The sequence below is a fragment of the Kitasatospora sp. NPDC005751 genome (assembly GCF_040630835.1).
In the GTDB taxonomy this organism is placed as follows: Bacteria; Actinomycetota; Actinomycetes; order Streptomycetales; family Streptomycetaceae; genus Kitasatospora.
Map to the genome: position 1 here is coordinate 1 of NZ_JBEXYC010000024.1, position 54991 is coordinate 54991.

Here is a 54991-nt window from a genome sequence, read left to right on the forward strand (position 1 = left end):
CACCACGGGCAGCGCCGACCGGGCCTACGAGGCGGGCGTGCTCGACGTCGTCTGGGCGTTCTGGCAGTACAGCACCGAGGCGGACTGCGCCGCCACGAAGCCCTGTTCGAAGAACGTGTACTCCAGAACGCCGTAGCCCAGGATGCCTGACGGATCTTCGGCGACGCTGACGGATCCCTGGTCCAACCACCGACGAATGCTCCGGGCCCGCGCTTCGTCGCCGGCGGCCGCGATCGCGTCGATGGCGACGAGGGCCGGCAGTCCGTGGCGTCCGCGGCTCGCCCCCGGATCCGGCTGGACATCTCGATGTTCGTGCGGACCATCCCGGCAGTGCGACGAGGCCCCGGCGGCCGAGGATCGCCGGGGTCTGGTGCCGGGTGGGGGCGGCCGGTGTCCTGGACCCGGACGGCGAACCTAGCGGAACTCCTCCGCGTGCTCCTCCGCCCATGTGCGGAACGTGCGCGCGGGAACTCCGGTGATCTGTTCCACGGTGGAGGTGATCACGTTCGATGCGGGCCGGGTCTCGGCGCTGGCCAACAGCGCCTCGACGAGTGCGGGTGGCCTGCCGTCAGCCAGCATCTGCCGTCGCGCGACCTCTACGGGGACTTCCTCGAACGCCACCGGGCGACCGATGGCCTCCCCGATCGCATGGACCTGTTCGGCCCTGCTCAGTACCTGCGGACCCGTCAGGACAAGCCTCGCGCCCACGTGCCCGTCACCGGTCAGGACAGGAACCGCCACAGCCGCGATGTCGCCCTCGTGGATCACCGCGGTGGCGGCGATACCGGGACCGCGAACGGTGCGCGTGGCGCGGACCTGCTCGCCCCACCCTCGCGCGTTGGACGCGATGGTGTTCGACCGTAGGAAAGTCCACTCCAGGCCGGATTCCTCGATCATGCGCTCCATGTCGGCGTGGAGCTGGTTGATCGGATCGGTCTGCCGCTCGGCCGCCTCGTTGACGCCCGACGACGAGAGATAGACGATGCGCCCGACACGTCGTGCAAGCGCCTCCAGGACGGCGGGCGCGCCCTCGGTCGTCAGGAAGGGCCAGACCAGGAACACTGCGCTGGTCCCCTCCAGCGCCACATCGAGGGTGGCCGGCACGGACAGGTCCCCGCTGACGACCTCCACTCCCTCCGGCAGCCCGGCCGTTTCGGGATCACGCGCCAGCGCCCGCACCTCGGCGCCCGCGGCCAGGAGCCGAGCAACCACGTGTCGGCCGACGTTGCCGGTCGCGCCCGTCACAAGAATCTCACTCATGATCAGCCCAGCCTCGGCCCTGCTCGGACTATTCCGTCTGCCGGGCCCCGGCGCTCGGGAATCCCCCCGCCGCAGAACGTCTTCCTCGCTTCAGCCGCAGTGCTTGGAGCTGTAGCCGGATGCCCCTTGACCTGCGAACTCGTTGTACATCAGCCCGCCGACGAAGTCGATGCAGGCCCCCTTGGCGTACGTGTAGACCGGGCCCGCGTAGCTGGAGTAGTTGCTCCCGGCGCCGTCCTGGATCCAGTCGCTCGTTCCGGAGCGTCGTATCGCGACCCGGATGTCGTGGTGACCGGTGACGGCCCCGTCCTTCCCGCGGGCGATCGCACAGTTGATCCCGTTTCCGCTGTTGTAGTAGATGTCGATGAAGCCGACCACCACGCTCGTTCGGGCGTTGTCCGTGATGTCCCAGCTCTGCTTGAAGTCGTACGCGCTCCCGCACTTGTCGACCCGGGGGTAGGCGTGGGCCGCGCCGGCGGAGAGGCCGACGAAGCCTCCGGCGAGGACCGTGGCCGCGAGTACCGTCGCGAGGTGCTTCTTGACGAGCATGGCGAGCTCCTTCGAGTGCCGTGGGTGTCTAGGGTCGGGACGGGACTGCCGGGGGACCGTCTCCGTGCCGGAAACCCCGGGGTGTCCCGTCGCAGGCTTCGACATGTTGTCCGATGGCCTGATGAAGCTCCCACAGTGCAGGCATGCCCGATTGTCCATCCACCGAACTCGGCTGCGGCGCAGGTGACCAGCGGACAAACCGGATTGGCCGCGGACACGGCACGGCTCGGCACAAGGTAGGCCGTCCACCCAGGGCATCGTCGTCCCCGGCCGCTGAAGTACCGCGCGCACCCGACCGGGACGGCCCCGGGGCCGTCCCGGATCCGGTCCCTCCCGTCGCGCGGAAGGCTCCCGTGTGGCCGGCCCCGGGCGTTCGCAGCGAAAGCCTCTGGTACCGGCGCAGCGGTTTGGACAAGCTGGGGCCCATGGACTGGACGCCTCTGCTCTCCACACTGACCGGTGCCGTCATCGGCATCGCCGCCACGCTGATCGCCGACCGCAACCGGTGGCGGCGGGAGGAGGCCAGGCATGCGCTGGACGTGCGGCGCGAGGTCTACACGGAGTACGTCTCCGCGCTCAAGGCCGCGGGTGAGGAGATCCGGGCCGTCGCCCTGGGCGACCACATGTCGGATTCGGCCCGCGACGCGGCGGTTCGGGAGGCGGTGCGGCGCACCGGCCTCTACACGGCGAGCGAACGCCTGTGGCTCGTGGGCCCGTCGCCGGTCGTGGAGGCCGGGAACGAGGCGTTCCACTGCCTGCGGGCGATCCGCGACGCCTACGCCCGGGGAGCGGCGGTCGGCTCGGCCGACGACGCGCCCCTGATAGCGCGGCGACGCGAGGCCATGGCGCGGATGCGTCGCCTCATGCGTGAGGACCTGGGCGTCGGACCCCTCGGAATCGAGTGATATCGAGTGACATCGAGTGAGGTGGCAGAGCCCCGCAGGTCGACCCGGGCCGACCCGGGCCGGCCCGGGTAGGCCCGTACCGGCTGCAGGACGCCGAACTCCGGCGCGCCGCCGGCCGCGGGGCCCGGCCGATCGGGCCAGGTCGTGCACGTGGCGGCACTCGGACTCGTCCAGCCGCAGGGCCCGGGCGATCCCGTCCAGCACCTCCGGCTAGGCGTTCGGCGAGTGCCCCTGTTCCAAGCGGGCGTAGGAGGAGGCGCTCACCCCCGCCAGCAGCGCCCGGCGAAGGCCCGGCACGCGCCGGCGCTCCCCGTAGGCGGGCACCCCGACCTCCTCCGGACGCCGCCCCGCACGCGAACATTTCTGTCCGGTAGGTCTTGACGCCCTTCCGCAACCGGCGTTTCATGTTGTTCATAAGCGTTTGAATCTGTTGAAACATGATGGAGCACACCCCGCTCTCCTCCCGGTACCGAACACGGCACCGCCCCCACCCGCATCGCCCCCACAGCGCCGCCGGTCCGAAACGCCGCTCGGCGACGGAATCCGCCACCCGGAAGAAGACAGCACGGCTTCCGCAGGCGCGTCACACCCGGAGAGAGCCATGTTCACATCCGTCTTCGCCCCGCCATCGGAGCCCGCCCCGGTGCCGGCGGCGTCCTGCACCGCCCGGGGCGCGGGTCAGGTCGCCGCCTGGAGCGGGCGCAGCAGCAGCCCCTGGTGCGTCACCGTCCCGGTGACCTTCCCCGACGGCCGGGCCGGCACCCAGACCTTCGTCGAGTGGGCCGACAGCAGCGGCCAGGCGCGGGAGGCGGCTCTCCTCAGGGCCGACACCCCGGACGCCCTGCGCCGCCGTCGCAACGCCGTGATCCTCCCGGTCGGCCGGGTGACCGTGGAACCCTGGCAGCGCCCGGCCTGGTGGTGACACCGCCGCCCGGTGGTGGCACCGCCGCCGGAGGACGGGCGTCCGCCACGGCCGGCCGCCCCACCCCGTACCCGCGGCGGCCCTACTGCTCCGGCCCCGTGGAGCCCGTCGTGGAGCCCGTCGGCTCCGCCGCTCCCGGCGGCAGCCGGACCGGCCGCAGCCTCGCCCAGCCGGCGAAGAGCGCCGCCCCGACCAGCATGCCGACGCCCACCCAGAGGTTCACGTTCGCGCCGCCCGCCCGGTCGAGGTCGGCCTGAGAGGTGGCGGTGGCGCCCAGCACGGTCAGCACGGTGCCGTAGACGCAGAAGAGCAGCGCGAGGATCAGGCGCAGGTCGAAGATCCCGGCCTTCACGGCCGCCGGCCCGGCCGCCCCCGTCGTCGGATCCGTCATGTCCTCGCTCCTCTCACCAGAAGATCACGTTGAGTACGGTGGCGAGCAGCAGGGCCCCGGCCCCGAGCAGCGCGGGGCTGCGGTACCAGCCCGCGTCCTCGGCGGTGTCGCCCTCCTTGATCCGGTCCCTGGGCGTCAGCGACCAGACCAGGCCCACCAGTTCGCTGTCCGGCTTGGGCCGGGTGGCCAGCGAGACCGCGACGCTGACCGCGATGTCCAGGACGAAGGCGGCGCTCGCCGCGACGAAGCTGGGCCCCTGACCCGCCAGGTGCAGCACGTCGTGGCGGACGAGCTGGTCCACCGTCACGGCGGCCGCCGTTCCGACGATCAGCCCGATCCCGCCCGCGAGCGGCGTCGTCCGCTTCCAGAACATCCCCAGGATGAACGTGGCGAACAGCGGGGCGTTGAAGAACGAGAACAGCGTCTGGAGGTAGTCCATGATGTTGTTGTAGCCACTGGCGATGAACGCGGTGCCGACCGCGATCGCGCAGCCGAGCACGGTGACCGTCCGGCCCACCCGCAGGTAGTACGCGTCCGACCGGCCCCTGACCACGTACGCCTGCCAGAGGTCGTAGGTGAACACCGTGTTGAACGAGCTCACGTTGGCCGCCATGCCCGCCATGAAGGCCGCCAGCAGCCCGGTGATCGCCACCCCCAGCATGCCGTTGGGCAGCAGGTCGCGGATGAGCAGTTCGATCGCGTTGTTGTACGTGACGCCCTCGGTCGACGTGCCGCCCGCCGCCTTGTACCGCGCCAGCTCCGGCGAGAGGACCGCGGCCAGCATCCCCGGGATCACGATGACCAGCGCGATCAGCGCCTTCGGGTACGCGCCGATCAGCGGCGTGCGCCGGGCCGCCGACATGTTCCTCGCCGCCAGCGCGCGCTGCACCTCCGCGAAGTTCGTCGTCCAGTAGCCGAACGACAGCACGAACCCGAGGCCGAACACGATGCCCAGCACGGACAGGGTGGCGTTGGCGATCCCGGTCAGGTTGCTGGCCGGCCAGGCGTTCAACTGCTCCGCCGCGTCGGCGTTCACCGCCCGGATCCGGTCGCTCAGCCCGTCCCAGCCGCCCACCCGGTGCAGCCCGACCAGGGTGATCGGCACCAGCATGGCGACGATCAGGAAGAACTGCATCACCTCGTTGTACACCGCGGCCGAGAGCCCGCCCAGCGTCGTGTACGCCAGCACGATCAGCGCCGCCACCAGCACGGAGGACCACAGCGGCCAGCCCAGCAGGGCGTTGACCACCGTGCTGAGCGCGTACAGGTTGACCCCGGCGATCAGCACCTGGGCGAGCGCGAAGCTGAGCGCGTTCACCAGGTGCGCGAAGCGGCCGAACCGCAACCGCAGGAACTCCGGGACGCTGCGCACCTTGGACCCGTAGTAGAACGGCATCATGACCAGGCCGAGGAAGACCATGGCCGGGATCGCGCCGATCCAGTAGTAGTGCACGGTCGGGATGCCGAACTGCGCGCCGTTGGCGGTCATCCCGAAGATCTCCACCGCCCCGAGGTTGGCCGAGATGAACGCCAGGCCGGTGATCCAGGCGGGCAGCGACCGGCCGGCCAGGAAGAAGTCCAGGCTGGAGGAGACCGACCTGCGGGCGAGCGAGCCGATGCCCAGCACCAGGGCGAAGTAGACGGCGAGCAGGGCGTAGTCGACCGGCTCGGCATCCAGCCGGAGGCTTGCCTCGGCAAGGGAGTTCACTGCTGCCTCGATCCGTTACGTGGAGCTTCTCCGCTTCCGGACTTCTAGCAGCGGCGCGCCCGCCTGCCACCCGGCGTCACCCGCCCGTGGGCGAGTCGCTCGACCGACCGGCCGACACCGACCGGCCGACAGATACCGACCGGCCGACGGACACCGCCCGGCCGTCCGGAAAACCAGGTGCCACGGCCCCGGGCAGGCCGGTAGCCTGCGCCGATATGACACCCGAACTGGAACGCCCCCCACTTCAGGCCGACGAACGTACCGCGCTCATCGGCTGGTTGGACCTGCAGCGGCAGATCCTTCGCTGGAAGTGCGAGGGGCTGACGGAGGAGGACGCTCGTCGCTCCGTCCTCCCGAGTTCACCGGCCATGACGATGGCCGGCCTCATCACTCATATGCGCTGGACCGAGCACACCTGGCTGGAGGTCCTGTTCCTCGGCGGCGACGAGAAGCAGAACCCGTCGTTCGCCGAGTCGGGCGAGGACGCCGACTGGCAGCCCGGCGACCGCTCCCTGGCCGAGCTGCTCGCGGAGTACGAGGCCCAGTGCGCCCGGAGCAACGAGATCGTCGCCGCGGCCTCCCTGGACGACGTCGGCCGTCACTCCGGCTTCCGCTCCGGTGGCGCCAACCTCCGCTGGATGCTGATCCACCTCGTCGAGGAGACCGGGCGCCACGCCGGCCACGCCGACATCGTCCGGGAGCTCCTCGACGGCACCAAGGGCTATTACTGACCCGGGCGATGCCCCGCGATGGACCAGCCGTCCAACCGTCCGATCCGGCGGATCTCGTCCACCGGATACGGGGTTCGCCTGCTCTCCCGCTGGAGCCTGCGGTAGAAGTCCGTCATCACCGCGGCGAGCGGGGCGTGGCGGGTGAGGATCGCCGCGACCTCCGGCGGGACGCCCGGCGGACGCTCTCTCCGGGCGCACGCGCGCACGAACGCGTCGCGCTCGTCCCGCTCGTAGCCGTACAGAGCGGTGATCAGCCACAGCACCAGGTGCGGTGGCGTAGCACCCGCTCGGCTGCACTGTACGGGGAGATCGGCGACGAGATCGGGTGAACGCGAGGACCGCCGGTCGGAGCCGGCCCCCGACGCGGCCGCCGCCCCGTCACTCAGGTCGCCCCGTCACTCAGGTCGCCTCGTCGCTCAGGCCGCCCCCGTCACTCGGGCCGCTCGGGCAACTCAGGCCGGCAGGGGAGCGAGGGCGTCCACCACTGCGTGCTTCCTCCCCGGCACGAGGTCGCCGCCGTCCTCGGCGACCCGTACGACGGTGTCGCGCAGCGCGTCCGCGTAGGCGCGCAGGGACTGGGCGGCGACGGTGGTGTCGGGGTGGCGGCAGGCGAGGTGCAGACCCTCGTGGAGTCGGGTGATCCAGACGCAAGCCTGGTCGCCGTGGGAGACCCGGACCGTCGCGCAGGCGTTCTGCTCGGTCCAGCGCTCGGCTCCGGGGACGGCCCTGGCGTCGACGAACGACATGAGCGAGTGCAGGTCGGGCGAGGTCGGACGGAAGTCCGAGCCGAGCAGGTGCAGGATCCGGGCCAGCGGGGTGCGGGCGAGCCGGCGGTTCGCGTGCAGCTCGGAGCGCGCCATCGCCAGCGCGCTCCGGAGGTCGGGGGCGTCGGCCGCGGGGATCTCGATGGGTACGACGCCGACGTACCAGCCCAGCGAGTCCTGCCACTGGGAGGCCGCCCTGGTGTGGAACGGCACCACCGTCCGGTACACGTCGTGCCCGCCGAGGTCCCGGGCGATCAGCGCGCTGGCGGCCAGGATGCCGGCCAGCGTGCCCCCGAAGGGGCGGCAGTACCGCTCGAACCCGGCGGCGTGCTCCTCGCCCACCAGCATCTCGGTCATCAGCCGTTGGGCGGGCATCGGCTCCTCCGGCTCCAGACCGAGGTCGAGCGGGAACCTCGGCAGCCGGTCGTCGCAGCCGGCCATGAACTCCCGCCAGCGGGCGACCGCCGAGTGGATCTCGTCGACCTGCTCCGCGTGCGCGCATTCGAGTTCGCAGAAGTCGAGGTAGCTTCCGACCTCGACCGCTCGCGGTTCGCCGCCGCCCCGGCGGGTGTCGTAGAGCTCGTGGACCTCCGCGGGGATGCGGAACAGCGAGTACGCGTCCACGTTGCTGTGGTCGAAGGCGAGGTAGACGTCCGTGCCGTCCTCGCGCAGGACGGCCGCGTAGATGTAGTTCGGCCATTCGAGCGCGTTCGTCGCGGCGTCGAAACGGTTCTGCAGGTAGGTGACCAGCTCCTCCGCCCGGTCGAACACCCCTGCCTCGTGCCGGTGCAGGGCCACCGAACCGGCGCCGATCGTGAACCGGCGGACGCCCTCGGTGCGGCGGCGGAATCCGCTGCGCAGCGTCTCGTGGCGCAGGGTCCAGTCGAGCAGGGTGGCCTCCAGCACGGCCGGGTCCGCCGGGCCGGGCAGGCTGAACCGGGTGCCGATCCAGGTCGGCATGGTCAGGCCGTTGTCGCGTACGGTCCGCGCGGTGCGCAGGTGCGACTGCTGGAGGTGGGAGAGCGGGCGGAGGTCGTCCGCCAGGGCCGTGGCGGCGTCGATGGTGGACGGGTGGAGGGTCCATTCCATGACACGCCCCGGACGGGCGTCGCAGCGGGCCAGGTCGGTGATACGCACAGGTGCTCCCTCTCTCGACTCGCGGTGCGCCGGCGGTTCCGGCCACCGCCGCCACCCGTCGGCCCGTCCTCGCCGCGGGCGTTCCGGCGTCACGTCCCGTACGCGTCTCGGCCGACGGGGTGTTGGTGACGGACCAATCAAGCAACGATCAACAGGCCGTCAGGGCACGCCCTGATGCCCGCCGGACCGGGTCACCGCGGCCGAGCCGGCAGGCTCGGTCCCCCGGGCAGGCGGCGACCACGGCCACAAGACCCCGGCGGCAGACCGTCGCACAGGCCTATCGTTGGCTGATGCGCGCTCACCCCATCGACCGACCGTCCGATCTCGACGTGGTCCGCGAGTCCTATGACCGCGTGGCCGACAACTACGCCCGCATGGTGGCGACCACGGGGATCGGCGACATCCGGACCCACCCGTGGCTCAAGGCGTCGATCGACGCCTTCGCCGACACCGTGAGCGGCCTCGGGCCCGTGCTCGACGTCGGCTGCGGGCCCGGAACGGTGACCGCCTACCTCGCCGAGCGCGGCCTCGACGTGTCCGGCGTCGATCTCTCCCCCCGCATGATCGAGAACGCGCGCCGCCTTCACCCGCAGTGCCGGTTCGGCGTCAGCTCTGTCACCGACCTGGACCTCGCCGACGCCTCCCACGGCGGCCTGCTCGGCTGGTGGTCACTGTTCAACCTCCCGCGTGACGTCCTTCCCCAGGTCCTGGCCATGTTCGCGCGCGCCCTGGTGCCGGGCGGCCACTTCATCACCGCGACCCATGTCGGCGACGAGGACGCGCTGCGCACCGAGGCCTACGGAGGCGTCCCCGTCCGCTGGACGACCCACAAGTGGCGGCCCGAGCCGCTCACGCACCTGATCGAGCAGGCCGGACTGCGCCCGGTCGCCGAACTCCGGCTCCCCGCGGACGAGCACGTCGGACCGGGCCTGGTCATCATGGCCAAGCGGCCGGGCTGAGGATCGGGCACCGGACCAGGGCGTACCTGCCACCGGTCGACGCGGTGCGGCCCGGAGGCGTGGCGGTACGGGCCGGGGCCGTGGTGACGGAAGGGGCGACCGCCGCCCGAGTCCCCGGCCCGACGCCCCCGCCCCCCTGGGCGCATCCAGGTCCACCCTGCCCGGCCGGACCTGGTCAGACCATGGTCACGTCCCGCGCCCCGCTGCCCGGCCGGATGAGGTAGATGCCCGACCCGGGCAGCGTCTCCCGCGAGTCCTCCCGCAGGCGGTCGACGCTGGGAGGGCAGCGAGGAGGTCGGTTCGAGGGCGAGTTCGTCGATGCCCCGGGCCCCGTCGATTAGGCTCGGGCGGAGGGCGAGGGAGGGTGGGGCGGATGCAGTCGGGGCTGAGTTTCTCCGCGGCGGACCTGGCGCAGACGCGGTTCGCGGTGTCGCCCATGTGGGAGGTCGTCACCAGCTTCCGGCTGCTGCGGCGGGCGGACGAGCAGCCGTTGCACCGGCGGTGGGCCGAGCAGGTCCGGCCGCGGCTGGTGCGGGCGGGGCTCGACCGGGGGTGGTTGGCGGAGCTCGTGCCCGTCGACGGCTACCTCGCGGACTTCCTCAATCCGACTCCGGCCGGCCCGTTCCCCACGCTCGCCACCGAGCTGGAGGCGATCCGGCGGACCGCGCCCGAGCGGGTGCGGGTCGAGCTCGGGATGCTGGCCGCCGAGCGCGACGACGGGGCGCTTGCCCGGTTCCGGATCCTGTCCGAGGCTCCGGAGGAGGCGTTGGCGAAGGTCACGGCGGAGGTCGAGGCCTACTGGGAGCTCGCCCTCGCGCCCTACTGGGAGCGGATCCGGCGGTTGCTCGAAGCCGATGTGTTCCACCGGGCGCGGCAGGTGGCGGAGCACGGCTCGGCCCACGTGCTCAACGAGCTGCACGACTCCGTCCGGTGGGACGACGGCACCCTGCGGCTGGTCCGCCGGCACTGCGCGCTGACCCGTGACCAGGTCGGTTCCGGGCTGCTCCTGGTGCCCTCCGCGTTCGCCTGGCCGAAGGTGCTGACCCGGTCGGTGGCGCCGGAGCCGCCGCAGCTCGCCTATCCGGCGCGCGGGATCGGCAACCTCTGGGAGCCCCGGGCCACCACCTCCCCGGACGCGGTGGCCGCCGTGCTGGGCCGCTCCCGCACGATGCTGCTGACCGAGCTGGACACGCCCGCGTCTACCACCCGGCTCGCCCAGCGGTCCGGCCTGTCCGCGGCCGGCGTCTCCCAGCACCTGACGGCCCTGCGCAACGCCGGCCTGGTGACCGCGCACCGCAGCGGCCGCTCCGTCCTCTACGCCCGCACCGCGCTCGCGGACGCCCTGCTGGCCCCGGCCGGGCACTGACCCGGCGGCCCTCCGAAGGCCGTCCGGAGCGCCGGGCCGGGCGGCGGTTCAGCGGCCGGTGGCGATGTCGGCGACGAGGTTGATGGTGGTGGCCAGGATGCTGGCGCCGAAGACGTAGGACAGCAGGCAGTGCCGCAGCACGACCGCCCGCAGCCCGGTACTGGAGACGCTGGTGTCGGAGACCTGGTACGTCATGCCGAGGTTGTAGCTGAAGTACAGGAAGTCGCTGTACCGTGGCGGGACCTCGGTGTTGAAGTCGATCCCGCCGCCGGGGCTCCCGTAGTAGATGTACGCGTAGCGGGTGGCGTACATCAGGTGGAGCGCCGCCCAGGCCGTGAACACGCCGCAGAGGGCCGTCGCGGCCGCGGCCCGGCTCAGGTCGGAGCGGCTGGCCAGGAACAGCAGCACGATGCCGACCAGTCCGCACAGCGCGGCGGTGACGACGGCGAACTCCTCCAGGGCGGGCCGGAACTCTTCGCGCCGGACGTTGCGGCGGGTGGCGGCGGCGTCCATCGGCCACAGGACGATCCACCCCGCCACGACGAAGGCCGTCTCCGCTCCGGCGATGCCGGCGAGGACGCCCAGCGGCACGCCCGTCAGGACGGCGACGACCGTTCCGAGGGCCGCTCCGAGGATGGCCGAGCCGGCGAGCCGCGGGACGGCGGAGAGGACCAACGAGTGGTTCATGGGGGCCTCAGGCGCTGACGGCAGGGGTCGGCGTCAGCGTATCCGCGGCTGGGCCCGGGCGCAGCCGGGCGCGGGAGCCCGGAGAACGGGCCCCGACCGGCGAAGGGGGAGGGGCGGGACGGAGCGGGGGAGGTCGGGGCTATGGTTCCTTGGCGGTCCACGGACACCGGGGTACGAGGGAGAGTGCTGTGAAGTTGGTCGGTCGCACGATGACGGTGGCTACGGCCGGGGTGCTGCTGGGGGTCCTGACGGCCTGCGGCTCCAGCGGTTCGAAGGCCTCGGGCGACGCCGCCGCGGCGGCCGGCCGGGGCACGGCGACGGCCGGTGCCGGTGCGAGCGCGGAGGCGAGCGCGGGTGCGGGCACCGCGTCGCCGCAGGCCTCCACCGGCGGCGCGGGCGCCTCGCCCGGTGCGGCCGCCGGCGGTGCCCCGGCGCCCGGCGCGGCGCCGTCCGGCGGTACCGCCGCGCCCGGTGGCGGCCCGGCGGCCGGCACCGTCCCGATGCCCGTCTGGAGCGACGCCGCGACGCCGCTGCTCGACTACCGGGCCGTCCTGCAGCTGATGCCGGACCAGGCCGCGATGACCGGCTGGGAGCAGGAGAAGCGGCGGGTCGACCTCACCGACCACTCCGCGGACTGCCAGAACCCCGCGGCCTGCAACGGCAAGCCGCTCAGCGGCGAGGCGAGGTTCAGCTCCGGCGACGTGGTCGCGCGCTTCCTCGTCGACACCCTGCCGACCAAGGCGGCCGCCCAGGACAAGCTCAAGGCGGCGTACGCGGCGTACGGAGACGCCACCCGCTACCACGCCGTGGAGCTGCCCGCCATCGGCACCGAGAGCCGGGCCTGGCAGGGCGAGCCCGGCGGCCGGGACGGCATCGCCGTCGTGATGCGGGCCGGCACCGTGGTCGCCACCGTGACCACCGAGGACGGCCCGGCGGACACCGCGACGGCGCAGCGCCTCGCCGTCCTGCTGGCCAAGCGCATCGAGCAGGCCCAGGCGGGCCAGGCCGCGGACGCGGTGCTCGGCCGCTGACCGCACCGGCGGGGCGGGTGCCCGAGGTCCGTCGCCCCGCCCCGGGCGGCCCCGGTGACGCGGATCACGGGAACCGGCCCGGGAGCCTCCAAGATCCACTCGGGGTGTCCACTCCTTCGCCGCTCGCCTCCGGGGACGGGGACCTGCTGCTCGTCGCCGAGCTGCTGGCCTTCGTCCCGCCGTTCGGGCGGGCGGCTCCCCCCGCCGCGGGGCCGGCCGGTGGCGGTGGGATGATCATGCGCATGAAGCACATCATCAGGGCGGTGGACGCCGAGGACTGGCCGAAGATCAAGCAGCTCCGGCTGGACGCGCTGCTCGATCCGGCGGCGCCCATCGCCTTCCACGACAGCTACGAGAAGGCGGCCGCCCAGCCGGACGAGTTCTGGCAGGAGCGCGCCGCCGGTGCGGCCGAGGGCGTCGCCGCGCGGCAGTTCGTCGCGGAGGCGGCCGACGGGCGCTGGCTCGGCACCGTCTCGGTGCTGGTCGAGCACGCCGGTACGGCGACCTTCTTCGGTGATGTCCCGGAGCAGGCGCAGACCCATGTCGTCGGCGTCTTCGTGCGGTCCGAGGCGCGCGGCAGCGGTGTCGCGCGGGGGCTCTTCGAGGCCGCCCTGGACTGGTCCTGGTCGCTCGCCGAGCCGCACGTCGAGCGGGTGCGGCTCTTCGTCCACGAGGCCAACGGCCGGGCCGGGGCGATGTACCGGAAGACCGGCTTCGAGCCCACCGGCCACCACCTCCCCGCGCCGGGGGACGGGACCGCCCGCGAGATCGAGCTGGCCGTCCGGCGCGGCTGACCGCCACCACGGCGGCACGGTGTGCGCCGTGCCGCCCGCGGCGGTGGCGCGGCGCGGGCGAGGAGCCCCGCCGCGCCACCGCCGCCCGCGTGTGCGGGGCTGCCGGTGCCCGGCCGGCCGCGGCATGGCCTCGGCCGGCCGGGCTCGGGGATCGGTCCCGGCTCCAGGGCTGCGGAGCCGTCCGGCGGTGCGACCGACCCCGGGAGGTCAGGAAGCCCCGGACGTCAGGCGTCCGGGAACGTAGGAAGCCCGGGACGTCAGGCGGCCGGGCGGACGACAGTCCGGTCGTGGACGAAGAGGGCGTGGCGCTCCTCGGCGCCCAGCCCGCCCCAGACGCCGAACGGCTCCCGCGCGGCGAGGGCGTGGCGGCGGCACTCGATCCGCACCGGGCAGTCACCGCAGAGGGCCTTGGCCGCTTCCTCGGCCTCGCCGTGGCCCGCGTCGGCGGCGCCCACGCGCTGGAAGAGGCGCCTGCCGTCGGTGCTCCGGCACGCGGCGTGCTGCGGCCGGTTCCAACGGTGCTCCGGTGTGCCGGGCAGGTGGGAGATGTCGCTCACGCTACGGCTCCTTGTCGACGACGAACGGGCGCGGTGCGTGCCTCGTCTGACCCGGATCGGTCGTTTCATGCCTGCCGTCCCGGGCCGGGTTCGCCGCCGGTGCCCCGTCGCGCCGGGAACCGGACCGGCCGGAGCGGCCCGGGCGGCCACCGCCGCCCGCACCGGACGGAGCAGGCCGCCGCCCGGCTGCGGCGCGGGCGAGGTCGCCGAGCCCCGTCCGGATCGTGTCGTCCGGGTCCGGGGCCCCGGGAGGGCGAGCAGAGCGCGAGGGTGGCGTCCCGCAGCCGCAGCCGCAGCCGCAGCCGCAGCAGGGCGGGCAGCGGGCCCCGTGCCCGGACGGCGGGTTCGAGAGGGCGTGCGGAGCGCCGACCAGCCGGCCGACCGGCTCGCGGTCGGACGAGCCCGGGCGGTGTCAGGCGCCGTGCCGCGGCTCCAGCCGGAAGTCGAAGGCCGTGGTGCCCGGGTCGAGGGCGGTGACCCCGCCGTCCACGGTGAGGACCGCGCCGTTGACGTAGCTCGCCGCCGGGGACAGCAGCCAGCCGATCGCCGCGGCCACCTCCTCGGGCTCGCCCGGCCGGCCGGTCGGCGTCAGCCGGGTCGCCTCCCGGTACGCCGCGTCGGTGTCGGCCAGCCCCTCCTCGTCCGCGAAGCGGGCCATCCGGCGGTCGGCCATTTCCGTGCGCACCCAGCTGGGGCAGACGGTGTTGGCCCGCAGCCCGCGGTGGCCGTAGTCGACGGCGAGCGAGCGGCAGAGCTGCAGCAGCGCGGCCTTCGAGGTGGCGTAGGCCGCGTTCCCCACCCCGTTGCGCAGGGCGGAGACCGAGGAGACCGCCACCACGGATCCCCGCGACCGCAGCAGGTGGGGCAGGGCGGCCCGCAGTACGAGGAAGGGACCGGTGAGGTTGGTGCGCATCACCAGCTCCCAGTCGTCCAGGGTGACGTCGCCGACCGAACCGCCCCGGCCGACACCGGCGTTGAGCACCACCCCGTCCAGCCGGCCGAAGGCGGAGACGGTCTCCTCCACCAGGGCGTGCACCTCGTCCGGGTCGGTGGTGTCCGACACCCGGGCGAGCGCGCCGGTCTCCCGGGCCACCCGCTCCAGCGGTTCGGACCGCCGCCCGGAGACCACCACCCGGCAGCCCTCGGCCCGTAGCAGCCGGGCGGTGGCCGCCCCGATGCCGGTACCGCCGCCGGTCACGATGACAACGCGCTGATCGGACATGGGTGGGCGCCTCCGCCGGGATCGATGCTCCGTGAACCATCGGATCCTATGCTCACGCCGTGTCAGCTCCCGTCGTGCCGGAGGCCGTGACCCAGGACCGCGATCGAAGGCCGCGACCGGCGACCGGGGACCGCGACCGGAGGCGACCGCGCGCCGCCGGGCGGGCACCCGGACCGATCAGGATCCGAGAAGCCGCGACCGCCCGCTCGTGCCTAGCCTGGTTCCGCGACCCCGCGGGCGACACGGCCGGATCGGCGAGGTCCGCCGGCCCGGCCGGGGACACGAGAGTGTCAGTGGGACCTGGTTGGATCGAGCCGGTGCCGCCGAGACAGCCCGCGAGGGCGGCCCGCACGACGGATGGAGAGACGACAGGCATGGCCAAGAGGACGGACGCGCAGCCGACTGCGCCGCACGCTGCCGACAGCCACGACGTGATCCGCGTGCACGGCGCGCGGGTGAACAACCTCAAGGACGTCAGCGTCGAGATCCCGAAGCGCCGGCTGACGGTGCTCACCGGTGTCTCCGGCTCGGGCAAGAGCTCCCTGGTGTTCAGCACGATCGCGGCGGAGTCGCAGCGGCTGATCAACGAGACCTACAGCGCCTTCGTCCAGGGCTTCATGCCGACGCTGGCGCGGCCCGAGGTCGACGTCCTCGAAGGTCTGACCACCGCGATCATCGTCGACCAGCAGCGGATGGGCAGCGACCCCCGCTCCACGGTCGGCACCGCCACCGACGCCAACGCGATGCTGCGCATCCTCTTCAGCCGGCTGGGCGAGCCGCACATCGGCCCGCCGAGCGCCTACGCCTTCAACGTGCCCTCCGTCCGGGCCAGCGGGGCCATCACCGTCGAGCGCGGCGACAAGAAGACGGTGAAGGCGACCTTCCAGCGCACCGGCGGCATGTGCCCGCGCTGCGAGGGCCGGGGCAGCGTCTCCGACATCGACCTCACCCAGCTCTACGACGACTCCAAGTCGCTCGCCGAGGGCGCGTTCACCATCCCCGGTTGGAAGTCGGACAGCTTCTGGACGGTGCGGGTCTACGCCGAGTCCGGTTTCCTCGACCCGAACAAGCCGATCCGGAAGTTCACCAAGAAGGAGATGCAGGACTTCCTCTACCGGGAGCCGACCAAGGTGAAGGTCGAGGGGGTGAACCTCACCTACGAGGGCCTGATCCCCAAGATCCAGAAGTCCTTCCTGTCCAAGGACAAGGAATCGCTGCAGCCGCACATCCGGGCGTTCGTGGAGCGGGCGGTCACCTTCACCACCTGCCCCGAGTGCGAGGGCACCCGGCTCAGCGAGGGCGCCCGGTCGTCGAAGATCGGGCGGATCAGCATCGCCGAGGCCTGCGCGATGCAGATCAGCGACCTGGCCGTCTGGGTCGGCGGCCTGACGGAGCCGTCGGTGGCGCCCCTGCTCACGGCGCTGAAGCAGACCCTCGACTCGTTCGTGGAGATCGGTCTGGGTTACCTCGCGCTGGACCGGGCGTCCGGCACGCTGTCCGGCGGCGAGGCCCAGCGGGTCAAGATGATCCGTCACCTCGGCTCCTCGCTCACCGACACCACCTACGTCTTCGACGAGCCCACCGCGGGGCTGCACCCGCACGACATCCAGCGGATGAACGACCTGCTGCTGCGGCTGCGGGACAAGGGCAACACGGTGCTCGTGGTGGAGCACAAGCCGGAGACGATCGTGATCGCCGACCACATCGTCGACCTCGGCCCGGGCGCCGGCACGGCGGGCGGCACCGTCTGCTTCGAGGGCACCGTCGAGGGGCTGCGGGCCAGCGGCACCGTCACCGGCCGCCACTTCGACGACCGGGCCGCCGTCAAGGAGGAGGTGCGCAAGCCCACCGGCGTGCTGGAGGTCCGGGGCGCGACGGCCAACAACCTGCGCGACGTCGACGTCGACATCCCGCTCGGGGTGCTGGCCGTGGTCACCGGCGTCGCCGGCTCCGGCAAGAGCTCGCTCGTGCACGGCTCGCTGGTCAAGGGCCCGCTGGGCGCCGAGCAGGGCGTGGTCTCGGTCGACCAGAGCCCGATCCGCGGCTCGCGGCGCAGCAACCCCGCGACGTACACCGGGCTGCTCGACCCGATCCGCAAGGCGTTCGCCAAGGCCAACGGGGTGAAGCCGGCCCTGTTCAGCGCCAACTCCGAGGGTGCCTGCCCGACCTGCAACGGCGCCGGGGTCGTCTTCACCGACCTCGCGATGATGGCCGGCGTCGCCAGCACCTGCGAGGAGTGCGAGGGCAAGCGGTTCCAGGCGGCGGTGCTGGAGTACCGGCTCGGCGGCCGCGACATCAGCGAGGTGCTCGCGATGTCGGTGACGGAGGCGGAGGAGTTCTTCGGCGCCGGTGAGGCGCGCACCCCGGCGGCGCACGCCGTCCTCGGCCGGCTGGCCGACGTCGGGCTCGGCTACCTCAGCCTCGGCCAGCCGCTCACCACCCTCTCCGGCGGCGAGCGGCAGCGGCTCAAGCTGGCCACCCACATGGCCGACAAGGGCGGCGTCTACGTCCTCGACGAGCCGACCGCCGGTCTCCACCTCGCCGACGTCGAACAGCTGCTCGGCCTGCTCGACCGGCTCGTCGACGCCGGCAAGTCGGTCATCGTCGTCGAGCACCACCAGGCGGTCATGGCCCACGCCGACTGGATCATCGACCTCGGCCCCGGCGCCGGCCACAACGGCGGCCGGATCGTCTTCGAGGGCACCCCGGCCGAGCTCGTGGCCGCCCGCTCGACGCTGACCGGCGAGCACCTCGCCGCCTACGTCGGAGCCTGACCCCACCGCCCCCGCCCGCGCGGACCCCCGCGTCCGCGCGGACCCCCGCGTCCGCGCGGGCGGGCGGTGGGGTCCGCGCCCGGCCCCGGTCCGGGGCGCTGTGGGAGACTGGCCGGGTGAAGCGGCAAGAGCTCGACGACCTCGTCCGGCTGCGGCGGGCCCGGGACCGGATGGACCGCGACTACGCCGAGCCACTGGACGTCGCCGCCCTGGCCCGGGATGCCCTGATGTCCTCGGGCCACTTCTCCCGCAGCTTCCGCGCCGCCTTCGGCGAGACGCCCTACAGCTACCTGATGACCCGCCGCATCGAGCGGGCCAAGGCGCTGCTGCGCCGCGGCGACCTCACGGTGACCGAGGTGTGCTTCGCGGTCGGCTGTACGTCGCTCGGCTCGTTCAGCACCCGCTTCACCGAGCTGGTCGGCGAGAACCCGAGCAGCTACCGGGCCCGTGACCACGAGGACGGCGCCGCCGTCCCGGCCTGCATCGCCAAGATCCACACGCGGCCGGTCAGGAACGGAGAAGCGGGCGCCGCCCCCCGGTCGTAGCCTGGGCCGCATGGACATCAGGCTCTCGCAGTGCTTCATCGCCGTCGACGACCACGACAAGGCGATCGCCTTCTACCGCGACGTGCTCGGCCTGGAGGTGCGCAACGACGTCGGGTTCGAGGGGATGCGCTGGGTGACCGTCGGCGCGCCCTCGCAGCCGGACGTGAACATCGTGCTCGAACCGCCGCTCGCCGACCCGAACGCCTCGTCGGCGGACCGGCAGGCCATGGCGGAGCTGATGGCCAAGGGGCTGCTGCGCGGTGTCATCTTCGCGACGGACGACTGCGACGCCGCCTTCGAGCGGGTCAGCGCGGCCGGCGGGGAGGTGTTGCAGGAACCGATGGACCAGCCCTACGGCGTCCGCGACTGCGGGTTCCGCGATCCGGCCGGCAACCTGGTGCGGTTCACCCAGGCCCTCGCGAGGTGACTCCCGGCGGACGCGCCCGGTGGGCGCCGGCCCCGTCCCGGACGGGAGGTCACCGGCCGCACCCGGCCGGTCCGTTCGGCTCGGAGCGCCGCGTGCGGGCGGGCGGTGGGCCGGATGTCCGATGAGGCGGGCACGGGCCCGCAGCGGGCGCCGATGGTGTGGGCGCTGGCGATCCGCGAGACGGCCGACGGGCCGCCGCTCGCCGAGGTGATCGTGGAGGTCGGCGCCGCGCTGCACGGCGAACTCGTCGAGAACCTGGTGGACAGCGGGTTCACGCTGGCGGCGGGGGACCCGCCGGACACCACCGGGGTGCTGGAGGTGCGCGGCCCGCTGCTGGCCAGGCTGGTCCTGGTCGGCGGGCGGCAGGTGTGGGAGCCCGCCTCCCCGGTCGAGGTCTCGCCCGGCTGGGAGTCGGCGGCCGAGGAGCGCGGCCGGGCCGTCGTGCTCGTGGTGCCGCCGGGAACGTGGCCGCCCGGTCTGATGTCCCTGGAGCCGCGGGAGCGCATCGACGTCTTCACCCGGAGCCTGGAGGAGGCACGGGTGGCCGGGCGGGTGCTGCACGGCACGGCCGCCGTCGACCTGGACGAGGCCGAGGCCTGAGCCGGACCGGGGAGCGGGGCCGGACCGGGGCCTGAGCCGGACCGGGGAGCGGGACCCGGCTCAGCGCCGGAAGCCCGGGGCCGGGACCCGCTCAGGGACCGGAGCGGCTCAGGGCCGGAACCACCGGGTCAGCGCGTCCCACCAGGAGCGCCGCGGCCGGGGCACGGTGACGGCGGCGGCGAGCGCGTCCTCGGCGTCGGCCGGACCGGCCGGCTCGACCCCGACGGCCTGCGACGCGGTGGCCTGTGCCCCGACGGCCTGCGGCGTGGCGGGCGGCGGCGTGGAGGGAACGCTGCGCGGCGGCGGCAGCGTGCCGGTCGGGGCCCGCCGCTCGCCCTCGGGCGTCCTCGGGGTGAACTCGACGGGCAGGGCGGACAGGTGGCGCGAGATCCAGGCCGACGTCCAGCTCAGCTTCTCCTCCTCGACCGCGAGGCGGAGGTCCGGCAGACGGGTGAGCAGGATGTCGATCCCCGTCTCGGCGATGGCCCGGCCGATGTCCTGGCCGGGGCACTCGTGCGGACCGGCGCCGAAGGCCAGGTGGGAGCGGTTCCCGTGGAGGGGCGTGGCCAGGTCGGGGCGGATGGCCGGGTCGGAGTTGCCGGCCGCGAGGCCGAGCAGGAGCATGTCGCCGGCCTTGATCTGCTGCCCGCCGAGTTCGGTGTCGCCGGTCGCCCAGCGGCCCGCGACCAGCGACATCGGCGCCGCGTCCCAGAGCACCTGGTCCAGGGCGTCGGCCAGGGTCATGTGGCCGCCGGACAGGTGGGTGCGGAACCGCTGGTCGGTGAGGACCATCTTGAGGGTGTCCGCGATCAGGTTGACGGTCGTCTCGTTCGCGGCGAGCAGGACGACCCGCAGGTGTTCGAGGACCTCGTCGTCGGTGAGCCCGGCCTCGTGCTGCATCAGCCGGGACACCAGGTCGGGGCCGGGGGAGACCCGCTTGCGCTCCATCATCCGGCGCAGCGTCGCGACGACGTAGTCGTTGCTCGCGATGGCCGTCTCGGTGCCCTTCATCAGGTCGCGGGCGGCGGAGACCAGGTGCGGGCCGTACTCCTCCGGCATGCCGACCAGTTGGGTCATCACGAGCATCGGCAGGTGCTCGGCGAACTGGGTGACCAGCTCGGCCCGGCCGGTGGGGCCGAACTCCTGGACGAGCTGGTCGGTGAAGCGGGTGACGTGGCGCCGCACCCCGCGCCGGTCGAAGCTGTTCAGCCCGTCGGTGACGGCGCCGCGCAGGCGCTTGTGCTCCTCGCCGTCGGCGAACACGCAGAGCGGCTGCCAGGCGATCACCGGCATCAGCGGCGAGTCCGGGGAGACCAGCCCGTCCTGGAAGGCCGACCAGCGGCGGGAGTCCCGGGAGAACCGGGAGGGCGTGCGCATCGCGATGAGGTTCGCGGAGTGGCCGACGATCAGCCAGGCCGGGAGGTCGCCGTGCAGCAGGACCGGTGCCACCTCGCCGTGTTCGGCGCGCAGCTTCTCGTACAGGCCCGCCGGGTCGGCCTCGGCCTCGGGCCCGTAGAGCCGCCGGAGGCCGCCGGCGCCCAGGCCGCCGGTACCGGAACCGCCGGTGGCGAGGCCGTGCGCGGGGCAGCCGGGCGGCGGGGTGGGCAGGGCATCCTCAGGGAACGGGGAGGTCACGGTGTCTCCGGGGTCGGGGCGGGGCGGCCACCCGGAGGCGGCCGTCGCGGGCGGGGGGAGTGTGAAGGGCGGCAGGGAGCACGGCCCGGGCACCGGCCGGTGAGCGCGGTGGCCGGGCCGTGCCCCCTAGGGCGCCGGCCGGTCGTACAGGTAGCGCATCAGGGCGAGGAGCACGTCACGGCTGGACTCGCGGGTGCGGGCGTCGCAGTCCACGATCGGCACCTCGGGCGGCAGGTCGAGCGCCGCCCGCAGCTCCTCGACGGGGTAACTCGGCGACTCGGGGAAGGTGTTGGCCGCGACGACGAACGGCACGCCGCGGTCCTCCAGCCGTCCGATCACCTCGAAGCTGACTTCGAGCCGACGGGTGTCGACGAGCACGACCGCGCCGAGCGCACCCTCGAACAGGCCGTTCCAGAGGAACCAGAACCGCTCCTGCCCGGGGGTGCCGAACACGTACAGCACCAGTTCCTCGTTGATGCTGATCCGGCCGAAGTCCATCGCGACCGTGGTCGAGGTCTTGCGCTCGATCCCGGCCGTGTCGTCGACGTCGGCTCCGGCCTGCGTCATCGTCTCCTCGGTCGTCAGCGGACGGATCTCGCTCACGGAGCCGACCAGGGTCGTCTTGCCGACCCCGAAGCCCCCCACGATCACCACCTTGACCGCCGTGGTGGCCGAGGCCGGCAGGAGGTCCGCGCGCTGCGGGCCCAGGGCCGTCTCAGAGTCTCTGAAGTCCATGTATCACCGCCTCCAGCAGGGCGCGTTCGGGAAGGACGGCCTGGGGGACCCGCATCCGGGCCTCGATCAGCTCCTCGGCGAGGAGGTCCGCCAGGAGGACGGTGACCGCGCTCATCGGCAGTCGCAGATAGGCGGAGATCTCGGCCACCGACAAGGGCGAGCCGCAGATCCGCAGGATCGCCGCGTGCTCCGGCTGCATCGAGGGAGTCGGCTGCGCCCGGGAGACGATCAGGGTGACCAGGTCGAACGTGGTCTGCTCGGCCGGTCCGCCGCGGCCGCGCGTGATCACGTAGAGGCGTTCGGCTTCTCCGTCGTCCCAGTCCTGGTCGGTCGCACTCACGCGACCTGCCCGCCGTTGCGCGCCGGTGTGGTGAGGTGCTCGCCGATCCGGGCGACCAGGTCGCGCATCCGCTGGCCCATCAGCCCGGCGTCGACGCCCTCGTCGGCCAGCACGGCGAGGTAGGCGCGGGCGCCGGCCGCCATCAGGTAGAAGAAGCCGCCGCCCATCTCGATCACGACCAGCCGCATCCGGCCGTCGCTGTGCGGGAACTCGTGCCCGACCGCGGCGGCGAGGCTCTGCAGGCCGGCGCAGGCGGCGGCGAGCCGGTCGGCGGTGTCGTTGTCGGTGCCGTGCTGGGCCATCCGCAGACCGTCGGCGGAGAGGACGACGACGTGCCGGGTGTACGGGACGCTCTCCGCCAGATCCTTGAGCATCCAGTCCATGTTGCTCCGCTGCTGAATCACTGCTCGCTCTTCCCTGACGACTCTTCGCTGGTGGGGCCGGCCGTGTCGGTGGACGGCGTGTGGCCGTTCACCCCCTCGGTGAACGCGGCCAGCCACATACCGGGCTGGGCCGGCGCCTGGGCCGGGGCCGGCGCGGGCTCCGGGGCCCGGGGGGCCGGGGCGATCCGGGGGGATTCGGCCGCGCCCCGTCGGTAGGGCGCGGCGTGGCGGCGGCGCTGGGGCAGGCCGTTCGCGGTCCGCTCGGTCACCACCGGCACGTCGTCGCCGACCGGGAACGGCTGCGAGGCGGTGGCGACGGTCCGCGAACCCCAGGGCCGCGAGACGGACACCGGACGCGTCCGCTCCGAGGGCCGGGGCGCGGTGTCCGGCGCCGGCAGGGGGTTCGCGGCGGCACCGATGCCGTGGGCCCGGCCGGTGGCGGGGGCGGTGGTGATCAGCTCCTGCGGCACGATCAGCACCGCGCGCACCCCGCCGTAGGCGGAGGGCCGCAGCGAGATCTGGAACCCGTAGGCCTGCGCGAGCCGTCCGACCACGGCCAGGCCGAGCCGGGGGGTCTCCCCGAGGTCGTTGAGGTCGATGCCGGCCTGCGCCTCCAGGAGCATCCGCTCGGCGCGGGCCCGGCCCTCCTCGCTCAGGCTGAGGCCGCCGTCCTCGATCTCGATCGCTATGCCGGTCTGCACCTCGACGGCGGTCAGGTGCACGCTGGTCTGCGGCGGGGAGTAGCGGGTGGCGTTGTCGAGCAGCTCGGCGACCGCGTGGATGAGCGGCTCGACGGCCGGTCCGACCACGGCGACCTGGGAGACCGGGTGCAGTTCCACCCGGCGGTAGTCGAGGATGCGCGACATGCCACCGCGCAGCACGCTGTACAGCGGGACCGCCCTGCGCCACTGGCGACCGGGGCGGGCGCCGCCGAGGACGGCGATGCTGTCGGCGAGGCGGCCGATCAGGGCGTTGCCGTGGTCCAGGCGCAGCAGGTCCTCGAAGACCGCCGGGTCGTTGCCGTGCCGGTCCTCCATCTGGCGCAGTTCCTGGGCCTGCCGGTGCACGATCGCCTGAACGCGGCGGGCGATGTTGACGAAGGCCCGCTGGGTGGCCTCGCGCATGCCCTCCTCGGTGTCGACGATCTCCAGGATGCTGCGCAGCACCGCCAGCCGGGCGGCGTGGAACTGCGGGCCGGTGCCGGTGTCCTGGGGCTCGTACGAGCGCACGATCTCGTCGGTCGAGGTGCCGCGCCGGAGCCGGGCGATCGCCTCGGGCATGGTCGTCTGGGCGAGCCGGAGGGTCTCGGCCTCCTGCCGGGCCAGCCGGCGGCGCAGCTCGTTCTCCTGGAGGGCGAACCGTTCGCGCAGGGCGGCGAGGGCGCGGCCCCGGCGGGCCGTCTCGGCCGCCACCACCGCCACCGCCGCGGTGCCCACCGCTCCGGACCAGAGGACCCCCGCGCGGGCGCCGGTGGAGACCACCAGCGCGGCGACGACAGCGGCGCCCGCCGTCACGACCGTGGGCACCAGCCACACGAGAACGGGAGCCGGGCGTCGGCCTCCGGGTGACGATCCAGCACGAAGCATCAGCATCCTCAAGCGCTCGAAGGAGTGGGGAGAGTGGGCGGGGGCCGGCTCCGGCGGCGCCGGACCGTGGGCGGACCGGCGCCCGCACCCGGCCGGGCGGCCCCGGCGCGAAGGGTGCGCGCCGGGACCCGGCCCGGGGTCGGGACAACCGGAACTCCGGGACATTCCTGACGAAAGATCAGTAACAGTGTTTTATAGCCGATTCGGTGTGGCTCTGTCGCACGTTCCGCGGAACCCGGACGCCGGCTAGATCGGGCCGGCCGGCTGAGCACAGGCACCAGACTTGCCCTGTCCCGGGCCCGCCGTACCGTGGCCGGGGCGGGGTTCGCTCATGTGAGGGGTATCCCCGGGAAATCCCCCCGCAGCGTGGCGAGTTCGTGCTAAGCCGAGGTCTGCGACGGGCCTTCGACGGGCCTGCGACGGGCCGTGCGGAGGGACTTCGGCAGGTGATGTGCGGTGGATGCCGGCTCCGGTGAACCGCCAAGGCCGTTCCCCCGAAGCGGCGTTCCCCGGACGGTCCGGGCGGACCGGCGTACGCCGCCGGTGCTCGGCGGCGCGCCGGTCCGGTGGGCCCGGCGTGACCGGAACCCGCGCAGGGCGGTCGAAGTCCGCGACCGGCGCGCGGGTGCTCCGACGCGCCCCACCGTCGCGCGCCCCCGTCTCCAGGCGCCCCGTCACCCCGACGGGGGCCGGCGGCCCAGGGCGAGGGCCGCGACCTCGCGCCAGTCCATGGCGGGCCGGGCCGGCGGGGCCCCCGGGCGGTCGCGCGGCACCAGCACCCGCAGCGCACCGGGCCGGACGGCGCAGGTGACCGGGGTCGGGAGCCGCAGCGCCTCCCCGTCCACGGCGACCGAGATCCGCCCGGCATCGGCGTCGACCACCACCCGGGGCGCGGTCAGGACGCGCAGGCCCGCCGCCCGGCTGCCCCGCAGCGCCACGGCGGCGGCCTGCGACGCGTTGCCCACCCGGATCCCCACCACCCCCAGCGTCGCCCGGTCCAGCCGCGGCCGGCGGTTGCCCACCACGGTCGGTTCGGGAGCCGTGTACGGGTTGTTGCTGACCAGCAGCGCCTGCTGTCCCGTCAGCCGGGTGCCGTCCGCCAGCACCGCCTCCAGGGCGTGCCCGGAGTGGCCGAGGAGGAGGTCGGGGAGGGCGCTGAGGGCCGAGCCGGCCTTGGCATCGCGGTACTGCGGGGTCTGCACGATCTCGGCGTAGGCGCCGAACGAGGCCGTGTTGACGAAGGCCCGGCCGCCCACGGTGCCCAGGTCGACCCGCAGCTCCACCCCGTCGGTCAGCGCGTCCAGGCAGCGGGCCGGGTCGTCGCGGTCCAGGCCGAGGTCCATGGCGAAGTGGTTGCGCGTCCCCGCCGAGATCACCAGGAACGGCAGGTCGTGCTCGGCGGCGACCTCGGCCACCGTGGCCTGGGTGCCGTCGCCGCCGGCCACGCCGAGCAGGTCCGCGCCCTCCGCCACGGCCCGGCGGGCGAGTTCGGCGACGTCCACGTGGGTCGCGGTGTCCAGCAGGACGACCCGGGCGCCCAGGGCCTCGGCCCGCTCCACCAGGGCGAACCGGTCGACCTTGCCGCCGCCGGACCTCGGGTTCATGATCAGCACGGGGTGCCGGGGGAGTGCGCGGGCCACCGCCCGCATGCCGTGGAAGGGCCGGGCCGCGCGCAACGCCGACCGCGCGAACGCCGCGGCGACCGCCCACAGGGCGAGCGCGGCCAGCGCCACCGGCCAGAGCCCGGCCCGGGCATAGCCCACCACGACGGCCGCGGGCGCCGCGACCACGAGCAGGGCGCCCGCCAGCCGGACGACCCCGTGGTGGGAGACCACCCACCACGTCCCGGCCGCCGTGAGCGCCAGCCCGGCCAGCCCGACGGCGAGCACCAGGATGCCGCCGGCGCCGACCGTGCCCACCAGCACGGCCACCGCGCCCAGCACACAGGCCAGGGCCGCCCGGGCGGACCAGCGGGCACTCAGGAGGGAACGGGACGCCATGCTGCGCGTCTCCTCGGTCTTCGCCCGGCACCGGGCACGACGCTCGCGGCGCGCCCGGGCGCGGGGCATCCGGTCACCGGGTGCCCGGACCGTGTCGACCGGCCACCCGGTTCGGGTGGTCGCGGCTGGGCGCCGGCCTCGCGGCACGCCGCCCGCCGGTGGAGGAAGGGTGTCAGCCGCCCGCCGCGATGTCGGTCTCGGCCACCGCGATGGCCATGCCGAGGGCCTCCGCGATGTGCCCGGCCGCCGACATCACGCGGGCGGTGCCCACGATCGGCGCGATGGCGACCAGCACGTCCTGGAGCTGTGCGGCCGTCAGCTCGGCTCCGTCGGCGGCGCCGATGTGGACCAGGTAGGACATCGGCGGTGCGTCCATCGCGACGAGCGCCGCGATCCGGGTGAGGAGGAAGGTGTCCATCGGCAGGCCGCACCGCTCGACCGAGTCGAGCGTCATGGCGGCCAGGGTGTCGAGCACGGGGGTTTCGGACGCGCTGGTCATACCGGGCCATCTCCTTCGCCGGGAGGGGCCGGCACGTCCTCTCCGGGAGCAGCGGACCGCTCGCCTTGCCGTGCCCCCGTACACCGACCATAGGCCGGATGGGTGGCGGTCGCACTCCGCGACGGGCGGGGCGGCCGGGGCCGGGCGCGCCGGCCCGCCGTACGGGCCCCGCCCGCCCCACCGGGCCGGGTTCCGGTCACCGCCGCGGCGCCGGCGGCGCGGTACGGCTGGGGCGGCCGACCGGCCGTGAGGTCCCGGGTGCCGGTGGCCACCGGCCGGTGGGGGCGGAGCGTCCGGCGGGCGCCGCCGGGGCGGGTGGGGCGGTCCGGCGAACGGCCGACAACCGCCCTCCGGGACATGCCAGAGGCCTGGGCCTGCGGCCGGTGCGCTCCTACGATGTGAGGCGCCGTCGGCCTGACCCCGACAGCGTCGGCCGACGTCGGTCACCACCGGGCTCTCCGGGCACCGGTGCGTCCCGTCGGCCACGGCCCGCCCCGGGGACCGGGAGCGGGCTCGTAGCGCAGGCTGCACCGACGCAGGCCGCACACCCCTCCTCACCACCCAGGGAGTACGCCCATGCATGCCCGCACTGTCGCACCGTCGTTCAGACCCGTCCGCGCCGTCCTGCTCGTTCTGACCGTGCTGGCCGCCGTGGTGGCGGTCGCCCTGCCGACGGCCGGCCCCGCCCGGGCCGCCGTGCCGGACCGCTGGGGCTTCGCGTTCCTCGACAACCCGACCCCGCCCGCCGGGTACGTTCCCGACCCCACCCGGCAGTGGGGCAGCTGGCCCTCCCCGGCGAGCAACCCCGTCAAGGTCGACCAGCTCGCGGTCGGCTCGTACCTCGTGCACTTCCCGTTCATCGCCGGCCCGGGCGGCATCGCCCACGCCACCGCCGTCGGCCGTACCGGCAACTGGTGCCAGATCAAGGGCTGGTCCACGGCGGGCACCGGGCAGGACGTCGCGGTGGACTGCTACCGGCCGGGCGGCGCCCCCGACAACACGCTGTTCACCGTGCTCTACACCACCAGCAGCGGGACCCCGTCGCCGGCCGGCGGCTCCTACGGCTACACCTTCTCGGACATCTCGGGGGCGGTGCTCGCGCAGTACAACTCCGCCGGCGCGGTCAACACGGTGAGTCACGGCTCGACCGGGATCTGGAAGGCCTGGCTGCCCGGTCTGGGCCTGTCCACCGCTGCCGGGAACATCGAGGTCACCGCGGTCGACGCGGTCCAGGGCGCGCGCTGCAAGGTGGCCGACTGGGCGCCGGCGGCGTCCGGTCAGACCGTGGTGGTCAGCTGCTTCAACGCGGCGGGCGCGCCGTACGACACCCGGTGGACGCTGAGCTACTCCCTCAAGCGCGCCCTGCACGGGCCGGCGTTCCCGCCGAAGTCGTTCGGCTACCTCTGGTTCAACGGCGGGGTCCCCGCGGCGACGAACTTCAACTCCAGCGGCGCGACCAACACGCTGGCCGGTTCGGTCCCGTTCACCATCACACTGCCCGGGGTGGCCGTCCCCTCGGACACCGCGCACGCCACGGCGTACGGCCCCGGCCCGGGCTGGTGCGGGCTGGCTCTGCCGTGGGCCCGCAGCGCCGGCACGGTGAAGCTCTACACGATCTGCTTCAACGCCGCCGGATCGCCGGTGTCGGCGCCGTTCCTCACCGCCTACACCTCGGCGTTCTGACCGCCGGGGGCCGGCCCCGGTCGTCTGGGCCGGCCCCCGGCAGTCCCGGACCACTCCCCGCCCGCGCGGTTGCGCCCGTTCGCCGGGGTCGAGCGCGGCCGTACCCGTGATGCCACGGCGCGCCCCGGGGGCGTGAGCAACGGATCTGAGCAGCAGTCAAAAGCACTCTGAACACTGGAGGTTCGACTCGGAACGTCGGCCGCTCCGGTGTGCGGGCCGACGCGAGGAGGCCGCACCGGGCCCGGGCGGCCGGCGCGGCCGCCGCGCTCACCGATCCCCCTCCCGTACGCGCTCCGGAGGCCCGTCGCGGCCCGATGTGCCACGGTGGAATCCGGGGTCAGCGCACCCCGTCGGGAGAGGAGTGGCCATGTCGTCGAAGCGACGTCGCAAGAAGAAGGCACGAGCCAAGCGCGGGGCCAATCACGGCCGTCGGCCCCAGTGCTGAGCACTTCCTGAGCGGCCACCGGCGGCCCGGCGAGGGGCCGCCGGTGGTCTCGCGCCGTCTCCGCCACCGAGCCGCGGGTACGCGGCCACCGCGGGGAACGCCGTGCGGGACCGGTCGCAGGGGGGTGTCGACCGTGGGATTCGGGCCCTCCGGGCTCGAAGAGCTCACCGGAGGACCCACCGGAGGACCGGGAGGCCCCGGAGGAACGGAAGGACGCGACGGATGGGTACACCGCGGCCCGACCGCACCCCGAAGGAGTCCGCGCCGGTCGCGGCGAGCCAGTCGTTGACGCTCGCGGCCATGCTCTTCGCGGTCTCGATGACCTTCATCGACCAGACGATCGTCTCGATCGCCGCGCCCGACATCATTCGCGAACTGGGCCTGTCGGCCGTCGGGATGCAGTGGGTGGTCAACGCCTACCTGCTCTCCCTCGCGGCCTTCTTCGCCCTCGGTGGCCGGCTGGCGGACGTCCTCGGCCACAAACGGATGATGCTGATCGGGACGCTCACCTTCGTGATCGCCTCGGCGCTCTGCGGCGCGGTGCCCTCCGGCGGTGCCGCCGAGACCTGGCTGATCTGCTTCCGGGCGGTGCAGGGCCTCGGCGCGGCGCTGATGTTCCCGGCGGCGCTGGCCGTGGTGGTGGAGGTGTTCCCGGTCGAGCGGCGCGGCCGGGCGCTGGCGCTTTTCTTCGGGGTCGCGGGCGGTCTGACCGCGATCGGCCCGATCCTCGGCGGCTGGCTGACCAGCTGGACCTGGCGGGCGATCTTCTGGGTCAACGTGCCGGTCGCGGTCGTCGCGGTGGTCCTGACCGTACTCGCCGGCATCCGCAACCACCCCCGCCGCGAGCCGGTCGACTGGCCGGGCGCCGCGCTGGTGGCCGTCGGGATGGGGCTGAGCGTGCTCGGCCTCCAGCAGGCGGCGGCCTGGGGCTGGGGCAGCTGGGCGACCTGGCTGTGCATCGTCGGCGGGCTGGTCGTCCTGGTGGTGTTCGTCGCGCTGGAGCTGCGCACCGAGCACCCGCTGATCAAGATGCGGGTCTTCGCCGACCGGGCCTTCGCGGCGGACAACGCCGTGCTCTTCTTCGCGATGATCGCCTTCGTCCCGGTGTTCTTCTTCGCCTCCGTCTACGCGCAGGTGGCGCTGGACCAGACGCCCAACGAGGCGGGTCTCTACCTGCTGGTCTTCTTCGCCGGGTTCGCCCCCGGCTCGCAGATCGGCGGGCGGATGCTGGACCGGCGCGGCGCGCGCCCGCCGATGCTGCTGGGCACGGCGGTGTCCGCGGTCGGCTTCGCGCTGTGGGCCTCGAAGATCACCGACCTGTCGCTCGGCGCGCAGTGGCCGTACATCGTCCTGGCGGGCGCGGGGATCGGGCTGCTGCTGACCCCCGCCTCGACGGACGCCGTCAACCGCTCGATCAACGCCTCGTACGGCGAGGTCACCGGGATCACCCAGACGGTGCGCAACTACTCCGCGAGCCTGGGCCTGGCGGTGCTGGGCACCGTCCTGCTGCACAGCACCACCAGGAACGTGCGGAGCACGCTGGTCGCCAACGGCGTCCCGGTGGACGCCGCGCCCGGTGTCGCCGACACCGTCACCAAGGGCATCACCGGCCACGGCTCGGGCTCGCAAGCGCCGAACGGCGTCGGCGCCACGCTGCTGGACGCGATCCGGCAGGACTTCGCCGAGGCGAACGGGCCCGTGCTCTACGGCATGGCGGCCGCGCTCGCGGTCGCCTTCGTCTGCGCGCTGCTGCACCCCGGCACCCGGGTCACCGCCGACCCCGCGCCGGTCGTGGACACCGCCGCCGTCTCCGAGGGCGGCACCGGCCCGGCCTGACACCGCGCGGGCGCGGGCGCGGTGTCGGGCCGGGTGTCCGGCTACGGGTTGAGCGGCGACCAGAGCCAGGCGCCGTCCACCCGCACGTACAGCCGCTTCGACGCGGTGTCCACGGCGAGCGTCCCGTCGGCCGGCGGCCGGGTGAAGCTCGCGTCGCCGACCGGGCCGGCGACCAGGCGCAGCGGCGGGTTCGGCGCGTGCTTCGTCGGGAGGGTGCCGCCGGACTGGCTGACGCCGGTACCGGCCTGGGTGGTGCTCCCGTAGGTGTTCTCGACCCGGAACTCGCCCGAACTGGAGCTCTCGTAGTACACGTGGTGGCCGGTCGGCCTGGTGCCGTAGAGGCCGACCACGTCGCGCAGGACGGCGACCGTGCCGGGGCCGGAGTAGAGGTCGACCCCGGAATTGACGGTGGCGACCGGGCCGTTGGCGATCAGGACGTTCTCCAGGGCGCTGGCGATGCCGGCCCAGGCGATGATGTTCTGCGAGGTGGCGTAGCCGGGCGCGAAGTTCCCCGCGTAGGCGTAGATGTCCCGGGCGTAGACGTGCTTGCAGGAGGCGTCGACCCTCAGGTGCGGGCCGCCCTGCAGCTGGGAGGTCTCGAACTTGCAGTCCGTGAGGTAGATCCCGTTCGGGTTGTTCCGCGCGGCCGGGCCCTGGGTGATCCAGAGACCGCCGGTGCCGAACGCCTCGAACCGGCAGCCGGTGAAGTGGATCTGGTTGACGTTGTCCTCGCTGTAGCCCCAGCCCTCGACGGCGGAGCTGTTGCGCAGCCAGACGTTCGGCTGGGTCGTGCTGCCCGCCGGTCCGGTGCTCGACTCGACGACGAGGTTGGAGAAGCGCGAGTCCCAGCACTCCACGGCGTCGATGCATAGGTCGTTGTTGGTGGTGATGTAGACGTCGCGGACGTAGGTGTTGTCGTTGTAGTACAGCTCCAGGACCAGGCCGGTCCGGTGGTTGCCGTTGAAGCCCAGGTCCTCGATCGCGCAGTACCGCCGGTGGGTGGCCCCGCTGCCGTCCGCGCCGCCGCCGGAGAGCCGCAGCAGGATCCCGTCCGCGCCCTTGACCAGCATGGACGCCTTGCTGCCGGCGCCGACCAGGCGGATCCCGTTGCCGCCGACGGTCAGCGCCGGGGCGCCCGCCGCCGGGACGACCCGGTACCTGCCGATCGGGAAGTAGACCGTCCCGCCGCCGGCCGCGGCCGCCGCGTTGATCGCGGCCTGGACGGCGGCGGTGTCGTCGGCCGCGCCGTCGCCGACCGCGCCGTAGGCCCGGACGTCGAACCAGTCCGGTGTGCCGCTCCCGGTGGTCGCCGCGCCGGCCGGTCCGGCGCCGGCGACCGCCGCCACGCCGGTCAGCCCGGCGACGGCTCCGGCGAGCAGCGCCCGCCGCCGGGTCGTTGCTCCCGTCGGAATTCCCGCATCCCCCGTCGTGCTCACTCTGTTCCCCCTCGGTACTGCCGTTCGCGGCGGCCCCCGGCCGCCCGGTCGCCCGGTCGCCCGGTCGCCCGCCAAGATCGCAGGACGGGTGACGACCGGTCAAGCCCCCTCGGCCGGCGCCCTCAGGGCCGGGGTGCCGCCAGCACGGCTTCGGCGACGGAGGTACGGGCGTAGAGCACCGAGCGGCCGGCCCGGTGGGCGCTGACCAGGCCGGCGTCGCGCAGTGCGGTGAGGTACTGCGACACCCCGGCCGGGGAGAGCCCGGTGCGGCGGGCTAGTTCGGTGGTGGACGCCGGAGAGTCCAGTTCGGTCAGCAGCCTGGTCCGGGAGCGGCCGAGGACGGCGGCCAGGGCGTTCGCCGCCGGGGCCGGCCGGGACTCCCACAGGGCGCCGATGCCGCGGGCCGGATAGGCGAGTTGGGGCGGCTCCGGCGGCATCAGCCGGGTGAGCAGGTGCGGCCCGGTGAACGCCGAGGGGATCAGCAGCAGCCCGTCGCCGGCGCCCTGCCGGGACAGCGTCCGCCGCCGGCGGGCGATCCGCAGCGCGTTGTCGTCCCAACTCGCCGAGGGGTGGAGTTCGTTGAGGAGTCGCCCGGTGCCGTGCTCGGCGACCTGGCGGGCCCGGTGGAAGACATCGGCGTCGAGCACCGCCCGGATCCGCGCCCAGTAGGGGGCCAGGGCGAGCTCCCAGTACGTCTCGATCTCCTCCGCCAGCCGCTCCAGCTGGGCCGGCGGGGAGGCCTGGAGGGCCCGCAGCCGGGGGCCGGGGGAGCCCTGTTCGCCCCGCAGGCGTTCGAGGTCCTGGTGCACCCGGGACGGGGGCGTGGCGCGGATCCCGGCCAGCTCCCGCGCCAGGGTGGGCGCGGGCCCGGCGGGCGCCGGGTTGAGGAAGTCGGCGACGTAGCCGGCGCGCGGCACCAGCTCGGCGAGCAGCCCCCGGTCCAGGCCCGCGGCGGTGACCCGCGGCCGGACCTGCTGGATCCACGGCTGGTGCACGGGGTGCGCGGCGCCGGAGGCCAGCAGCCGGTAGCTGGTGCCCACCTCCCACATCGGCGAGACGGCGAACCGCACCAGGGCCAGGTCGGCGGCCGAGAACGCCAGTTCCGCGTGCACGCGGCCTCCTCAGGATTCGGACATCCCTTAATCGTTGGCGGCCCAGTGTACGGCCCGGAGATCATCCGGGCATGACCTCAGAGACGACCGCCCCGGCCGCGGCGGGCAGTTGGAAGATCGGTGGGCTGGCCCTCACCCGGCTCGGCTACGGCGCGATGCAGCTGGCGGGCCCGAAGGTGTGGGGGCCGCCCCGGGACCGGGACGCCGCCCTCGCCGTCCTGCGCGCCGCCGTCGAGGCCGGGATCACGCACCTCGACACCAGCGACTACTACGGCCCGCACGTGGTCAACGACCTGATCCGGGAGGCCCTCCACCCGTACCCGGAGCACCTGTGCATCGCCACCAAGGTCGGCGCCCGCCGCACCCCGGACCGGGCCTGGCCCGCCGCCCTGTCCCGCGACGAGCTGGTCCGGGCCGTCCACGACAACCTCCGGCGGCTGGACGTACCGGTGCTGCACCTGGTCAATCTGCGGATGACCGACACCCGGGCCGCCGCCGACCTCGCCGGGCCGTTCGCCGTCCTCGCCGAACTGCGCGAGCAGGGCCTGATCCGCCACCTCGGCGTCAGCAACGTCAGCGCCGAGCAGGTCCGGGCGGCTCGCGACATCGCCCCGGTGACCTGTGTGCAGAACCACTACAACGTCGCCCTGCGCGGGGACGACGACCTGGTCGACCGGTGCGCCGAGCAGGGCATCGCCTACGTGCCCTACTACCCGCTGGGCGGCTTCCGCCCGCTCCAGGCCGACGCCCTGGAGGACGTCGCCCGTGACCTGGGCGTCACGGCCCGGCAGGTGGCGCTGGCCTGGTTGCTGCGGCGCTCCCCGAACATCCTGCTCATCCCCGGGACCTCCTCGGTGGCGCACCTGCGCGAGAACATCGCGGCGGCCTCGGTCGAGCTGCCCGACCGGGCGCTGCGCGTCCTGGACGCCGTCGGCACCCGCTGAGCGGCCCCCGGTCGCCGGGCGGGCTCACCGGCCGGGCGCGATGTCCGCCAGGGCGGCGAGCAGGCGGCTGTGGACGGCGGCGGCGACCTCGCGGGTGACCGGATCCGGGTCGTCCAGGCGGTCGGCGATCAGTTCGGCGGCGGCCGCGACCACCGGCACCGGCAGCGAGGTCTCGCGCAGGTGCAGGAGCTGGGCGGCGGCCCGTTCACTGGCCGTGGTGGCCCGTGACTGGGGGATCAGCGAGGTGAGGCCACGGGGTTGCTGGTGTGCGCTGCTCATCCCGTCATTGTCCGGGTTCCGGCGCGCTCCCGGTGCCACCCCCGCGCGGGCCGAGCGCGCGGCCGGTTCCACCATCTGGCCCCGCGTACCCCGTACGGCTGTCCGTTTTCGCCCTCCAGGCGCCAGGATGGAGGCAGTGAACGAACTAGGAGGCGGTATGAACGACCGACCCGATTCGATTCAGTGGCCCGGCGAGGTCACGCCGGACGCCCTGCTGCACACCGGCGCCGGCGGTGAGGTCACCCCCGAGGACCTGGTGCTGGCCTCCGGGCGCGACATCACCCCGGAGACCCTCGCGTGGGCGGAGCGGAAGCTGGCGGCGGAGGGCCCCGCCGCCCTGGACAAGCTGCTTCCCTGAGCGCCTCCGCTCCGCGGACCCGCTGCCGGGGCCGTTCGAGACCGGTGCCACCGCGGCGCCGGTCTCGGACGGCCGCTTCGGTGCGACCGGGGGTGTGCGGAGCGCCGTCAGAGGCGGTGGACGGCGCACGGAGAGTACTCGAACGGCGTCCTGAAGCCCGGCACCTGCCGGAGCTCCGCCGTCCACCGGTTGTCGACCACCCCGCGCCGCAGCAGGAAGAGCCGGTTGGCGCGGCGCTTCAGCAGGCCGCGGTAGCGGTCCACCGCGTCCGTGCCGTTGACGGCGAGCTCGCGGACGAACTCCTCCAGGTAGCAGGTGGCGCAGCCGGGGCCCGGCCGGTGCCGGTGGCGCGGCACTCCGGCCGCCTCCAGGCCCCGGACCACGACCGTGCCGTCCGGGCCCACGCCGACCAGGAAGGCCTCCGGTCCGGTCTCCGTCCCGCAGATCTCCAGCAGCCTCTCCCGGAAGCGTGCCGGGTCGACCCGGACCAGCGGTTTCTCGAACAGCAGCCTCAGCAGCGACATCACGTGCGACAGCAGGGTGGCGCCCGCGGTGGTCCAGCAGACGGCCGGCAGCCACCACGGACCGGCCGTCCGGCCGAGCGCGATGCCGACGGCCGACCAGCAGTACGCGGCGAGCGAGTCCGCGACCACGGCGTCGCCGCGGAACCACACGCGCAGGACGGACCACATCGCGAGGAGCGGAACGGCCACCGTGCAGGCGGTGTGCAAGAGGCCCATGGCGCTGTTCCCTCCACCGGAAATCCCTTGGGGGGTGTTCCACCCGCGGCGGTGGCCGAACCCGCGCGAACGAGCCGGGACCGCCGGACACCATGCTCTGCCTACGGACCGGTTGACGCCGCGTCAGTCGGGTCGGCGCACGCCGCGAGCCGGGCGAGCAGGGCGGCTCCGGTGGCGTCGGCCGGGTGCTGGGTGAGCAGCAGCACCCCCGTGTCGGCCGCCGGCCGCAGCAGCGAGAAGGTCAGCCGCAGCACCCGGTCCGGGCGCCCGGTGTCCACCACCTCGACCGTGCTCGGCCGGAAGTCCGCGACGGCGCGGCACTGCCACCAGTGCGCGGCGTCCGGCCGCAGCGCGTGCAGCCGGCGGACGATCTCCGCGGACCGGGGGTCGTCGGGGACGTGGGCGGTGGCGGCCCGGAACTGCTCGTAGAGGCCGCGCAGCAGCGCGTGTCCGCCGGGGCCGTTCCCGTCGGCGGGGCCGGCCGTGATCCGGTGGCGTCCGGGTGGGCCCGCGGCGAGGTGCAGCAGCAGATTGCGCTCCTCGGCCGGGGCCTCCTCCAGGGGCCCCCACAGGCGCCGGTGGGCCGCGTTGGCGGCGAGGACGTCGAAGCGCTCGTCCAGTACCAGCGCCGGGGTGGCGTGCCAGCTGTCGACGAGCGCCAGCGTGTCCGGGTCGGGGACGGCCGCCGCCCACTGCCCGGCGCGCGGGGGAGGGGGGAGGAACCCGGCCAGCGCCAGGGCGTGCCGGTGGGCGACCGGATCCATCCGCAGCGCCCGGCAGACGGCGTCGACCACCTGTCGCGAGGTGCTCACCCGGCCCTGTTCCAGCCAGGTGTACCAGGCCACGCTGACCCCGGCGAGGGTGGCGACCTCCTCGCGGCGCAGCCCGGGGGAGCGGCGCCGGCCGCCGGCGCCGAGGCCGACGTCCTGCGGGGCGATCGACGCCCGGGCCGCGCGCAGATGGGCACCGAGCTCTCGGCGTAGCGACTCGTCCATGGGCTGATCCTATGAGTGCGACTCACCCCATGAACGGTGGGCTGCCACCACCGCCCGGGACGGGCGAGGCTGACGGTATGACAGCTGAGCAGCGGACGCCCCGGGTGTGGCGCCGGCAGAACGACTCCTCCCACCTCGCCGAGCCCCGTGTCCTGATCCGGGTCTTCCTCGAACCGGACGGCCTGGACGGCGCCGTCGCCTTCTACGAGCGGCTGCAGGCGGTGACGGCCGACTCCGGCTTCGACTTCGGCGCCCTGCGGCTGGCGACCGTCGGCGCGTTCCTGCTGATCGCGGGCGAGGAGGGCGAGTTGGCGCCGTACCGGGGCACCAGCGGCACGCTGCTGGTGGACGACGTCCGCCCCTACTACGAGCGGCTGCTCGCCGAGGGGGCGGAGATCGTCGTCCCGCTCCGGGACGTTCCCACCGGTGCCGGGTTCAACGTCCGCCACCCCGACGGCACGGTGGTCGAGTACGTCCACCACCGCCCCACCACGGCCGGCGACTGACCGGCCCCGGGGGGTGACCGGCCGGACACGGGGCCGGTCGGTCGCCCTGCCGGGAGCGCCGCCGGGGCGACCGGCCCGAACGGTCCTTGCTATGCTCGGAAATACCCGCTTCAGGGCGATTTGTTCTGTCCCGCCACACCACGGGAGCAGGAATGACCGGTGTCCCCGAGCCCATCGGCCCCGAGGCCCGTGAGGCCCTCGAACAGGAGCTCGCGCAGCTGCGGATCGAACGCGACGCCGTCGCGGCGACCCTGAAAGGCACCGGCACCGATACCGCCGGCGATCTGGCCGACCAGGCCGACGAGTTGCAGCGCGTCACCGAGACCGCCCGGCTGGACGCCCGGATCGCCGGGATCACCGCGCGACTGAGCGAGGGGGCGACGGCCCCCGCCGTTCCGCCCGGTGTCATCGGGGTGGGCAGCACCGTGACCCTCCGGTTCGCCGACGGCGGCGAGGAGACGTTCCAGATCGGCGAGCTCGCCAACGAGTTCGAGCAGACCCTGGTGACCTACGACAGCCCGCTCGGCCATGCGCTGCTCGGCCGCCGCACCGGGGAAGCCGTCTCCTACGACACGCCTGCGGGCCCGGCCACCGCCGAGGTGCTGGCGATCGACGCGCCGCCCGGCCCGGCCTGAGCCGGTCCCCCAGGGGCGCCGGGCGGCCAACTCCGGGCCCCGGAGCGCGGACCGACGGTCGAAAGGACACCGTACGGTCGCGCTAGTGTGCGTGGGTGAGCCTTCATGTCGTTATGGGATTCGGGCCCGCCGGGGCGGCCACCGCCAGGCTGCTGGCCGAGCAGGGGCATACCGTACGGGTGGTCACCAGGTCGGGCCGCAGCCCGGAACCGGGGATCGAGCACGTCGCGGCGGACGCGGCCGACAGCGCCCGGCTGACCGAGCTGTCGAAGGGCGCGGCCGCGATCCACAGTTGCGCCGCGCCGCCGTACCACCACTGGGTGCGGGACTGGCCGCCGCTGGCCTCCTCGGCCTGCGCGGCGGCCGAGGCGAGCGGCGCCGTGCTGGTCATGCTCGGGAACCTCTACGGCTACGGCCCGGTGGCGGGCCCGCTGACCGAGCGGCTGCCGCTCGCGGCCACCGGGCCCAAGGGTCGGGTGCGCGCCGCGCTGTGGGAGCAGGCGCGCCGACTGCACGAGCAGGACCGGATCCGGGCGGTCGAGGTGCGGGCCTCGGACTTCTTCGGGCCCGGCGTGACCGACGGCGGGCACCTGGCGGGGCGGGTCGTGCCGCGCGTGCTGCGCGGCAAGCCGGTCTCCACGCTGGGGGATCCGGACGCCCCGCACAGCTGGAGCTACCTGCCCGACGTGGCCCGGGCGCTGGTCGAGGTCGCGGGCGAGGAACGCGCCTGGGGGCGGGCCTGGCACGTCCCGACGGCGCCCGCGCGGTCCGCCCGGGAGATGGTCGACCGCCTCGCCGCCGGGGCGGGAACGGGGCCGGTCGCGGTGCGCAGGCTGGCGCCGGCCGTGCTGGGGGTGGCGGCACTCTTCTCCCCGCTGCTCCGGGAGCTGAAGGAGACCCGCTACCAGTTCGACCGCCCGTTCGTCGTCGACGCGAGCGCCTACGAGGCCGAGTTCGCGGTGCGGGCCACCCCCGTCGACGAGCAGGTCGCGGCGACGCTGCGGTGGTGGCGGGACCGGGTCGCCACCTCGGGCTGAGCTGCCACGGGCTGAGCCGCCACGGGCTGAGCCGCCACGGGTGGGGCGCTGCCCGGGGCGGGCCGGACCCCTCCCGCGGCCCAACGCCGCCGGCCGCGTGCGCGGCCCGCCGTCCCCCGTACCGCCAGGGGAACGGACACCCGGTCCCGGTGGGCCGGACCGCGCCGCCGGGCGTCCTCGGCGGGCGACCGGGCGCCGCCGGACGTAGGTTGCGGTCATGACCAGTGACGAAACGACGATCCCGGCCGTGGGGGTGCGGGGGCTGGACGAGGTGTTCGAGGCGATCGAGGAAGCCAACCAGTCGCCGCAACCGTGGACCGGTTTCGAACACGGAGTACTCGGCGCCTACCGCTGGGCCGCCGGCGCCCAGCCCGGCGCCCCGGTGACCGCGGCGGCCCCGCTCGGCGCCGCCGGAGGGCCGTGCCGGGCACAGCTCCTGGCCGAGTGCCAGGCCGCGGCCGTCCGGGTGAGCGAGCCGCTGCGGGACGACGCCGACTACGCCCTCGGCGCCTACCAGGCGCTCGCCTGGCTCTGCGGCCACGAGGAACAGCGCCCCCGGCCGGCCTAGGCGGTCGGGGCGGCGCCGGTCAGGCCTCCTGCTCGAGCTGTCCGGCCGCGGCGCCCCGTTCGCGGTCGGTGGACGCGCGGGCCCGGTCCCGGAGCGCGGGCAGACCGATCCGGGCCCCGTCCTGGTGGGTGGCGTCGGCCCAGAGGCCCAGGAGACCGTTGGCCTGGTCGTCGAGGCGGGCGAACCGCTCCCGCGCGGTGGGCGCGGGCTCCGCGAGCCGACCCAGCCAGGTCCGGGCGAGGTACTCGGCAGGGGCGTCGCCGAACGCGGGTGGTGCCCCGGCGGGGGCCAGGCCCTGGAGCACCCCCTCCTGCCAGGCGGTCCGGGCGGCGCCGGAGCGCCCGCGCAGGACGTCGTCGGCGATCCCGTCGAAGACCCCGGCGGGTGCGGCGGCGCGGGCCAGCGGGTCCTCGATCGCGGCCGGCGACGGGTCGGCCGGGACGGCGGCCAGGCCCGCCGCGCCCTGCCGCAGGTCCGCCCCGCGCAGGCCGGCGTAGGCCGCCGGGCTCTCGGCGAGGCCGCGCAGGACCTCGATCAACTGGTCCTCGCGGACGGCGAAGTGCACCCCCCGGTCGTCCTGCCAGGCGTCGTCGTCCGGGCCGTCGTGCGCCATCGCGGTGTTGCTGACGCCGGTGAGCACCGTGTGCGTGTCGGCCGCGTAGTCGGCGAGGGCCTCGGCGAGCGGGCCGCGGACGTCCGGGTGCACCCGGTGGCCGGCGGAGTCGGCGACGGCCAGCACGACCGTGCGCATCGCGTGGGCCTGCCCGAGGGTGTGGGCGCCGGGCCGCGTCCCGACGGTGGCGCGGCGGAGCCCGGCGGCGAGTTCGCCGCACGGCAGGTCGGACCGCCAGGTGTCACCGAGGACGGTCCGGACGCGGGCGTCCGTGCGCAGGCCCGCGCAGTCCCGGTCGGGGTCGTCGCGCCCGAGCGTCCACCAGAGCCCGGTGCCGACCGCGGCCGCCACCACCAGGGCGGTGGCGGCGGCCGCGGTGCGGCGGGCCCCGGGCGTGGCTGCCATCAGGCGTTGCCCCGGCCGAGGTAGCGGCCGGCGACGTCGTTGCTGCGGTTGCGGCTGTTGAGCATGTCGTCCTGGAGGGAGTTGACGGTCGGGCCGTCCGGGTCCATGCCGCGGTCCCTGGCCCAGATGCCGACCATGTCGGACATCTGGCGGTTGGCACCGAGGTAGGTGTCCGACACCTTCGCGTTGGCCTCGCTGTTGTTGCGGTCCTTCTCCTCCAGGCTGACCTCGTACGTCCAGGTGTCGACCAGGCGCTGGGCGGCGTCGCCGAGCGGTGCGATCGGGGTGATCGGGGCGCCGATGGTGTGGTAGAGGACCTTGGCCTTCCAGTCCGCCTGGGCGTTCTTGTCGTCGCGCATGTCCAGGTCCGCGTCGGCGCGGATCGCGTCGAAGACCCCGAGCGCCGCCGCGCCCTTGCCCATCGGGTCCTTCATCTGGGCCTCGGTGGGGTTGGGCCCGATGGCGGCGAGCTCCTGGTCGATCCGGCCCGTCTCGGCGCGGTGCAGGGTGCCGTAGGCGGCCGGATCGTCGGAGAGGCCGCGCATGAACCGGACCAGGCTGTCCTGTCCGACGGCCATCCGGGTGGTGTCGCCGTCCTTCCACACCGAGTCGTGGCCGGTGTGGCCGTTGTAGACGTCGTTGCGGCCGTTGAGCAGCTCGTGGGTGTCGCCGACGTAGTCGGCGAGGGCGTTGGCGAGCGGCCGGCGCAGGGTGTCCTTGATCTTGTCGCCGCCGTGGCCCTCGTCCATGGTGACGATGGTGTCGTGCATGACGCGGGCCTGGGCCTCGGTGTGCTTGCCGTCGTGCGCGGTACCGGCCCGCTCGCCGGTGGCGGCGGCCTCGACGGCGGCGGCCAGGCCGCTCTGGGAGAGCGGGTCGGGCATCTTCATCTCGCCGGTGTAGCCGGTGAGGTAGCCCTGCGGCCAGTCCCGGTCCTTCAGCAGGTAGTGCAGCCGCTGGTTGGAGCCGTCCGCGCCCGGGTCCAGGAAGGAGGTCGCGGCCTCGGGCTGACGGCCCATGACGCCGAGCAGCTCGTCCAGCGGGTCGGCGCCGAGCGAGGTGCCGTCGTGCGACGCCCGGTAGCTCCACAGGCCCGGCTGCTTCTTCTCGGCGGCGATGATGTCGTCGCCGAGGTCGGTGAGGAAGGGCGTGGAGTACTTCGCGTCGCCCTTGCCCATCAGGGTGCCGAGGATCTGGTACCCGTAGACCGGCTCGGTGTTGGAGCCGAAGTTCCTGGTGCCGTTCTCCCGCAGGCCGGCCCGCCACTTCCGGTAGAACTCGGTGTTCGGGTCCTGGGTGGCGGAGGCGACGGCCCGGGTGAGGTCGGTCTGCAGACCGGGGTAGCTGCCCTTCTTCCCGTCGTCCTTGCCCGGGTCGTTGAGCTTCTCCGCGAGCTTCAGGGTGCCGTCGGGGCCGAGCGTGTCCAGCAGTGTCCGGGAGAACTCGGGGCTGTCCGCGTTGGCCTTCATCAGGTTCGCCAGCTGGGCCCGCTCGTCGCCGTTCAGACTGTCGATCCGGGTGGCGAGGTCGGCGGCGCGCCGCGCGTCCGCCTGGTCGCCGCCGCCCAGCGCCGAGCCGTTGAAGGAGTTGTCGAAGCTGCCGGCCTTCGAGGCGCTGCGCAGGGCGCGGGCGGCGCGCTGGTCGGCGTCGGTGGCCCGTTGGAGGCCGGCCTCGATGGCCTGCGTCCACTTGCCCGCGGCCTCCTGGTAGGCCCGCTGGGTGTCGGCGTCGTGGTGGAGGTCGTTGAGCGTGCCCGGGTCGAGCGTGCTGGGATCGAGCACGGCGACGCCGGTGCCGGTGACCTTGAAGCCGGCCTTGACCGCACCGTCCGCGGCGTCGCGGACCTGCTTCTGCGCGGCCTCGAAGTCCGCCCGCGCGTCGTCGAGCAGGGAGGCCATCGCCTTCGCCTCGACCTGGGCGGCCACGATCTGCCCCTTGGTCGCCATCAGTTGGAAGTCGGCCAGACCGGCCGTGCCGCCCGTCCACAGGCCGTCGCGGGTCACCGAGAGCACGTCGCGGTCGAAGCTGCCCTCCATGGTGTGGAACCGGTCGGCCATCGCCCGCCACTGCGTCGCGGCGGTGGACAGCGTGCCGGGGTTCGCGTGGAGGACGTCCTCGTATCCGAGCATGGTCACTTCACCTTGAGCAGGTCGGCGATGGACTGGTTGGTGGTGTGGTAGTTGAGCGTCGTCTGCTCCATCGCGGAGCTGTTCCGGTGCAGCCGCGCGGTCAACTGCTCGACCTGCTCGTGCCATTCGGCCAGTGCCGCGCGCAGCGCACCGGCGGTGTCCCAGCCCTGGTGCGCGGCGGCCGCCGCGTTGGTCGACTCGTCCGCCAGCGCGCCGATGGTGGGGCAGTCCAGGGCCATGCCGTTCAAGGCCGACTGCGAACCCTTCATCGCCTGACTGTTCACGCTGAACTGACCACTACCCGCCGGTGTGCTCATGCCGACCGCCCCCGTTCGACTCGTCGCCTCACGCGCCCGGTGGGGGGACGGCGAGCGGTTCCGCGGCTCCCGGCGGCCTGGCCGCCGGGTGCGCTGAGCGTCACCGGGCTTGCGGTCGACCCCACTTGGCGCTTCGTCGGCGCGATCGTACTCCCCTCGGCGAGTCCGCTCCCGGAGCGGAGGGGGCGGACCGGGGGCGCCGGGGTGGGACCGGGGTGCGGCCGGTGGCCCGCCCGGCCGGCGGACGGTCGTCGCGGCAGGTCAGGGGGGTGGTGTCCGGCCCGGAGGCGCTCGCGTAAGGATTTCGTCAGGATTTCCGGCGGCGGTGTGCGGCGCCGCCGGGCCCGGCCCGCCCGGTGGGCCCCGGGGCTCCGGGCGGGCCCGGCCCGGTGAGCTGAGGGGACCGAGCGTGGCGGTGGTCCGTACGGATGGACTCGCCGGGGGGTGGGCGGCGGGCGCGCGGGGCGGGGCCACGGGGGTGGTGACCTTGGCCTCGCAGCGTCCGCCCACTTCCGGAGGAGACCCCCACCCATGCGCCGTGTGCCCGCACGCAGACTGGCCACCGCCCTGCTCGCCCTCGCCACCCTCGCGCCCGTCACCCTCTCGGTGTCCCCGGTCCAGGCCGCCCCGGTGGCGGTGGCCGCCACCGCCGCCGACCGGTCCGCCGACGGCCGGCCGCCGCACGGGCTGGACCCCGCGCTCGCGGCCCGCCTCGACGAGGCGATCGAGTGCACGCGCCTGGAGGCGGGCATCCCCGGGGTGATCGTCGGGCTCTGGCTGCCCGGCCGGGGCACCTACGTCCGCTCGTCCGGGCTCGCCGACACCGTGACCGGCGCGCCGATGCGGACCGACTTCAACATGCGGATCGGCAGCGAGACCAAGACCTTCACCGCCACCGCCGTCCTGGAACTGGTCGACGACGGCCTGGTCGGGCTGGACACCCCGATCGCCGCCTACCTGGACGGCGTCCCGGACGGCGAGCACATCACCGTCCGGCAGATGCTGGAGATGCGCAGCGGCCTGTTCTCCTACACGGCCGACCCGGCCTTCCAGCAGGCGCTGCTCAGCGACCCGACCCGGTCGTTCACCCCGCAGGAGGTGCTGGCCTACGCCTTCACCCACCAGAACGTCTTCGCCCCGGGCGCGGCGTTCCAGTACTCCAACACCAACTACGTGCTGCTCGGCCTGCTGGTGGAGAAGCTCGCCGGGATGCCGCTCAAGGACTTCGTCCACCAGCGGGTCACCGGGCCGGCCCACCTGGACCACACCTTCCTCCCGACCGGCGCGGAGTTCCCGCAGCCGCACGCGCACGGCTACACGAACCAGACGCTGAGCGGCGACGTCGCCGACACCACGGACTGGAACCCGAGCTGGGGCTGGGCGGCCGGTGCGATGATCTCCGACCTGCACGACCTGCGCCGCTGGGCCAAGGTGGTCGCCACCGGCACCCTGCTGTCCCCGGCCACCCAGGCGCAGCGGGAGAAGTTCATCACCGTCCCCGGCTTCGACGGCGCCGGGTACGGCCTGGGGCTCTTCCGGACGCACGGCTGGGTCGGGCACAACGGCTCGCTGCCGGGCTACGAGAGCGTGACGATGTACCTGCCGGAGCAGGAGGCCACCATGGTGCTCCTGATCAACACCGACATCCTGCACGACGGCTTCGAGCCGAGCACCCTGCTGGCCAGGGCGATCACCTCGATCATCACCCCGGACCACGTCTACGAGCTGCCGGCCGAGGGCTGACGGTCCCCGCCGCGCCGCGGGCCGGCCGGGCCTCCGGGCCCGCCGGCTCCGGCCGGCCTCCAGGCCGAGGAAGAAGGGCGATCGACGCGCTCAGGGCCACCTGGGTGGGCGGCGTTGAGCGGATGCTCGCGCACATCCCGGCGGACTGACCGACCCACCCGGTCAGGACACCTGGCGGCCGGCGTGCCGGTCGGACCGCTGCGGGGCGTGTCGGCGCCCGTCGCCGTCCTGCTCCCCGGCCCCGGAGGGTTCCGCCGCCCCCTGCCCCGGGGCGCCGTCGTGGTGGGCCCGGGCCAGCAGGTCGAGGAGTTCGGCCACGCTCAGCCCGGACTCCGCCGGGTGCCGGAGCCAGGTGCCGGCGGCGATCCGGTAGAGGTTGCGGCGCCCGGTCCGGGACCGGGTGAGATAGCCGGCCTGCTCCAGGTCGGTCACAATGGCCTGGACGGCGCGTTCGGTCAGCTGGACCTCCAGCGCGACATCGCGCAGCCGAACCCCGGGGTCGCGGGCGATCGCGGCGAGCACCCGGGCGTGGTTGGTCACGAACGTCCAGCCCGTTCGCGCTGATCCTTCCAGGGCCATACCCCCATCCTAGGAGTGCCGATTCCCTTCTTGCCACAGGCGAATCGGCGTTCGGGCATCGGTTGACGAGCGAAGCGATGGGTCCCACCCTTGAAGGGCCCACCCTTGAAGGGTCCGCCTGCGTCGCCCGGAGGAGGAGGCCATGGTCGAAGACCCGTACCGAAGGAGCACCGACGCCGCGCCGGCCTCGCCGGCGGCGGTGGTGAACGGCGGCCGCCCGCTCGGACAGCGGCTCGCCCACGGCCTGTGGATGCACTCGGAGACCGCGCGGAACGGGGACCGGGTCCTGGCGCGGGTGACCGGGGAGATCGACCTCGATGCCGCCGGGCCGCTCGACGAGGCGCTCGAACGGGCCCTGGACGCCAGCGGTAGCGGCCTGGACGTCGACCTGTCCGGCGTCTCCTTCTGCAACAGCACCGGCCTCAACACCCTGCTGAACCTGCGGGTGACCGCCCAACACGGGGGGCGCGACGTAGTCCTCACCGCGGCCAGCGAGGTGGTGCGGCGGCTCCTCGTGCTGACCGACACCCTCGGCCTGTTCGTGTCCGCACCGGCCCCCGACGGAGGAGGCGGCCGCCCGGAGGGCGACCTCGCACCGCCGTGACCACCGGCGGACCGGTGACAACCGGCGGACCCGGTAACCACCGGCGCGCCCGCCGGGGCGGTGTACGGCGAAGCGGTTGTCGGGCGGGTCGGGGGGTGTCCGGCGGGGCCCCGCGTGGAATGCGTGGGCCATGGATGCCACCGACACCCTCGCGACGAGCAGCGGGATCGCCCTGACCGTCAACGACCGGCCGCACACCCTCACGGTCGACCACCGCGCCACCCTCCTCGACGTGCTGCGCGACCGGCTCGGTCTGACCGGTGCGAAACAGGGCTGCGACCACGGCCAGTGCGGTGCCTGCACCGTGCTGCTGGACGGACGGCGGGTCAACAGCTGCCTGCTGCCGGCCGTCGCCCAGGACGGCCGCGCGGTCACCACCGTCGAGGGCCTGGCCGGCCCGGACGGCCCGCACCCGCTCCAGCGGGCGTTCCTCGAACAGGACGCCTTCCAGTGCGGCTTCTGCACGCCGGGCCAGCTCTGCTCGGCGGCCGGTGTCCTCGCGGAGACCGCCGGTGACCCCGCTCCGACCGACGAGGCGACGCTACGCGAACTGCTGAGCGGCAACATCTGCCGCTGCGGCGCCTACCCGGCCATCGTCCGGGCCGTCCGGCAGGCCCAGGCCGAGGGCCGGGGCGCGTCGGCCACCGGGGCCGGGGCGGGGAACGAGGAGGGTCCGGCATGAAGCCCCACGGCTACACCCGGCCCACCGAGGTGGCCGCCGCCGTCGCCCTGCTGGCCGGGCGTCCGGACGCGAAGGCCCTGGCCGGCGGCACCAATCTGGTCGACCTGATGAAGCTCGGCGTCGAACGGCCCGGGCTGCTCGTCGACATCGCCCGCCTACCGCTCGACCGCGTCGAGGAGACACCGCAGGGCGGCCTGCTGATCGGCGCCAACGTGCGCAACAGCGACCTCGCCGACCACCCGCTGGTCCGCGAGCGCCACCCGGTGGTGTCCCGGGCCGTCCTGGCCGGGGCCAGCGGTCAGCTCCGCAACGCCGCCACCACCGGCGGCAACCTGCTCCAGCGCACCCGCTGCCTCTACTTCCAGGACGTCTCCAAGCCGTGCAACAAGCGGCTGCCCGGCTCCGGCTGCCCGGCCCGCACCGGCGTCCACCGCGACCTCGGCGTCCTCGGCACCTCCGAGCACTGCGTGGCGACCCATCCCTCCGACCTCGCGGTGGCGCTCGTCGCCGTCGACGCCGTCCTGCACCTGACCGGCCCCGCCGGGGACCGGACCATGCCGCTGACCGCCTTCCACCGCCTGCCGGGCTCGACCCCGGACCGCGAGACCGAACTCGGGCCCGCCGAACTCGTCACCGCCGTCGAGCTGCCGCCGCCCCCGGCCGGGGCGCGCTCGGTCTACCGCAAGGTCCGCGAACGGGCCTCCTTCGCCTTCGCGACGTGCTCGCTCGCCGCCCTCCTGACCCTGCGCGACGGCCGGGTCGAGACCGTACGGCTCGCCTTCGGCGCCCTCGCCCCCCGGCCGTGGCGGGCCCTCACCGCGGAGGCCGCGCTGCTCGGCGAGCCGTTCACGGAGGCCGCCGTCGGAGCCGCCATGGACGCCGAACTGGCCGCCGCCCGCCCGCTGCCCGACAACGGGTTCAAGGTGGCGCTGGCCCGCCGGATCGCCGTCCGCGAACTCGGCCTGCTCGCCACCGGTCAGGAGCAGCGATGACCAGCGACCTCGCCCGACCGGAGGGCCTGGACAAGGTCACCGGAGCCGCCCGCTACGCCGGCGACCACCACCCCGACGGGCTGCTCCACGCCTGGCCGGTCCCCACCACCGTCGCCCGCGGCGACATCACCGCCGTCGACACCGCCGCCGCCCTGGCGATCCCCGGGGTCGTCGCGGTGCTCAGCCACCGCGACGCACCCGTGCTCACCCTGCCCGCGGACGGCGACCCGACGCTGGCCGTGCTGCAGTCCCCCCGGGTCGCGCACCGCGGCGAGGTGGCCGCCCTGGTCGTCGCCGAAACCCCGCAGGACGCCCGGGCGGGGGCCGAGGCCGTCCGGATCGGCTACGCCGCCGAACCGCACGACGTCGTGCTCACCGACGACCACCCCGGCCTCTACACGCCCGAGAAGGCCAACGGCGGCCACCCCGCCGTCCGCACCCACGGCGACTTCGACCACGCCTACCAGCAGGCCGACGTCCGGATCGACCGCACCTACCGCATCGGCCCGCTGCACAACCACCCGATGGAGCCGCACACCGCCACCGCCCGGTGGGCCGACGGCCGGCTCACCGTGCACGACTCCAGCCAGGGGAGCAACAACGTCCAGGAGACCCTGGCCGCACTGTTCGGGGTGGCGCCGCAGGACGTCCTGGTGATCAGCGAGCATGTCGGCGGCGGCTTCGGCAGCAAGGGCACCACCAGGCCGCACGTCGTCCTGGCGGCGATGGCCGCCCGGCACGTCGGCCGTCCCGTCCGGCTCGCCCTGCCCCGGGCCCAGTTGCCCGCCCTCACCGGCCACCGCTCGCCCACGGTGCACCGGCTGCGCCTGGGAGCCGACGACGGCGGCCGGCTCGCCGCCCTGGCGCACGAGGTGGTCACCCGTTCCTCGACGCTGCGCGAGTTCGTCGAGCAGGCCGCCGTGCCGGCCCGCGTGATGTACGCGGCGCCGCACAGCAGGACGTCGCACCGGGTGGTCCGCCAGGACGTGCCCACCCCCTCCTGGATGCGGGCCCCGGGCGAGACGCCGGGCATGTTCGCCCTGGAATGCGCGATGGACGAGCTCGCCGAGGCCTGCGGGCTGGACCCGGTCGACCTGCGCCTGCGCAACGAACCGGCCGTGGAGCCGGACTCCGGCCGCCCGTTCAGCAGCCGCCACCTGGTGGAGTGCCTGCGGGAGGGTGCGCGCCGGTTCGACTGGGCGGGCGAGCGCGCCCGGGGGCCCCGTCGCGAGGGGGCCTGGCTGCTCGGCTGCGGCGTCGCCGCCTCGACGTACCCCGTGCTGGTGTCGCCCTCCACCGCCGAGGCCGTCGCCCTCCCGGACGGCACCTTCCTGGTGCGCACCAACGCCACCGACATCGGCACCGGCGCCCGGGCGGCCCTCACCGGGATCGCGGCCGAGGCGCTCGGTGTGCCGGCGGACCGGGTCGGCGTCGCGATCGGCCGGACCGACCTGCCCCGGGCTCCGCTCGCCGGAGGGTCGTCGGGCACCGCGTCCTGGGGCTGGGCGGTCCACGAGGCGTGCACCGGGCTGCGCCGCACGCTGGCCGAACGGGGCACCGCGCCGCTGCCCGCCGAGGGGCTGCGCCACCTGGCGGACACCACGGGGGCGGTCAAGGCCGGTCGCGAGTACGCCCGGCACGCCTTCGGCGCCCAGTTCGTCCGGGTCGCGGTCGACGCCGACACCGGAGAGGTGCGGCTGCGCCGGCTGCTCGGGGTCTTCGCGGCCGGGCGGATCCTGAACGAGCGGACCGCCCGGTCGCAGCTGGTGGGCGGGATGATCATGGGTGTCTCGATGGCGCTCCTCGAACACAGCACGATGGACCGGGAGTTCGGAGACCACGCCGAACGTGACCTGGCCGCGTACCACGTGGCCGCGAACGCCGACATCCCGTCCGTGGAGGCCCACTGGATCGACGAGGAGGACGCGCACCTGAACCCCATGGGCTCCAAGGGGATCGGCGAGATCGGCATCGTCGGCACCGCCGCGGCCGTCGCCAACGCCGTCCACCACGCCACCGGGGTCCGGGTGCGGGACCTCCCGGTGCGCCCGGAGCTCCTGCTGGACGCGCTGCCGGGCTGATCGGCGCCGGCACAGCACCGCGCCCGCCCTCCGACGGACCGGAGGGCGGGCGCGGTGGTACCGGTGGCGGCCTCAGTGGCCGGCGAGTTCGCCGCTCAGGCTGCGGTGGATCTCGGCGCTGGGCCGGTTGAGGCCGGTGATCTCGACGGACTTGCCGCGCTGCGCGTACCTGGCCTCGACCGCGTCGAGGGCGGCCACCGAGGAGGCGTCCCAGATGTGCGCCCGGCTCAGATCGATGACCACCCGGTCCGGATCACCCGCGTAGTCGAAGCGGGCGACGAGGTCGTTGCTGGAGGCGAAGAAGAGCTCCCCGGTGACCGAGTAGATCACCTGGCCGCCGTCCGGGTCGGTGACGGCGGTGAGGTCGGCGCGGTGGGCGACGCGCTTGGCGAAGATCACCATGGCGGTGATCGAGCCGGCGACGACGCCGACGGCGAGGTTGGAGGTGGCGACGACCAGGGCGACGGTGATCACCATGACGGCGATCTCGCCGGCCGGCATCCGCCGCAGGGTCTTCGGCGCGACGGAGTGCCAGTCGAAGGTCGCGAAGCAGACCATCACCATCACGGCGACCAGCGCGGCCATCGGGATGCGGGAGACGACCGGGCCGAAGACGATGCACAGCACCATCAGGAAGGCACCGGCCAGGAAGGTGGAGAGCCTGGTCCGGGCGCCGGACACCTTCACGTTGATCATGGTCTGCCCGATCATCGCGCAGCCGCCCATGCCCCCGAAGAAGCCGGTGACGATGTTGGCGACGCCCTGGCCGACCGACTCCCGGGTCTTGTCGGAGCGGGTGTCGGTGATGTCGTCGACGAGCCTGGCGGTCATCAGCGACTCCATCAGCCCCACCAGCGCCATCGCGAGGGCGTACGGAGCGACGACCGCCAGGGTGTGCGGGGTGAACGGCACGTCCGGCAGCCCGGGCACCGGCAGCGAGGACGGCAGGCCGCCCTTGTCGCCGACGGTCGGTACCGCGAGGCCGGCTGCCACGGTGACCACGGTGAGGACGGTGATCGAGACCAGCGGCGCGGGGACGACGGTGGTGACCTTCGGGAAGAACACCATCAGCGCCAGGCCGGCCGCGATCAGCGGATAGACCGGCCACGGCACGTCCGTCATCTCGGGGACCTGGGCCATGAAGACCAGGATCGCCAGCGCGTTGACGAAGCCGACCATCACCGAGCGGGGCACGTACCGGATCAGCTTCGCCACCCCGAGCGCGCCCAGCACGATCTGGAAGACGCCGGCCAGGATCACCGCCGCGACCAGGTAGCCGAAGCCGTGTTCGCGGTTCAGCGGCCCGATCACCAGCGCGACGGCGCCGGTCGCGGCCGAGATCATCGCGCGGCGCCCGCCGACGATCGCGATCGTCACCGCCATCGTGAAGGACGCGAACAGGCCGATCTTGGGGGGTACGCCGGCGATGACCGAGAACGAGATCGCCTCGGGGATGAGCGCGAGCGCGACCACCAGGCCGGCCAGTACCTCGGTGCGCCAGACCTTCGGGTCGGTCAGCCAGTCGGGGCGTGCGGCGCGCAGGCGTGCGGCAGCGGTGGGCGGGGGAGTCTGCAAGACGGCGTGGACCTGTCGTGCTCGGGCGCGACCGGCGGGTGCGCGGGGGACGGACGGGGTGCGGACGGCCGTGGCCACGTCCCACGCGTCGCCCGGGGGCGGGTGCTCCGGTGGCCCGGGGCTCCGACGCGTGAGTGCGGTGGCCCCGTGGGGGCGGCCGGGCGGTTCAGGCGTGGAAGCTCACGGCGGGCAGGCGGTGGCGCCGGGTACCCGGGGCTCGCACACGCTTCTTCTCCTGCCGGCGGATCCTCGCGGGGGCGTCATCGGCCCCGGTACGACGGTCGGCCCGCGCGCCTCGCGCAGGCCGTGGGACGGCGAACGGCCGCCCCGTGCCGGTGACTCTACCCGAACACGGCCGCCCGCCCGGTGGCCGGGCGGTGCCCTCGGCGGTGCTCTCGGCGGTGCTCTCGGCGGTGCTCTCGGCGGCGCCGCTCAGGCCGGTCGCCGGATCTCCTGCCGGGTGGCGCCGAAGCCGGTCTCGTGGTCCCAGACGTGGGTGCAGGTGGGGCACTGGAGGTGGAGCACGCTGCCGGTGTGGGAGAGCAGGTAGCGCCAGTGCTCGCGGCAGTTGCGCCGCTCCGCGCAGCCGGCGCACCCGCGGGCGTCGTCGCAGCCCGGACAGGCCGCCCAGGCCCGCCGCCCGACATCGGCCTGCGGGTCGATCGGCAGCGGTCCCGGACGCAGGCGTCGCAGCAGGGCGGCCGGGTGGGTGGTGTCGGGGCGGTTGCGGAACATGGACGTTGAACTTAGGTAAGCCTTGCCTACCTGTCAAGCGTGGCGCTCTGCCGGGGCCGGCGTGCCGCCCGGGGCGGCACGGGCGGAGTCGTGGACCCGGCCGAGGTCGTCCAGCAGCCCGGTGAGCCAGAGCGTGACGTCCACGGTATGCAGTGAGACCGGGTCCTCGGGCGTTCGGGTGGCCGTGACGCGGTCCTCGTGCAGGGCCGCGAGGGCCTCGGCCAGCGCCCGGTCCGCCGCGGCGGACCCGGCCGGGTCGAGCAGCGCCGCGCCCTCGCGGCGGAATGCCGCGGCGACCTGCTCGGCGCGGCCGACCAGGGCCGCTCCGCCGTGCGGGCCGGAGGCCGCGGTGCCCGGCGGGATCCGGGCGAGCAGCGGCTCGGCCCCGCGCACCGTGTGCTGCCCGGTCAGCACGGCGGCCTGCCAGTTCGGGCCCTCCCCGGCCGGCTGGTGGCGCTCGCTGCGGTACTGGGCGTACAGCGCCTCGGTGAGCAGCGTGCTGTGCCGGGCCCGTTGCAGCGCGCCCCGGGCCGGGCCGGACCCGGTGACCACGGCGACGGTCTCGGCGAGCGCGGCGGCGCTGCGGTCCAGCAGCTCGGCGGTACGCCGCCGCAGGTCGTGACCGCCGCCGCGCGGCCAGGCGCAGAGCCCGGCGAGGATGCCGATCGTGGCACCGGTCGCCACGTCGACCAGCCGGGCCTCGGCCAGCCGCCACCCGGCCGGGGCGAGCTGGGTGAAGACCATGGCGACCACGACGGTGAACGTCCCCTGCGCCCAGGCCAGCCCGAGCCCCGGGCTGAAGGCGAACGCGAACAGCATCGCGGGCGGCAGCGCGGCGGCGTAGAAGACGGGGTGCTCGCCGACCGCGATCAGCAGCAGCGCCGTCACGGCGGCGCCGCCGGCGGTGCCGGCCAGGGCGGGGCGCAGCGTGATCCGGGTGTCGGCCGCGCTGGTGCGCATCAGGGTGAGGGTCGCCAGCAGGACCCAGAACCCGTGGGTGAGATCGAGGGCGCCGACCACCAGACGGGCCGCGCCGAGGGCGCCGGCGGTGCGCAGGGCGTTGCGGAAGTACACCGAGCGAGGGGTCAGGTTGCCGCGGATCCGGCGCCACCAGAGCATCGGCGTCGGCTCGTAGGCGTACCAGAACGGGCCGGGGCGCTGGTCGGGCGGGGTGCTGTCGGGCGGCGGCGGTGCCCGGCGGCTGGTGCGGGTGGCGAGGGTGAGGAAGCGGGCGCCCTCGGCGGCGCTCAGGGCGAGGGTGCCGAGCGCCAGCCGGGCGACGGTGGGGCCGGTGGGGCCGTCCGACGCGTCGGTACCGCCGGCCGGTGAGGTGCGGTCGGCGCCGAAGGCGGCGATCCGCGTCTCGACCGGCGCGGCGGACGGGACCGGACCGTCCGGCCGAACCCCCGCCGCGGCCGCGCGCAGCGCACCGGCGGTGGTCGCCACCAGGGCGGCCGCCTCCGGGTAGGGCCCGCCGGTGGCGCCCAGCCGGCGGATCCGCAGCAGCTCGGCTCCGATGAACTGCAGCGTGGTCGCGCAGTGGGTGAGCGCGCGGTCGGCGGCGCCCGGGCCGGCGGGCCGTTGCATCAGCGGGATCCGGGAGAACCGCAGGTCGTCGAGGAGGGCCCGGGCGCGGTCCGCTGCGGTGGCATCGTCCGGCACGGCGCCGGTGGCGGTCGGCGGCGGCCCGCCGAAGTGCGCGGCGGCACGGTCGGCCAGCCCGGCCAGCGCCAGGGCGGCGCTCCGCACGCGGTCGCGGTAGTCCCTCGGCGGCGGCTCCGGCCACAGCAGCCGCTCCGCGGCGGCGAGCAGCAGCAGGCCCGCGGTCACGCCGGCCAGCCGCTGCGGCAGGGTGTCCGGGGCGTAGGGCGGGAAGCACGGCAGGATGTAGAAGAGCTGGAGCCCGTTGGTGAGCCCGACCAGCCGTGGTCCGCCCACCGAGGCGAAGGACACCGCGAAGCCCACGCCCACCATGCCCAGCGCCGCCGTCCAGGCGTGCACGGCCAGCGCGGTGCCCAGGCAGACCAGCGCCCAGGCGAAGGGCAGGGTCAGCAGCAGCGTCCGACCCCGGGCGCGCGCGCCGCCCTCCACCCGGGCCAGTACGCCGACCGCGATCGCCCCGAACAGGGCGTAGGTGGCCGTCACCGGCTGGTCGAAGCCGTAGCGGAAGACGTAGAAGCCCGTGCACGCGGCGGCGGTGACCCGGACCGCGCGGTGCGCCACCGGGGGATCGGGGCGGGGCAGGAGCGGGGACGCCGGCCGGTGGGGCAACCGCATCGCACCTCGCTCCGCCGGTGGGTCGGGACCGGGCCGCCCTCCCCCGGGGCACCTCGTGCGGGAGCGGGCCCGACGGCAGGTCCACCGGCCGCCCGGCGGCGCCGTTACCCCTCCACCCTAGGGCGACCGGCCCGGGCACGCAGGGCCGGGAACGCAGGGGCGCCGCGCCGCCTCGCGGGGCCCTCGTCGCGGGCCGCACCCCGGATCGTGCCGGGCGTGGCGTGATCGACGGCTTGGCGGGAGGCATGGCAGCGCGCCGTGGTGCTCACGTCCACCGGGAGGCGCCCGTGCGGTCCGGTTAACCTCGCGAAACAGGCGCTGTGACGAGGCGGTAATGCGCTCTTCCTAGGGTCACGATCGTGGGACCTTCCCACCGCGTGATCCCTGGGGAGGGAGTCTCGGTGACGATGCCGGCTTCGAAGGCGGACAGCGTACGGACGGTCTGCTCGTACTGCGGCGTCGGCTGCGGCGTCGTGCTCGACATCGGCCGGGACGCCGCCACCGGCAGGCGCACCCTCGCCAAGGTGTCGGGGGACAAGAGCCACCCGACGAACGCCGGGCGGCTCTGCACCAAGGGCGCGACCAGTGCCGAGATGATGGCCGCCTCCGGGCGGGCCGCCACCGCGCTGATCCGCGCCGGGCGCGGCGCCGAACCCGTCCCGGTGGACGTCGACGAGGCGATCACGGCGGTGGCCGGGCGGCTTCGGGCGATCCTGGACGAGCACGGCCCCGACGCGCTCGCCCTCTACGTCTCCGGGCAGATGTCCCTGGAGGCGCAGTACCTGGCGAACAAGCTCGCCAAGGGGTTCGTGCGGACCAGCCGGATCGAGTCCAACTCCCGCCTGTGCATGGCCTCCGCGGGCTCCGGCTACAAGCTCTCGCTGGGCGCGGACGGGCCGCCCGGCTCCTACCGGGACTTCGACCACGCGGACGCGTTCCTCGTCATCGGCGCCAACATGGCCGACTGCCACCCGATCCTGTTCCTGCGGATGATGGACCGGGTCAAGGCGGCCGGGGCGAAGCTGATCGTCGTCGACCCGCGGCGCACCGCCACCGCCGCGAAGGCCGACCTCTTCCTGCAGATCAGGCCGGGCACCGACCTCGCCCTGCTGAACGGACTGCTGCACCTGCTGGTCGAGAACGGGCACACCGACGAGGCGTTCGTCGCGGAGTTCACC

The 54991-nt window shown here is 74.5% G+C and carries 53 protein-coding genes and 2 pseudogenes (1 of these 55 cut by a window edge); 26 read left to right on the forward strand and 29 right to left on the reverse strand.

Going from position 1 to position 54991, the window contains the following annotated elements; all coding sequences use genetic code 11:
* A pseudogene (locus ABZ497_RS21520) lies at window positions 1-91 on the forward strand (hypothetical protein); the annotation flags it as partial.
* Between the two features lie 323 nt (window positions 92-414).
* Here the strand turns inward: ABZ497_RS21520 and ABZ497_RS21525 are convergent.
* Together ABZ497_RS21525 and ABZ497_RS21530 are read right to left on the reverse strand one after the other, a co-directional pair.
* Window positions 415-1260 carry an NAD(P)H-binding protein gene (locus ABZ497_RS21525; RefSeq protein ID WP_359807491.1) on the reverse strand — a complete coding sequence of 282 codons (846 nt, stop codon included), beginning with the start codon at window positions 1258-1260 and terminating at the stop codon, window positions 415-417.
* A gap of 90 nt (window positions 1261-1350) precedes the next feature.
* Window positions 1351-1809, reverse strand: coding sequence for a hypothetical protein (locus ABZ497_RS21530; protein WP_359807493.1), 459 nt, complete (start codon window positions 1807-1809; stop codon window positions 1351-1353).
* Window positions 1810-2234: 425 nt separating this feature from the next.
* Here ABZ497_RS21530 and ABZ497_RS21535 point away from each other — a divergent pair, with 425 nt between their 5' ends.
* Window positions 2235-2714 carry a hypothetical protein gene (locus ABZ497_RS21535; protein ID WP_359807496.1) on the forward strand — a complete coding sequence of 160 codons (480 nt, stop codon included), beginning with the start codon at window positions 2235-2237 and terminating at the stop codon, window positions 2712-2714.
* 108 nt (window positions 2715-2822) lie between these two features.
* On the opposite strand, the pseudogene ABZ497_RS21540 reads toward ABZ497_RS21535, so the two are convergent.
* Window positions 2823-3011, reverse strand: a pseudogene (locus tag ABZ497_RS21540) (helix-turn-helix domain-containing protein); the annotation flags it as partial.
* Window positions 3012-3315: 304 nt separating this feature from the next.
* Between ABZ497_RS21540 and ABZ497_RS21545 the strand changes: the two are divergent.
* Window positions 3316-3636 carry a hypothetical protein gene (locus ABZ497_RS21545; protein ID WP_359807498.1) on the forward strand — a complete coding sequence of 107 codons (321 nt, stop codon included), beginning with the start codon at window positions 3316-3318 and terminating at the stop codon, window positions 3634-3636.
* Window positions 3637-3718: 82 nt separating this feature from the next.
* On the opposite strand, the gene ABZ497_RS21550 is transcribed toward ABZ497_RS21545, so the two are convergent.
* Both ABZ497_RS21550 and ABZ497_RS21555 read right to left on the reverse strand, forming a co-directional pair.
* On the reverse strand, window positions 3719-4027 hold the full coding sequence (locus tag ABZ497_RS21550) for a hypothetical protein (RefSeq protein ID WP_359807501.1): 309 nt from the start codon (window positions 4025-4027) through the stop codon (window positions 3719-3721).
* Window positions 4028-4040: 13 nt separating this feature from the next.
* Entirely contained in the window at window positions 4041-5735 is a 1695-nt protein-coding gene (locus ABZ497_RS21555; protein WP_359807503.1) for a sodium:solute symporter family protein, read from the reverse strand.
* Window positions 5736-5950: 215 nt separating this feature from the next.
* Here ABZ497_RS21555 and ABZ497_RS21560 point away from each other — a divergent pair, with 215 nt between their 5' ends.
* On the forward strand, window positions 5951-6466 hold the full coding sequence (locus ABZ497_RS21560; protein WP_329485751.1) for a DinB family protein: 516 nt from the start codon (window positions 5951-5953) through the stop codon (window positions 6464-6466).
* Here the strand turns inward: ABZ497_RS21560 and ABZ497_RS21565 are convergent.
* Both ABZ497_RS21565 and ABZ497_RS21570 read right to left on the reverse strand, forming a co-directional pair.
* Entirely contained in the window at window positions 6460-6729 is a 270-nt protein-coding gene (locus tag ABZ497_RS21565) for a hypothetical protein (RefSeq protein ID WP_359807506.1), read from the reverse strand. The genes ABZ497_RS21560 and ABZ497_RS21565 overlap by 7 nt on opposite strands.
* A 189-nt stretch (window positions 6730-6918) precedes the next feature.
* Window positions 6919-8367 carry a condensation domain-containing protein gene (locus ABZ497_RS21570; protein WP_359807508.1) on the reverse strand — a complete coding sequence of 483 codons (1449 nt, stop codon included), beginning with the start codon at window positions 8365-8367 and terminating at the stop codon, window positions 6919-6921.
* Window positions 8368-8657: 290 nt separating this feature from the next.
* Here ABZ497_RS21570 and ABZ497_RS21575 point away from each other — a divergent pair, with 290 nt between their 5' ends.
* The gene (locus ABZ497_RS21575; protein WP_359807511.1) at window positions 8658-9326 is read left to right on the forward strand and encodes a class I SAM-dependent methyltransferase; all 669 of its coding nucleotides are present in this window, start codon (window positions 8658-8660) and stop codon (window positions 9324-9326) included.
* Window positions 9327-9699: 373 nt separating this feature from the next.
* Window positions 9700-10692 carry a DUF5937 family protein gene (locus ABZ497_RS21580; RefSeq protein ID WP_359807512.1) on the forward strand — a complete coding sequence of 331 codons (993 nt, stop codon included), beginning with the start codon at window positions 9700-9702 and terminating at the stop codon, window positions 10690-10692.
* A 48-nt stretch (window positions 10693-10740) separates the two neighbouring features.
* On the opposite strand, the gene ABZ497_RS21585 is transcribed toward ABZ497_RS21580, so the two are convergent.
* A complete protein-coding gene (locus ABZ497_RS21585; RefSeq protein ID WP_359807514.1) occupies window positions 10741-11379 on the reverse strand; it encodes a DUF1345 domain-containing protein in 639 nt (212 codons plus the stop codon).
* Window positions 11380-11567: 188 nt separating this feature from the next.
* On the opposite strand from ABZ497_RS21585, the gene ABZ497_RS21590 reads away from it, so the two are divergent.
* Both ABZ497_RS21590 and ABZ497_RS21595 read left to right on the forward strand, forming a co-directional pair.
* Window positions 11568-12410, forward strand: a complete 843-nt coding sequence (locus ABZ497_RS21590) for a hypothetical protein (protein WP_359807517.1) — start codon at window positions 11568-11570, stop codon at window positions 12408-12410.
* Window positions 12411-12514: 104 nt separating this feature from the next.
* A complete protein-coding gene (locus tag ABZ497_RS21595; RefSeq protein ID WP_359807519.1) occupies window positions 12515-13204 on the forward strand; it encodes a GNAT family N-acetyltransferase in 690 nt (229 codons plus the stop codon).
* A 257-nt stretch (window positions 13205-13461) separates the two neighbouring features.
* Here the strand turns inward: ABZ497_RS21595 and ABZ497_RS21600 are convergent, their stop codons facing one another.
* Window positions 13462-13761: a WhiB family transcriptional regulator gene (locus ABZ497_RS21600; RefSeq protein ID WP_329485741.1), complete on the reverse strand. Its 300-nt coding sequence runs from the start codon at window positions 13759-13761 to the stop codon at window positions 13462-13464.
* Between the two features lie 412 nt (window positions 13762-14173).
* On the reverse strand, window positions 14174-14983 hold the full coding sequence (locus ABZ497_RS21605; RefSeq protein WP_359807522.1) for an SDR family oxidoreductase: 810 nt from the start codon (window positions 14981-14983) through the stop codon (window positions 14174-14176).
* Window positions 14984-15357: 374 nt separating this feature from the next.
* Between ABZ497_RS21605 and ABZ497_RS21610 the strand changes: the two genes are divergently transcribed.
* From ABZ497_RS21610 to ABZ497_RS21625, 4 genes are all read left to right on the forward strand, one after another.
* The gene (locus tag ABZ497_RS21610; protein WP_359807525.1) at window positions 15358-17757 is read left to right on the forward strand and encodes an excinuclease ABC subunit UvrA; all 2400 of its coding nucleotides are present in this window, start codon (window positions 15358-15360) and stop codon (window positions 17755-17757) included.
* A gap of 170 nt (window positions 17758-17927) precedes the next feature.
* Window positions 17928-18302, forward strand: a complete 375-nt coding sequence (locus tag ABZ497_RS21615) for a helix-turn-helix transcriptional regulator (RefSeq protein ID WP_329491999.1) — start codon at window positions 17928-17930, stop codon at window positions 18300-18302.
* A 10-nt stretch (window positions 18303-18312) separates the two neighbouring features.
* Window positions 18313-18729: a VOC family protein gene (locus ABZ497_RS21620; protein ID WP_329485738.1), complete on the forward strand. Its 417-nt coding sequence runs from the start codon at window positions 18313-18315 to the stop codon at window positions 18727-18729.
* Between the two features lie 114 nt (window positions 18730-18843).
* Entirely contained in the window at window positions 18844-19329 is a 486-nt protein-coding gene (locus ABZ497_RS21625) for a hypothetical protein (RefSeq protein ID WP_359807528.1), read from the forward strand.
* A gap of 108 nt (window positions 19330-19437) precedes the next feature.
* Here the strand turns inward: ABZ497_RS21625 and ABZ497_RS21630 are convergent, their stop codons facing one another.
* The 7 genes from ABZ497_RS21630 to ABZ497_RS21660 form a co-directional block, all read right to left on the reverse strand.
* The gene (locus ABZ497_RS21630; RefSeq protein ID WP_359807531.1) at window positions 19438-20964 is read right to left on the reverse strand and encodes a cytochrome P450; all 1527 of its coding nucleotides are present in this window, start codon (window positions 20962-20964) and stop codon (window positions 19438-19440) included.
* 126 nt (window positions 20965-21090) lie between these two features.
* Complete coding sequence (locus tag ABZ497_RS21635) at window positions 21091-21699, reverse strand: ATP/GTP-binding protein (protein ID WP_329485733.1); 609 nt, start codon at window positions 21697-21699, stop codon at window positions 21091-21093.
* A complete protein-coding gene (locus ABZ497_RS21640; protein WP_359807533.1) occupies window positions 21680-22039 on the reverse strand; it encodes a DUF742 domain-containing protein in 360 nt (119 codons plus the stop codon). Before ABZ497_RS21640 ends, ABZ497_RS21635 begins: the two co-directional genes overlap by 20 nt.
* Complete coding sequence (locus ABZ497_RS21645; RefSeq protein ID WP_329485730.1) at window positions 22036-22443, reverse strand: roadblock/LC7 domain-containing protein; 408 nt, start codon at window positions 22441-22443, stop codon at window positions 22036-22038. The genes ABZ497_RS21640 and ABZ497_RS21645 overlap by 4 nt, the downstream gene beginning before the upstream one ends.
* Complete coding sequence (locus ABZ497_RS21650) at window positions 22440-24008, reverse strand: ATP-binding protein (RefSeq protein WP_329485728.1); 1569 nt, start codon at window positions 24006-24008, stop codon at window positions 22440-22442. The genes ABZ497_RS21645 and ABZ497_RS21650 overlap by 4 nt, the downstream gene beginning before the upstream one ends.
* A 674-nt stretch (window positions 24009-24682) precedes the next feature.
* Window positions 24683-26008: a diacylglycerol kinase family protein gene (locus ABZ497_RS21655; protein ID WP_329485727.1), complete on the reverse strand. Its 1326-nt coding sequence runs from the start codon at window positions 26006-26008 to the stop codon at window positions 24683-24685.
* A gap of 172 nt (window positions 26009-26180) precedes the next feature.
* Window positions 26181-26507: a carboxymuconolactone decarboxylase family protein gene (locus tag ABZ497_RS21660; protein WP_359807536.1), complete on the reverse strand. Its 327-nt coding sequence runs from the start codon at window positions 26505-26507 to the stop codon at window positions 26181-26183.
* A 576-nt stretch (window positions 26508-27083) separates the two neighbouring features.
* Here ABZ497_RS21660 and ABZ497_RS21665 point away from each other — a divergent pair.
* Together ABZ497_RS21665 and ABZ497_RS21670 are read left to right on the forward strand one after the other, a co-directional pair.
* Window positions 27084-28190, forward strand: coding sequence for a hypothetical protein (locus ABZ497_RS21665; RefSeq protein WP_359807539.1), 1107 nt, complete (start codon window positions 27084-27086; stop codon window positions 28188-28190).
* A 667-nt stretch (window positions 28191-28857) separates the two neighbouring features.
* On the forward strand, window positions 28858-30471 hold the full coding sequence (locus ABZ497_RS21670; RefSeq protein WP_359807541.1) for an MFS transporter: 1614 nt from the start codon (window positions 28858-28860) through the stop codon (window positions 30469-30471).
* Window positions 30472-30512: 41 nt separating this feature from the next.
* On the opposite strand, the gene ABZ497_RS21675 is transcribed toward ABZ497_RS21670, so the two are convergent.
* Both ABZ497_RS21675 and ABZ497_RS21680 read right to left on the reverse strand, forming a co-directional pair.
* On the reverse strand, window positions 30513-31907 hold the full coding sequence (locus tag ABZ497_RS21675; RefSeq protein ID WP_359807543.1) for a glycosyl hydrolase family 28-related protein: 1395 nt from the start codon (window positions 31905-31907) through the stop codon (window positions 30513-30515).
* 122 nt (window positions 31908-32029) lie between these two features.
* Entirely contained in the window at window positions 32030-33019 is a 990-nt protein-coding gene (locus tag ABZ497_RS21680) for a DUF5937 family protein (protein WP_359807545.1), read from the reverse strand.
* A 71-nt stretch (window positions 33020-33090) separates the two neighbouring features.
* On the opposite strand from ABZ497_RS21680, the gene ABZ497_RS21685 reads away from it, so the two are divergent.
* Window positions 33091-33963 carry an oxidoreductase gene (locus tag ABZ497_RS21685; protein WP_359807548.1) on the forward strand — a complete coding sequence of 291 codons (873 nt, stop codon included), beginning with the start codon at window positions 33091-33093 and terminating at the stop codon, window positions 33961-33963.
* A 24-nt stretch (window positions 33964-33987) separates the two neighbouring features.
* Here ABZ497_RS21685 and ABZ497_RS21690 read toward each other — a convergent pair whose 3' ends face one another.
* The gene (locus ABZ497_RS21690) at window positions 33988-34242 is read right to left on the reverse strand and encodes a hypothetical protein (protein ID WP_329485719.1); all 255 of its coding nucleotides are present in this window, start codon (window positions 34240-34242) and stop codon (window positions 33988-33990) included.
* Between the two features lie 157 nt (window positions 34243-34399).
* Between ABZ497_RS21690 and ABZ497_RS21695 the strand changes: the two genes are divergently transcribed.
* Window positions 34400-34600, forward strand: a complete 201-nt coding sequence (locus ABZ497_RS21695) for a hypothetical protein (protein ID WP_329485718.1) — start codon at window positions 34400-34402, stop codon at window positions 34598-34600.
* A gap of 107 nt (window positions 34601-34707) precedes the next feature.
* Here ABZ497_RS21695 and ABZ497_RS21700 read toward each other — a convergent pair whose 3' ends face one another.
* Both ABZ497_RS21700 and ABZ497_RS21705 read right to left on the reverse strand, forming a co-directional pair.
* Window positions 34708-35340 (reverse strand): hypothetical protein, encoded by a 633-nt coding sequence (locus ABZ497_RS21700; protein ID WP_359807551.1) that lies wholly within the window; start codon window positions 35338-35340, stop codon window positions 34708-34710.
* A gap of 101 nt (window positions 35341-35441) precedes the next feature.
* On the reverse strand, window positions 35442-36335 hold the full coding sequence (locus ABZ497_RS21705) for a helix-turn-helix domain-containing protein (protein ID WP_359807554.1): 894 nt from the start codon (window positions 36333-36335) through the stop codon (window positions 35442-35444).
* A 77-nt stretch (window positions 36336-36412) separates the two neighbouring features.
* Between ABZ497_RS21705 and ABZ497_RS21710 the strand changes: the two genes are divergently transcribed.
* The 4 genes from ABZ497_RS21710 (at window position 36413) to ABZ497_RS21725 (ending at window position 39081) form a co-directional block, all read left to right on the forward strand.
* Entirely contained in the window at window positions 36413-36841 is a 429-nt protein-coding gene (locus tag ABZ497_RS21710) for a VOC family protein (RefSeq protein WP_359807556.1), read from the forward strand.
* Between the two features lie 152 nt (window positions 36842-36993).
* A complete protein-coding gene (locus tag ABZ497_RS21715) occupies window positions 36994-37476 on the forward strand; it encodes a GreA/GreB family elongation factor (RefSeq protein WP_359807558.1) in 483 nt (160 codons plus the stop codon).
* Window positions 37477-37571: 95 nt separating this feature from the next.
* Entirely contained in the window at window positions 37572-38513 is a 942-nt protein-coding gene (locus ABZ497_RS21720; protein WP_359807561.1) for an NAD-dependent epimerase/dehydratase family protein, read from the forward strand.
* Between the two features lie 217 nt (window positions 38514-38730).
* Window positions 38731-39081 carry a hypothetical protein gene (locus ABZ497_RS21725; RefSeq protein WP_359807563.1) on the forward strand — a complete coding sequence of 117 codons (351 nt, stop codon included), beginning with the start codon at window positions 38731-38733 and terminating at the stop codon, window positions 39079-39081.
* 19 nt (window positions 39082-39100) lie between these two features.
* On the opposite strand, the gene ABZ497_RS21730 is transcribed toward ABZ497_RS21725, so the two are convergent.
* The 3 genes from ABZ497_RS21730 to ABZ497_RS21740 are packed head-to-tail and all read right to left on the reverse strand — an operon-like array spanning window position 39101 to window position 42497.
* Window positions 39101-40099: a hypothetical protein gene (locus tag ABZ497_RS21730; protein ID WP_359807565.1), complete on the reverse strand. Its 999-nt coding sequence runs from the start codon at window positions 40097-40099 to the stop codon at window positions 39101-39103.
* A complete protein-coding gene (locus ABZ497_RS21735; protein ID WP_359807567.1) occupies window positions 40099-42228 on the reverse strand; it encodes a DUF6571 family protein in 2130 nt (709 codons plus the stop codon). Before ABZ497_RS21735 ends, ABZ497_RS21730 begins: the two co-directional genes overlap by 1 nt.
* Before the next feature lie 2 nt (window positions 42229-42230).
* Window positions 42231-42497: a hypothetical protein gene (locus ABZ497_RS21740; RefSeq protein WP_329485709.1), complete on the reverse strand. Its 267-nt coding sequence runs from the start codon at window positions 42495-42497 to the stop codon at window positions 42231-42233.
* A gap of 579 nt (window positions 42498-43076) precedes the next feature.
* On the opposite strand from ABZ497_RS21740, the gene ABZ497_RS21745 reads away from it, so the two are divergent.
* Complete coding sequence (locus tag ABZ497_RS21745; protein WP_359807569.1) at window positions 43077-44288, forward strand: serine hydrolase domain-containing protein; 1212 nt, start codon at window positions 43077-43079, stop codon at window positions 44286-44288.
* Between the two features lie 162 nt (window positions 44289-44450).
* On the opposite strand, the gene ABZ497_RS21750 is transcribed toward ABZ497_RS21745, so the two are convergent.
* Window positions 44451-44867: a helix-turn-helix domain-containing protein gene (locus tag ABZ497_RS21750; protein ID WP_359807570.1), complete on the reverse strand. Its 417-nt coding sequence runs from the start codon at window positions 44865-44867 to the stop codon at window positions 44451-44453.
* Window positions 44868-45009: 142 nt separating this feature from the next.
* Between ABZ497_RS21750 and ABZ497_RS21755 the strand changes: the two genes are divergently transcribed.
* From ABZ497_RS21755 to ABZ497_RS21770, 4 genes are all read left to right on the forward strand, one after another.
* Window positions 45010-45471 carry an STAS domain-containing protein gene (locus tag ABZ497_RS21755; RefSeq protein ID WP_359807573.1) on the forward strand — a complete coding sequence of 154 codons (462 nt, stop codon included), beginning with the start codon at window positions 45010-45012 and terminating at the stop codon, window positions 45469-45471.
* 130 nt (window positions 45472-45601) lie between these two features.
* Window positions 45602-46153, forward strand: coding sequence for a (2Fe-2S)-binding protein (locus ABZ497_RS21760; protein WP_359807576.1), 552 nt, complete (start codon window positions 45602-45604; stop codon window positions 46151-46153).
* Window positions 46150-47145 carry a xanthine dehydrogenase family protein subunit M gene (locus ABZ497_RS21765; RefSeq protein ID WP_359807578.1) on the forward strand — a complete coding sequence of 332 codons (996 nt, stop codon included), beginning with the start codon at window positions 46150-46152 and terminating at the stop codon, window positions 47143-47145. The genes ABZ497_RS21760 and ABZ497_RS21765 overlap by 4 nt, the downstream gene beginning before the upstream one ends.
* Window positions 47142-49226, forward strand: a complete 2085-nt coding sequence (locus ABZ497_RS21770) for a xanthine dehydrogenase family protein molybdopterin-binding subunit (protein WP_359807581.1) — start codon at window positions 47142-47144, stop codon at window positions 49224-49226. Before ABZ497_RS21765 ends, ABZ497_RS21770 begins: the two co-directional genes overlap by 4 nt.
* A 72-nt stretch (window positions 49227-49298) precedes the next feature.
* Here the strand turns inward: ABZ497_RS21770 and ABZ497_RS21775 are convergent, their stop codons facing one another.
* The 3 genes from ABZ497_RS21775 to ABZ497_RS21785 form a co-directional block, all read right to left on the reverse strand.
* Entirely contained in the window at window positions 49299-50801 is a 1503-nt protein-coding gene (locus tag ABZ497_RS21775; RefSeq protein WP_359807583.1) for a SulP family inorganic anion transporter, read from the reverse strand.
* 432 nt (window positions 50802-51233) lie between these two features.
* Window positions 51234-51536: a hypothetical protein gene (locus ABZ497_RS21780; protein ID WP_359807586.1), complete on the reverse strand. Its 303-nt coding sequence runs from the start codon at window positions 51534-51536 to the stop codon at window positions 51234-51236.
* Between the two features lie 33 nt (window positions 51537-51569).
* Window positions 51570-53813 carry an FUSC family protein gene (locus ABZ497_RS21785; protein WP_359807587.1) on the reverse strand — a complete coding sequence of 748 codons (2244 nt, stop codon included), beginning with the start codon at window positions 53811-53813 and terminating at the stop codon, window positions 51570-51572.
* A 407-nt stretch (window positions 53814-54220) separates the two neighbouring features.
* On the opposite strand from ABZ497_RS21785, the gene ABZ497_RS21790 reads away from it, so the two are divergent.
* Window positions 54221-54991, forward strand: the beginning of a protein-coding gene (locus ABZ497_RS21790) for a bifunctional nitrate reductase/sulfite reductase flavoprotein subunit alpha (RefSeq protein WP_359807686.1). The gene runs 3465 nt beyond the window's last position; 771 of the gene's 4236 nt are visible here — the first part of the coding sequence; the start codon lies at window positions 54221-54223; the stop codon falls past the right edge of the window.

Excerpts from the sequence above, each read along its gene's own strand:
- ABZ497_RS21735 (WP_359807567.1), bottom strand. The coding sequence starts at position 42,228 with ATGCTCGGATACGAGGACGTCCTCCACGCGAACCCCGGCACGCTGTCC.
- ABZ497_RS21545 (WP_359807498.1), top strand. The coding sequence starts at position 3,316 with ATGTTCACATCCGTCTTCGCCCCGCCATCGGAGCCCGCCCCGGTGCCG.
- ABZ497_RS21550 (WP_359807501.1), bottom strand. The coding sequence starts at position 4,027 with ATGACGGATCCGACGACGGGGGCGGCCGGGCCGGCGGCCGTGAAGGCC.
- ABZ497_RS21620 (WP_329485738.1), top strand. The coding sequence starts at position 18,313 with ATGGACATCAGGCTCTCGCAGTGCTTCATCGCCGTCGACGACCACGAC.
- ABZ497_RS21730 (WP_359807565.1), bottom strand. The coding sequence starts at position 40,099 with ATGGCAGCCACGCCCGGGGCCCGCCGCACCGCGGCCGCCGCCACCGCC.
- ABZ497_RS21610 (WP_359807525.1), top strand. The coding sequence starts at position 15,358 with ATGGCCAAGAGGACGGACGCGCAGCCGACTGCGCCGCACGCTGCCGAC.
- ABZ497_RS21650 (WP_329485728.1), bottom strand. The coding sequence starts at position 24,008 with ATGCTTCGTGCTGGATCGTCACCCGGAGGCCGACGCCCGGCTCCCGTT.
- ABZ497_RS21625 (WP_359807528.1), top strand. The coding sequence starts at position 18,844 with ATGTCCGATGAGGCGGGCACGGGCCCGCAGCGGGCGCCGATGGTGTGG.
- ABZ497_RS21765 (WP_359807578.1), top strand. The coding sequence starts at position 46,150 with ATGAAGCCCCACGGCTACACCCGGCCCACCGAGGTGGCCGCCGCCGTC.
- ABZ497_RS21700 (WP_359807551.1), bottom strand. The coding sequence starts at position 35,340 with ATGGGCCTCTTGCACACCGCCTGCACGGTGGCCGTTCCGCTCCTCGCG.
- ABZ497_RS21530 (WP_359807493.1), bottom strand. The coding sequence starts at position 1,809 with ATGCTCGTCAAGAAGCACCTCGCGACGGTACTCGCGGCCACGGTCCTC.
- ABZ497_RS21615 (WP_329491999.1), top strand. The coding sequence starts at position 17,928 with ATGGACCGCGACTACGCCGAGCCACTGGACGTCGCCGCCCTGGCCCGG.
- ABZ497_RS21635 (WP_329485733.1), bottom strand. The coding sequence starts at position 21,699 with ATGGACTTCAGAGACTCTGAGACGGCCCTGGGCCCGCAGCGCGCGGAC.
- ABZ497_RS21715 (WP_359807558.1), top strand. The coding sequence starts at position 36,994 with ATGACCGGTGTCCCCGAGCCCATCGGCCCCGAGGCCCGTGAGGCCCTC.
- ABZ497_RS21705 (WP_359807554.1), bottom strand. The coding sequence starts at position 36,335 with ATGGACGAGTCGCTACGCCGAGAGCTCGGTGCCCATCTGCGCGCGGCC.
- ABZ497_RS21785 (WP_359807587.1), bottom strand. The coding sequence starts at position 53,813 with ATGCGGTTGCCCCACCGGCCGGCGTCCCCGCTCCTGCCCCGCCCCGAT.
- ABZ497_RS21560 (WP_329485751.1), top strand. The coding sequence starts at position 5,951 with ATGACACCCGAACTGGAACGCCCCCCACTTCAGGCCGACGAACGTACC.
- ABZ497_RS21525 (WP_359807491.1), bottom strand. The coding sequence starts at position 1,260 with ATGAGTGAGATTCTTGTGACGGGCGCGACCGGCAACGTCGGCCGACAC.
- ABZ497_RS21655 (WP_329485727.1), bottom strand. The coding sequence starts at position 26,008 with ATGGCGTCCCGTTCCCTCCTGAGTGCCCGCTGGTCCGCCCGGGCGGCC.
- ABZ497_RS21755 (WP_359807573.1), top strand. The coding sequence starts at position 45,010 with ATGGTCGAAGACCCGTACCGAAGGAGCACCGACGCCGCGCCGGCCTCG.
- ABZ497_RS21660 (WP_359807536.1), bottom strand. The coding sequence starts at position 26,507 with ATGACCAGCGCGTCCGAAACCCCCGTGCTCGACACCCTGGCCGCCATG.
- ABZ497_RS21670 (WP_359807541.1), top strand. The coding sequence starts at position 28,858 with ATGGGTACACCGCGGCCCGACCGCACCCCGAAGGAGTCCGCGCCGGTC.
- ABZ497_RS21665 (WP_359807539.1), top strand. The coding sequence starts at position 27,084 with ATGCATGCCCGCACTGTCGCACCGTCGTTCAGACCCGTCCGCGCCGTC.
- ABZ497_RS21695 (WP_329485718.1), top strand. The coding sequence starts at position 34,400 with ATGAACGACCGACCCGATTCGATTCAGTGGCCCGGCGAGGTCACGCCG.
- ABZ497_RS21535 (WP_359807496.1), top strand. The coding sequence starts at position 2,235 with ATGGACTGGACGCCTCTGCTCTCCACACTGACCGGTGCCGTCATCGGC.
- ABZ497_RS21760 (WP_359807576.1), top strand. The coding sequence starts at position 45,602 with ATGGATGCCACCGACACCCTCGCGACGAGCAGCGGGATCGCCCTGACC.
- ABZ497_RS21605 (WP_359807522.1), bottom strand. The coding sequence starts at position 14,983 with ATGTCCGATCAGCGCGTTGTCATCGTGACCGGCGGCGGTACCGGCATC.
- ABZ497_RS21725 (WP_359807563.1), top strand. The coding sequence starts at position 38,731 with ATGACCAGTGACGAAACGACGATCCCGGCCGTGGGGGTGCGGGGGCTG.
- ABZ497_RS21710 (WP_359807556.1), top strand. The coding sequence starts at position 36,413 with ATGACAGCTGAGCAGCGGACGCCCCGGGTGTGGCGCCGGCAGAACGAC.
- ABZ497_RS21740 (WP_329485709.1), bottom strand. The coding sequence starts at position 42,497 with ATGAAGGGTTCGCAGTCGGCCTTGAACGGCATGGCCCTGGACTGCCCC.
- ABZ497_RS21690 (WP_329485719.1), bottom strand. The coding sequence starts at position 34,242 with ATGAGCAGCGCACACCAGCAACCCCGTGGCCTCACCTCGCTGATCCCC.
- ABZ497_RS21685 (WP_359807548.1), top strand. The coding sequence starts at position 33,091 with ATGACCTCAGAGACGACCGCCCCGGCCGCGGCGGGCAGTTGGAAGATC.
- ABZ497_RS21780 (WP_359807586.1), bottom strand. The coding sequence starts at position 51,536 with ATGTTCCGCAACCGCCCCGACACCACCCACCCGGCCGCCCTGCTGCGA.
- ABZ497_RS21575 (WP_359807511.1), top strand. The coding sequence starts at position 8,658 with ATGCGCGCTCACCCCATCGACCGACCGTCCGATCTCGACGTGGTCCGC.
- ABZ497_RS21750 (WP_359807570.1), bottom strand. The coding sequence starts at position 44,867 with ATGGCCCTGGAAGGATCAGCGCGAACGGGCTGGACGTTCGTGACCAAC.
- ABZ497_RS21745 (WP_359807569.1), top strand. The coding sequence starts at position 43,077 with ATGCGCCGTGTGCCCGCACGCAGACTGGCCACCGCCCTGCTCGCCCTC.
- ABZ497_RS21580 (WP_359807512.1), top strand. The coding sequence starts at position 9,700 with ATGCAGTCGGGGCTGAGTTTCTCCGCGGCGGACCTGGCGCAGACGCGG.
- ABZ497_RS21770 (WP_359807581.1), top strand. The coding sequence starts at position 47,142 with ATGACCAGCGACCTCGCCCGACCGGAGGGCCTGGACAAGGTCACCGGA.
- ABZ497_RS21585 (WP_359807514.1), bottom strand. The coding sequence starts at position 11,379 with ATGAACCACTCGTTGGTCCTCTCCGCCGTCCCGCGGCTCGCCGGCTCG.